This is a genomic window from Pseudogemmobacter sp. TB195, assembly GCF_058313095.1.
The window spans coordinates 1-57,671 of the sequence record NZ_JBZEGG010000031.1 but is presented as its reverse complement, the minus strand read 5'-3'; the positions used below and the strand labels follow the sequence as shown (position 1 = coordinate 57,671).

Genomic DNA, 57,671 nt, shown 5'->3' with positions numbered 1-57,671 from the left:
GGGGAAATCTGAGCCAGACCAATGGCTTGATCAGTTCGACCTTCATGCGGCGGCGCAATTCTGTTTCGAACTTGGCCGGGCGGCAATTGCGACGAAGCTGCGAAGATCAACCGCGATCCGAGAGGATCTGCACTGGTGGCCTGCCGCTATCGGTTTCCGGCTATGCGCCGGTGGGGACGCGGATCTCTGCGCCGCTTTGGTCGGATTGCAACATCTGATGGGGCATTCCGGCGAAGGGCCACGCAAGATCTTTGGCGGCCTTTACGATTTGCTCGCCCGCGATCCTTGCCCCGAGGAATTGCGGCAGTTTCGTAGTAGCCTGCAGCGCCATATTCTGGAAACCTGGCCGCTCGCGCCGGGGGATGAGGTGCTCGGAGAACCCGTCTTGCACCCTGGGCGTATGGGGGTGCGGGCAGTGGCGCATCTGCTGCAAATCCCCGAGACTGAGGTCGTCGCGGCGATTGGCGAAGACCGCAGCTGCCCGCCGGAATGGAGGCTGATCGGCAGGGCTGAAGCGAAGGCGCTTTTCCCGCAGAGCCTCGCCGAGCCTGAATTCTGCAAAGCTCTCTCGCTTTCAACGCGGCAGTTTAAACAAATGCGAGATGAGGGCTTGATGCAGCCCGTTGAGGGCGGGTTCTGGGACGTTTGGGCGGCGCAGGATCTGATCGACGATCTGTTGCATGGCGCAGAGCCGATATCGTTCATCCTGCATGACTGGTGCAGTCTGACAGAAGCCTCAGATCGCTTGCAGATGAAATTTCCCGGGATCATCGATGAAATCCGCTCCGGGCGGATTGCCCGGGTTGGCAAATATGTGCAGCGGTCCGGTTTTGCCTCGGTCCTGATCAATCTCGGCCATCTGGGTCAGGAGGGCGAAGCGATTTCGATTGAAACCCTTGCCTTTTCGCTGGGGCTGCGCCCGGTTGAACTCATCCCCTTCGTCCGTCGCAACAAGGTCTCTTGTCAGCAGATGGCCGGGGCGCGGGGCAGCGCAAAGCTGCGAATGAGTGCGGCGGACAGGCAGGCCTTCCATGACCGCTTCATCAGCTTTCGCGATTTGGGAATAGCGGCTGGTTTGGGATGGGACGTGCTTCAGGCCCGGCTTGATGAAAGCAGCATCGGGCCTGCGGGCGGCAGTGCGAGGATTTATTCCCGCGCTGAAATCAGCCAGCTGCTGCCCTGAATTCACGATAATCTAGGATCCGCGCAGATTTCACTTGACGCCCTTGCGCACACTATTCCTTACGTTTGCGCATGCTTCCCCTTTTTTTGGCTCTGCTGGTTGCCAGCACCCGCTCAGCGCGGCCTGCCTCCGACCCAGACCGCACGGATGGCGCGGTCGTCGCCCATCATCACGGTGGGGAATAGCGCCTGCCAGAGGGTTTCGGCGCGGGCGGCGGCCTGGGCGATGGCCGGGGTGGAGGTCAGGTCGATCACCGCCAGATCGGCTTCCATCCCGGGGGCGATATTGCCGATCTGGCCTTCGGCATGCAGCGCCCGGGCCGAGCCGACCGTCGCCAGCCACCAGAGCTGCGCCGGATGCAGCGCCTCGCCGCGCAGCTGCGCGACCTCATAGGCGGCGGCCATGGTGCGCAGCATGGAAAATGACGACCCGCCGCCGGTATCCGTGGCCAGTCCGACCCGCAAATGCCGCGCAAGACCCATGTCGAAAAGCCCCGAGCCGATGAACATGTTCGAGGTCGGGCAATGCACCAGCGAAGCACCGGCCTCGATCAGCCGCGCCTTTTCGCGGTCGGTCAGCCAGATCGCATGGCCGTAGACCGCGCCTTCGCGCAACAACCCCTGGGTCTCGTAAGTATCGAGGTAATCGCGCGATTGCGGGAAGAGGTCTTTCACCCAGGCGATCTCATCGGTCTGTTCCGAGAGATGCGTCTGCATCAGGCAATCGGGGTGCTCGCGCCACAATGTGCCAAGCGCCGCAAGCTGTTCGGGGGTCGAGGTCGGCGAAAACCGCGGCGTAACCACATAGGACAGCCGGTCCTGACCATGCCATGTCTCCAGCAAGGACTTGCTGTCATCATAGGCGGATTGCGCACTGTCGCGCAGGCCCTCGGGGGCATTGCGGTCCATACAGGTCTTGCCGGCATAGACCCGCATCCCCCTTGCCTGCGCGGCCCTGAAAATCGCATCGACCGAGGTCGGGTGGATCGTCGCATAGGAACAGACCGTTGTGGTGCCGCGCGCCAGCACCAGATCGAGATAGCGCCCCGCGATCTCCTCCGCATAGGCGGGATCGGCAAAACGCATTTCCTCGGGGAAGGTATAGAGGTTCAGCCAGTCGATCAGCCGCTTGCCCCAGGAGGCGATGATCGCCGTCTGCGGGTAATGCACATGCGCGTCGATAAACCCGGCCGAGATCAGGCAGTCACCGTAATCATGCACCTTTGCGCCGGGATTGGCCGCACGCAGATCACCCGCTTGCCCCACCGCCCTGATCCGGCCCTGGTCGACCAGCACCGCGCCCCGGCTCAGATGCTGCGCCGCAGCCTCGCCGATCACAAAGGGGTCTCCGGTGAAACTCAGCACCTGTCCCAGCAAGAGATCCGCCATTCGCCTCTCCGATCCGTTCACATCCTGTCAGCGAAACACCGCCACCATGTTACAATAAGCCGTCATCAGCGAAAGGAAATCCGCCGCTTGCCCCCTGTTTCCCGCATACGGCTTCCGGTAAACCCGGAGAATGCGGTGTCCGGAGAGTGCGGTGAAGGAGTGTCCATGAGGGAAACGGTCCAGGAGCGCGACGACGAGGAACTGGCCGCCGAACGCCTGACCCAGGTGCTTGAAGCCGTTGCGGCAAAGGATACCGCGCGGCTTGATTTACTGCTTGATCCCCTGCACGCCGCCGATATCGCCGATATCCTTGAACAGATCTCCTCGGGGGACCGCAGCGGGCTGCTGGCGCTCTGGCATGGCGGCATCGACGGCGATGTGCTGTCCGAGATCGACGAGTCGATCCGCGAAGAGGTTATCGAATCGCTGCCTGACAGCGTGGTGGCCGAGGCCGTTCGCGAACTCGACACCGATGACGTGGTCGATATTCTCGAAGATCTCGACGAGCCCGCGCAGGAAAAAATCCTTGATGCGCTGGAAGATGCCGACCGGATCGCGGTCGAACAGGCGATGTCTTATCCGGAGTATTCCGCCGGGCGTCTGATGCAGCGCGAGGTGGTGATCGCCCCCGAGCACTGGAATGTAGGCGAGACGATCGACTTTCTGCGCGGTGCCGACTGGCTGCCCGACCAGTTCTATCATGTCATCCTCGCCGATCCGAGGATGCGCCCCATCGGCTATGTCACCCTTGGCCGCATCCTCTCGGCCCCGCGCGATGCAAAGCTGAAAGACATCACCGAAGAGAGTTTCCGCACCGTAAAGGCGACCGATGAAGAGGCCGATGTCGCCTATTACTTCAACCAGTATCACCTGATTTCCTGCCCGGTGGTGGACGAGAATGGTCGGCTGGTCGGCGTCATCACCATTGATGACGCGATGAATGTGCTCGACGAAGAACATGAAGAAGACATGCTGCGCCTCGCCGGTGTCTCGGATGAGAGCTCGATCCAGGACGGGGTGATTGCGACGGTCAGAAGCCGCCTGCCCTGGCTGGTGGTCAATCTTTTCACCGCCTCGCTTTCCGCATTGGTGATTTCGCAATTCGAAGGGGTGATCGCCTCGCTGGTTTTGCTGGCGGCTCTGATGCCGATTGTGGCCTCGACCGGAGGGATTGCGGGCACGCAGTCGCTGGCGGTGGCGGTGCGCTCGCTTGCGACCCGCGATCTGACCCCGGCCAATGCCCGGCGGGTGATCTGGCGCGAACTCCGGGCAGGAATGGTGAACGGGATCTTCCTCGCGATGGTTCTGGCCCTTGCAGCCGTGGTGTTCTTCCACGATCCCTGGCTTGGATCGGTGCTGGCGATGGCGATGATCTGCAATCAGGTGGTGGCGGCAACGGGCGGGGTTCTGGTGCCGCTTGCCTTTAACCGAATGGGGATGGACCCGGCGCTTGCCTCGGGAACCTTTGTGACTACACTCACCGATGTGATGGGCTATCTCGCCTTTCTTGGCTTCGCTGCACTGGTGCTGTTGTGAAAGAACTCAAAGCTGAAATCCGCAGACAGGCTGCCGAAGCCCGCGCACTCGCCTATGCGAAAGGGCAAGGTCAGGCAGCGGATCTGCTGGCGGATTATCTGGCGGCACATGCCGGCAAGGTGCTCTCGGGCTATATGCCCTTCCGGACCGAGATCGACCCCCTGCCCGCCATGGCGGCACATCAGGGCCCGCTCTGCCTGCCGGTGATCCCTGGCCGCGACCAGCCGCTCAGATTTCGCGAATGGAGCCCCGGTGCCCCCCTGATCGAGGGCACCTTCAAGGCGCTGATCCCGGCAGAGGGTGCCTGGGCGGAACCCGAGATCCTGATCGTGCCGATGCTGGCCTTTGACGCCCGCGGCTACCGGCTGGGCTATGGCGGCGGCTTTTACGACCGCACGCTCGAGGCCCTGCGCGCGCGCCGCCCAACGCTGGCAGTCGGTTTCGCCTTTGACGCGCAGGAGATGGACGAGGTGCCGATCGACAGAACCGATCAGCGGCTCGACGTCATGATCACCGAAAGCGGCGTCAGGTTTTTCGGGTGATCCGCGGCCTGGTCCTCGGCCTCCTCGCCGCGGGCCCCGCAGCGGCCGGCTGTTTCACCGCAGAGGACCTGCCCGCGCGCGCAGTCTATTCCGACGGCGCCGCGCTTGAATATCTCGACCTGACGGATGATGTCCTGACCTATCGCAGCGGCAAGATCACCTCGCGCCTGGCGGCTGGTCTCTGGCCGCTTACGAGCGAGGCGCCGGGCTTCCGGATCAGCTATGACTGGAGCGCCCCCCTGCCCTTGCCCGGGCCAGAAGCGATCCGTGATCAGGGCGGCGAAATCACCCTGCAGGGCCGGATGACGCGGCAAAAAGCAGCGCCGGTGACAGTCTCGCTCACCATCCGGGTGCTGGGCGAAGAGGCGGTGACCTAGGAAGACTGCATCTATACCGCCTTCCGGATCCATAAGGTGATGACGGCGGCGGAAGGCCGGAAGATGATGGATGCGAGCCTTCTGTTCGCGCCTTCGGCCATGCTGGCCATATCGTCCGAAGCCTTTGATCTGACGGATAATACATCGCGGGTCAGCCAGCTGAAATCGCTCGAATAGCGCCCTGTCAGCCGCGCGCGCGGAACACCTCGCGGATCGTCTTGACCTTACCCGGCTCTTTCACCTGATAGCCCGGCAGCTGCGAGATCTCGCGCGCGAATTCCGGCCCGCGCATCACTGCCAGCACCCGCTCCATCGCCGGGTGGTCCAGGATGCGGCGGTGGCAGATAAAGACGTAGTCTTCCGTCAGCACCGGCACGAAATCGAGCCCGAACTGCCGCGCCGCCGCCTCGACGCCAAAGGCCACATCGGCAAAACCCGAGGCGACATAGGCCGCCACCGCCGCATGGGTGAATTCGGAATGCGAATAGCCGTTGATCGCTGCGCCCTGGACCTGGTGCTGCGCCAGCAGCTGATCGAACAGGATCCGCGTGCCACTGTCGGGATCGCGGTTCACCAGCCGCACGCCTGAGCGCGTCAGATCATGGCAATGGGTGATCCCCAGCGGGTTCCCCTTGCCCACAATCAGCCCCATCTCGCGCGTCACGAATGAGATCACCCGATGTTCCTCGGGGTCAAGCCAGCCGCGCGTCATCGCGAGCGTGCGCGCGCGCAGCTCGCCCTGTGGCAGGTGCATCCCGGCAAGATCACAGGTGTTTTCCACCATCGAAACCAGGGAATTCGAATTCGAGACATAGCGGAAATCAACGCTGCCTTCGAAATCCCGCGCCAGCAGCTCGCGCAGTTTCGGCACCGCGAAGCCATGACTTGCCCGCACCCGCAGCTCGAGCCGCCCGCTGGCAAGCGTCTGGTTCACCTCGGTCTGGAGTTCCTGTGCCAGGTTTTGCAGCAAAGGCCGCAGCCGCGCTTCCAGCCGTTCCGCCGCCCAGACCAGCTTGTCGCCAAAGGCCGTCAGGCTGGTGCCGCTGCCCTGCTTGCGCTCCACCAGATCCGAGCCGAAAAACTCCGACCATTTGACCAGCAGATTCCAGGCATGGCGGTAAGACATCCCCGCCCTGGCCGCCGCGACCGAGAGCTTGCCGGTATTGCGAATATCCGACAGCAAGCCCAGCGTGATCTCCAGCCGCTCCTGGGTCTCACGGCGCTGAAACGCCCAGACCGGCGCGATTTCAACCCTGACTGACCTGTCCATCTTATGAACTCCTGTTCATGTCTTCACCCTGCAAGTCCGGCACAAGCTTGCCGGACCTTGCCCGGCGAGTCATGTAACCCAAATCATATTCACATAATTTTTCACCGGAGTAAGCTTATTTTCATCAGGCGATTCCGGGAGGAGAGCGGATCGCCCGGTCAATATATGAACTGACGTGCATATGATGGAGGGAACTATGCTCGACCAGAGAACCGGCGGGATCTATCCGCTGCTGATCGGCGGCGAGACGCGGCCCGCGCTTTCGGGCCGCACTTTCGAGACGCTCAACCCCGCAACCGGCGCCCATCTTGCCCATGTGGCCGAAGCCGGGGTCGAGGATGTCAATCTCGCCGTCGCTTCTGCGCGCAAGGCGTTTGAAGAGGTCTGGGCCCCGATGCGCGCCGCCGACCGTGGCGCGCTTCTTCTGCGTTTCGCCGAGGTGATCCGGAGCCACAGCGAAGAGCTGGTCGAGCTGGAAAGCCTTGATTCCGGCAAGCCGGTTTCCGCGATCCGCCGCCAGGATCTGCCGGCGGTGATCGATACCCTGACCTATTACGCGGGCTGGGCCGATAAGATCACCGGCACTGTGACCCCTGCCCGCCCGGACGCGCTGACCTATACGGTGCGCGAGCCTCTGGGTGTGGTCGGTGCCATCATCCCGTGGAACTTCCCGCTGATGATCGGCATGTGGAAGATCGCACCGGCGCTGGCCTGTGGCTGCACGGTCGTGCTGAAACCGGCCGAGATTACGCCGCTGACCGCGATCCGGCTGGGCGAGCTTGCGCTGGAAGCCGGGCTGCCGCCGGGTGTGCTTAATGTGGTGCCGGGCTTTGGCAAGGTTGCGGGCCAGGCCATCGTGGATCACCCCGATATCGACAAAGTGACCTTCACCGGCTCGCCGGTTGTCGGGCGCCAGATCCTGCAGGGCTCGGCGGGCAACCTGAAACGCGTGACGCTCGAACTCGGCGGGAAATCCGCCAATATCATCTTCCCCGATGCCGATATCGATGCGGCAGTGCGGGCGGCGGGTTCGGGGATCTTCTTCAATACCGGGCAGGTCTGCTCGGCCGGCTCGCGCATCCTCGTTCATGAATCGATCCATGACGAGGTGGCCGAAAAACTCGCGGCCCGGGCCAAAGGCATGCGGCTTGGCAACCCGCAGGAGTCGGGCACCTCGATGGGGCCGGTGGTCTCAGAAGTGCAGATGAACCGCATTCTCGATTATATCGAGATCGGCCGGGCCGAGGGCGCAGAGGTCGTGACCGGCGGTGCCCGCCACGGCGACCAGGGCTATTTCATCGAGCCGACCGTCTTCGCCAATGTCCGCCACGACATGCGTATCTCGCAGGAAGAGATCTTCGGCCCGGTCGCGGCCGTGGTTCCCTTCAAAGACGATGATGATGCGCTGCGCCTTGCCAATGGCACCGTCTACAGCCTCGCCGCCGGGGTCTGGACCTCTGACATGACCCGCGCCCACCGCTTCACCCGCAAGCTGAAGGCCGGCACCGTCTGGGTCAACACCTATGGCCCGACCGATATCCGCCTGCCCTGGGGTGGCGTGCGCGATTCCGGTTTCGGGCGTGAACATGGCGAAGAAGCCATCGCCAATTTCACCGAACCGAAAGTGGTCTGGATCAATACCGGACCAGCCTGACCTGCCCCCCTAACTCCCTGAAGCCTTTTCCCGAGGCTCACTTCGGGGTCCGTCTGACTGGTCACGACCAGGGTGGCGGACCCCGCTTTTCCCCAAATTCCGATAAAGGATCCTCCGATGCGTATCGCGATCATCGGCCAGCAGGCCTTTGGCAAAGCCGTTCTTGAAGCCTTCCTCGCGCGTGGCGATGATGTCGCCGCCGTCTTCTGCGCACCCGAAAAGCCTGGTGCGAAACCCGATCCGCTGCGGCTCGCGGCTGAAGAAAAGGGGGTGAAGACCCTGCAGCTCCCCAATCTGACCAGCGACGCAGCGGCAGAGGCGCTGCGCGCGCTGGATGTCGACCTCGCCGTCATGGCCTATGTGCTGCAATTCGCGCCGCAGGGCTTTGTGACCATCCCGAAACATGGCGCCATCTGCTATCATCCCTCGCTTTTGCCGAAATACCGCGGCCCGAGCGCGATCAGCTGGCCGCTGATCCGGGGCGAGACCGAAACCGGGCTGACGATCTTCCGCCCCAATGACGGGCTGGATGAGGGTGATATCGTTTTGCAAAAGACGACTGCGATCAGCGCTGATGACACGCTTGGCACCGTCTATTTCGACCGGCTTTTCCCGATGGGTGTGGCCGCGATGCTCGAGGCCGCTGACCTTATCCTTGCGGGAAAACACAGCGAGACCGTGCAGGATGAGACCCTGGCCACCTATGAGGGCTGGTGCCGCGACCCCGAGGCGCGGATCAACTGGTCGGCCCATGCGATCGATATCCACAACCTGATCCGGGGATGCGATCCGGCGCCCGGCGCCTGGATGCTGGTCGGCGACGAGAAGATCCGCATCTATGACAGCCATCTGATCCCCGCCCGCCGCTTTGCCGATGTGAAAGGCAAGCCCGGCACCATCGCCGGGATCGACGGCGGCAAGGTCCAGGTCGCGCTGCAAGGCGGTCTGATCGAGATCGGCCGCGTCCGCACCGCTCAGGGCGAGAAGCTCAGCGCGGCAGACTATGCCAGCCGCCTGGGCCTTGTGATCGGCGACCGGATCGACAGCCATAATACCGGGCTGCGCACAGCTGCCGAATGACAAAAAAACCGCCCGGGCCTTATGGTCCGGGCGGTCTCTTCAGCGAGGATTGCGCGTCTTCCAGGGCAGCGGCATATCCCCCGCCATGATGCCGCCGTCAGGGTCGATGCAATTGCCCACAGCGGCGAGGCCATAGTCGCGGATCTGATCCATCATCGCGCGCGCCTGTTCCCAGAGGGCAGGACCCCGCGCGAAGCCGGTGGCGATGGGCTGTTTCCTGATCGGATCGATGCGCTTGATCCGGCGGGACAGGCCGCCCTTTTGCAGCTGATCGGGGCGCGGCGCTCTTGCCCGGCCGTCTCCGAGGCCGAGGTCACGGCGTGCGTCCAGCTGGTGGCGACGATCCGCGCCTGTCGCGATTGCGCGAGCCTTTCGACGGCGGGACGCAGGCGCTTTGCCGCCTCGCGCCAGGACAAGGCCAGTCAGAATGATACCGATGGGCTGCGCAAATATCTTGCGCGTTTCGGGCTGGACCGGGCGGAGATCTGCGCCTGACCGGCGCCTGAAAGCCCTGTCCGGAAACCCCTGTCCGGAAACCCCTGTGGTCAGTCCTTTTTCTTCTTCGGCTGCAACGCATGTTCCAGCCGTTCCGCATAGGCGCGGCGCTCGGTCTCGTTCAGGGTGGCCAGATAGGCGCCCATCACCTCGCTGGCACTGATAAGACGGCGGCTGTTGCTTTCCGAGATCGTCACCAGCGCATCCTGCATGGCTCCGGCCTCAAAAGGCGTGGCCCGCAGCGCGGCCAGAAGCGGGTCATAATCGGCGCGCAGCTGCGCATGGCCGCGTTTCAGATCGGGGTTGCGGCTGACCCAGGCCTCGCGCATCGCGCGCCAGTCCTCGCCCCGCATCGCTGTCGCCAGCGGCCCGAGCCCATTGTCGCGCCGCGCGCCCGACCCATGTTCCCCGCCGCTTCTGGCGCCCGAATGCATATCCGACCAGGCCCCCAGCCAGGCACCGGCGAAAAACCCGCCAATGGCCAGATTGAGCGCCAGTGAGGCCGCCAGAAGCGCCCTGACCCAGCCGCGCGTTCCAGGCTGTCCTGCCCCGTTTTGCGGATCCGTCACACCCATTTCTCCTCAGCCTCCGGCCAGAAAATAGATCGCCACCGGCTCCAGTTCAGGCCCGTCATCGCCCTCGGCCCCGGTCGCGGCCGCCACCCCGGTCCAGAACCCGTCGCTCAGCCCGGCGGGGTCGGAATAGCCCAGAAACAGCGCAAGTGCGGCCACGGCGCCAAGGCTGGCCACCACACCGCTGCCTCCGAACCCCGCGCTGAAAGACGTCCAGAGCCGCACGATCCCCGCAAGGGGACCCGCAGCCGCAGGATGTGCCCGCCGCAAGGGTGTCTCTGAAGGTGCCGGCATCGCCGCAAGGCCCGCCTGCAGCACATGCGCCATCAGCGCCCCGGATGGCTCGGGGGCAGTCGCCCGCGCAAGAAGGAAGACGCGGTCAAGCTCGGCGCCCGTCAGCTCCGGCGCAGTCCGTTCTGGTCCATTCAGCTCTGTCTTGCCCATCGCTCAATCCCCTTCAAACCCCAAAAGCGCCCGATACGGCCCGAGCGCCTGCGCCAGACCGCGGCGCCCGCGTGCGGTCAGGCTTTCGACCGCTTCGATCCCCACGCCCAGCACCGCCGCGATCTCGGGGTTCGAGAGCCCCTCGATATGGCGCAGGACCACCGCCTCACGCTGGCGGTCGGGCAAGGCGGCCAGCGCACGGTCAAGCGCGGCCATCCGTTCGGACGCGATCAGCCGCGCCTCAGCCCCCGGCGCGCCATCTGCCGCTTCGGGCGCATCGCTCAGTTCCAGCGGCGCACCGCCTGTGTGACGGTGGCGGCGCTGCCGGCTGCGGATCCGGTCGGTCGCCAGATTGGCCACCACCCGGTAGAGCCAGGTCGAGACCTTCGCCTCGCCCTCGCGCCAGCCCGGGGCCGCGCGCCAGAGCCGGAGCATCGCCTCTTGCGCGATGTCTTCCGCCTCGGCCCGGTCGCCCGCCATCATCCGGCTGGCAAAGGACAGGACCGGCGGCAAAAGCCGCGCCGTCAGAAGCCGGGCCGCAACGGCATCGCCCTGCGCATAGCGCGCGAGCAAAACCGCCTCGTCCTCGTCCTCGACCGTATCCCGGGGCATCCTCATTCCCATCTGTTACCCCGGAACCCGGGGCCACCGCAAAGCCCGGCTTGCGACCCCCCGCCCTTAACCGATCTTTTACTGAACGATCCGCGAAGCGGCCCGCCATCCGATATATGCTGTCCGAAACCGGCCGTTCCCGTAGTGCCTGACAGCTTTATAACGGCGCGGATCGGCGCTTCCGTCGCGGTATCGCAGATAAATCCGGCCCGCCACCGCAAGAGCATTCCCGATAAAGCACCTGCGCCGGGGGGGGATGCGACTAAACATCCCTGTGAAACAGGTTTCAAACTGCCTAATCTGATGGCGGGGACGAGAATCGAAGAGGCAGAAGACGCGGCATGCAGAGCAGCAATCCGAAAACCGCCTCCGGCTATGATCTGCTGGCGGAGGGGCGGGTCAGCAAAGAAGCCGGAGGCACAGCAGAGCAGCCAGCGCCGGACCAGGATGCCTCTGAACGGCCCCTGCGCCCGGCCATGTTGCGCGGCTGGCGCCGCCGCTGCCCGTCCTGTGGCGCGGGGCCGCTGTTCCAGGGCTTTCTCAAGGTGCGCGATCACTGCCCGGTCTGTAATGAGGCGCTGTTTCACCAGCGCGCCGATGACGGGCCGGCCTATGTGACGATCCTGATCGTGGGCCATATCATCGGGCCGCTGATGCTCGCGCTCTATATCAAATGGACGCCTGATCCGCTGATTACCGCTGCGCTTTTGTCGGTGGCGAGTGTGGCGATGTCGCTGTTTTTGCTGCCCCGGATCAAGGGGGCCTTTGTCGGATTGCAATGGTCGCGGAGGATGCATGGCTTTGGAGGAAATGAACGTGGATGAGCCACAGATCCGCGATGCGGCCACGGTAATCCTCACCCGGCGCGAGGGCGGCGAGGCGCGGATCCTGATGGGGCAGCGCGGCGCGAAAGCGGTCTTCATGCCGTCGAAATTCGTCTTTCCGGGTGGTGGTCTGGATGCGGCGGATGAGGATGCCGGGGTCTCGGGGCTGAGCGCGGATTGCGCCGCACGCCTGGCGCAGATCAGCCCGGGCGTTCCCGGCGGGGCAGCACCTGGCCGGCTGGTGACGGCCGCCTTGCGCGAGCTGCGCGAAGAGACCGGGCTGGGATATCCGCCGGGGGCGGCAAAGCTGCGCTATGTGTTTCGTGCCATCACGCCGCCCGGGCGGCCGCGCCGCTTTGATGCGCGGTTTTTCCTCGCTGATGCGGCGGGGCTGGACGGCGATCCGGATGATTTCTCGCAGGCCTCGGATGAGCTGTCGCATCTGGCCTGGCTGGGGCTGGAGGAGGCAAGGCGGCTTGATCTGCCCTTCGTCACCGAAGTGGTTCTGGCCGAGATCAGCAATCTTCTGCGCGGTGGCGATCAGCCCGGCGTACCGTTTTTCGACAATTCCGGCGCGCGGCCGGCGTTTCGGCGGATACTGTAGGGACGGGTTTCTGGCCGGGGGCGGATGCTTCCGGCGGGAGTATTTTCGTCAGGAGGAAGTGGCTCTGTCGCCAGGATCCGGTCAGAAGGGCTTCAGCCGGGCTTTCGGATAGCCGTTAAAATCGAAGATCTCGGCAGCGGCGCGCAAGCGGTCGGGGCCGATGCGGCCCCGGTCAAGCACAAATCCGAATTCGCCCCTAGGTGTCGCGATGGCGAGGGTGCGGTAGCCGCTGTCGACCCAGATCACCCACCACTCTCCCATGCCGGGCACGGTAAATCTGCCAGGGCCGGTCACGGTTACGGGGCCCGAGGCGGTGACCTCGCGCCCGTCAAGGCAGAGCCGGGCTTTGACGGAAAGCTGGCCGGAGGCGGTCTGGCGGAAGACGGCGCCGCCGGGGGCGCAGCTCTGGGCCTCACCCCTTGTATAGGCGGCGGCCTGGCGCCAGTCGCCTGTGATGCGGGCAGGCTGGAAAGCGGCGGCGGACCAGATCCCGGCACCTGAGTTGCGAAACACCGTGCGGCCGACGGTTTCAGGCGCGCGGGGCGCGCAGGCCTGAAGGACGAGGCCAAGCCCCGCCCCGGCAAGCCCAAGGCGGATTAGTTGGGTTATTGCAGGCATTCGGTCATCCTTCGGCCGCTGTCATCAAGGATCTCATTGCAGCCAAACAGCGGTGTGAACGGCGCGCAGGTGCCCGACCGTGCAAGGCATTGCCCTTTGCATTGGCTCGACGCGGTGCAGCGCTTGCCGGAATCTTTCGTGCTCCAGACGCAGCTGCTGAAGCCGGACCCGGTCTTTGCCCAGCTGCCCCCGGCCTTTTCACAGGTCAGGCGGGCCTCAGCGGTGAAAGGGTTGGTATCGACCGGGGCGGCTTCCGGCATGGCCACCTCTTGCGGGGCCACCTCTTGCGCGGCGGGCACTTGCGGGGCGGCCTCATGAGGCTGTCCGGCAGCCTCTGCGGGGGCGGCCTCTTTCGCGCCCGTCGCGGCCCCGGCTGTGGCGGGTGTCGTCTTTGCCACCGGCGCGCCAGCGGCAGCCAGGGGCGGTCCAAGCGGTGTGGTCTCGATCGCATCGCCGGTGATAACCGTCGTCGCGGGTTTTTCCGCGCCCGCCCCGCCCGCGCCGGATTTCTCGACCCCCGGCAGGCAGCCGCCAAGCGTCAGCGCGAGCGCGAGCGCCCCGGCCAGTGTCACAAACCGATACCCGATACCTGTCATCCGGCTGTCCCGCCGCTCTTGCCCGTGTTTATCATTATGGCGCGAGACTGCCCCGAAACGGCCAGGCGGGCAAGCGCGAAGCGCCCGGCAAAGGATCAGAACGGGCGCGGATGCAGGCGATAGACCTCGTTCAGATCGGCCAGAACCCCGGGCGCAAGCTGCAGCTCTGCCGCGCCGATGCAGGTCGCGAGATCGGCAAGCCTGGTCGCTCCGATAATCGGGATCGTGGTGAAGGGCCGCGAGCGGCAAAAGGCAATCGCCATCTGAACCGGATTGAGCCCGTGATCCGCTGCCACCGCGAGACAGGCCGCCACCGCCGGAAAGACCTGCGGCGTGATACGGCCACCCAGGTCCGGGACCCGCGCCCGGCGGCTGTCTGAGGGCGTCACATCGCCGGCATATTTGCCAGACAGCAGCCCCGTCGCAAGCGGCGAATAGGCCAGAAGCGGCAGATCCTCGATCAGGGAAAGCTCGGCATGATCAGTGTCGAACTGGCGGCACAACAGCGAATATTCGTTTTGCGCGCTGACCATGCGCGGCAGACCCAGCGTATCGGCCAGATGCAGCCAGCGCGCCGTGCCCCAGACGGTCTCATTCGAGAGCCCGATGGCGCGGATCTTGCCCTCGGTGATCAGGCTCTGCGCGGCGGTCAGGATATCGGTCATCGCGGCGTTTTCGGCGGCGCGGTCGATTCCGGTCGGCGCATAGTTCCAGTTCTGGCGGAAATGGTAGCTGCCGCGATTGGGCCAGTGCAGCTGATAAAGGTCGATGTAATCGGTGTTCAGCCGCTTCAGCGAAGCCTCTGCCGCCGCCCGCAGGCTGGCGCCGGTGATCGGCTCTCCGGGGCGGACATGCTGGCCGGTGCCGGTGATCTTGGTGGCAATCACCAGCCGGTCGCGCCCGCCCCGCGCTTTGATCCAGGAGCCCACGATCTCTTCGCTGAGGCCCACGGTTTCGGCCCGGACCGGGTTGACCGGATACATTTCGGCAGTGTCCCAGAAGGTGATGCCGTGATCCAGCGCCAGATCGGCCTGGGCATGACCCTCGGCCTCGGTATTCTGGCTGCCCCAGGTCATGGTGCCGAGGCAGAGCTCTGAGACGGTCAGGCCGGAACGACCGAGGGGAATCATTTTCATGGCAGAGCTCCTTTTGCGGGCGAGACTGCGGGCGCCGGAAGCAGGAGGCAAGGCCGCCCGGACAGGCTGGCATTCAGGGGCGGCGTTTGCGCAAAAGGCCGCCACATCTGCACATCCCCGCGCCCAGGGCCGGTTTGCGCCAGATCAAGGCAGGGACAATCCGGCGGGCGCAGATTTTACCCCGAACTCATCCCAGACCCAAAGGAGCCCTGACCATGGATATCAGGTTTGACGGAAAAACGGCGCTGGTAACCGGGGCCGGGTCGGGGATCGGCCAGGCGGTCGCGCTGGATCTTGCCGCCTCCGGTGCGGTCGTGATCGCCTCGGATCTGACCGAGGATGCAGCGCAAAAGACCGTGGCAAAGATCATCGCCGCCGGGGGCGAGGCGGTTGCGGCCTACGGCGATGTTGCGGATCCTGCGGTGGTGGAGGCCCAGATCGCGCTGGCCGAACAGCATGGCGGACTGCATCTTCTGGTCAATAATGCCGGGATCGGCGGCCCATCGGCCCCGACAGGCGCCTATCCGCTTGACGGCTGGGACCGGGTGATCGGCGTCAATCTGAATGCGGTTTTCTACGGTCTGCGTTTTGGCCTGCCAGCCATGGAGCGCGCAGGCGGCGGTGCAGTGGTCAATATGGCCTCGATCCTCGGCACCCAGGGCTTTGCCGGATCGGCAGCCTATGTCGCGGCGAAACATGCCGTGCTGGGCCTGACCAAAACCGCAGCGATGGAATATGGCGGAAAGGGCATCCGGGTGAATGCGGTCGGCCCCGCCTTTATCGACACGCCGCTGCTTTCGGGCTTCGACAAGGAGACCCGCGACTGGCTGATCTCGAAACATCCGGTCGGCAGGCTGGGACGCTCAGAGGAGGTCTCGTCCCTGGTTCTGTTCCTGCTTTCGGATCGGGCGAGCTTTGTTACCGGAAGTTACCACCTGGTCGATGGGGGTTATTGCGCGCCTTAAAAGAGGGAGGCTCTGGCCTCCGATACCTCTCAGCCCCCGCCTGTGGCGGAGCCTCCCCCGGGATATTGCCGGACGCGTAAAGCCCTGCCCCGCCCGGACTGATGATCCGGCCCTGCCCCGGTCCTGAGAGGCGAACCAGATGGGGTGGCCCGGCCCGGAGGGGACGGTTTATCGCAAAGCTCTGGCCCTTGGCGGCGCCCCGCGTTAAACCCCGGATCCGAACCGGTCGAAAGGCGTCTTCATGGCCCGCATTCTCATCACCTCTGCAATTCCTTATATCAACGGGATCAAGCATCTGGGGAACCTTGTCGGTTCGCAGCTGCCTGCGGATCTGTTTGCCCGTTATATGCGTGGCCGCGGCAATGAGGTGATGTTCATCTGCGCGACCGACGAGCATGGCACCCCCGCCGAGCTTGCCGCCGCCAAAGCCGGCAAGCCAGTCGAAGAGTATTGCCGCGAGATGCATCTCGTCCAGGCCGATCTGGCAAAGGGCTTCCGGCTGAGCTTTGACCATTTCGGTCGCTCCTCCAGCCCGGAAAACCACCGCCTGACCCAGCATTTCGCGGGGGTTCTGGCCGATAACGGGCTGATCCGCGAGGTTACGGAGCAGCAGTTCTATTCGATCGATGATGGCCGTTTCCTGCCCGACCGCTATATCGAGGGCACCTGCCCCAATTGTGGGTTTGAGAGCGCGCGGGGCGATCAATGCGACAATTGCACCAAGCAGCTTGACCCGACCGATCTGATCAACCCGCATTCGACGATCTCCGGCTCGACCAATCTCGAGCTGCGCGAAACCAAACATCTCTACCTGCGCCAGTCGGCGCTGAAGGGTGATATCGAGGCCTGGATCGACGGCAAGAAGGACTGGCCGATCCTGACCACGTCGATTGCGAAGAAATGGCTGCATGATGGCGATGGCCTGCAGGATCGCGGTATCACCCGCGATCTGAAATGGGGCATCCCGGTGAGAAAGGGTGACCAGCCCTGGCCGGGGATGGAAGGCAAGGTCTTCTATGTCTGGTTCGACGCGCCCATCGAATATATCGCCTGCACCGCCGAATGGGCGGATGCGAATGGCCGCCCGGCCGCTGACTGGGAACGCTGGTGGCGCACCGACAAAGGCGCCGCTGACGTCACCTATTACCAGTTCATGGGCAAGGATAATGTCCCCTTCCACACGCTGTCCTTCCCGGCAACGATCATCGGCTCAAACGAGCCGTGGAAGCTCGTGGATTACCTGAAATCCTTCAATTACCTGAATTATGACGGCGGCCAGTTCTCGACCTCGCGCGGGCGCGGTGTGTTCATGGACCAGGCGCTGTCGATCCTGCCCTCGGATTACTGGCGCTGGTGGCTTTTGTCCCATGCGCCGGAAAGTGCGGATTCCGAATTCACATGGGAGAATTTCCAGGTCTCGGTGAACAAGGATCTCGCCGATGTGCTGGGGAATTTCGTCTCCCGCATCACCAAATTCGCAAAGGCGAAATTCGGCGATGATGTGCCGGCGGGCGGTGCCTATGGCCCGCAGGAGGCCGCGCTGATCGCCGATCTGACCACGCGCATCCGTGAATATGAACGGCTGATGGATGCGATTGAGGTGCGCAAGGCGGCGGCAGAGCTGCGCGCGATCTGGGTTGCGGGCAATGAATATCTGCAATCCGCTGCGCCCTGGTCGGTGGTGAAAACCGACCCCGAGGCCGCCCAGGCCATCGTGCGTTTCGGTTTCAACCTGATCCGGCTTTACGCGGTGCTGTCGCGCCCCTTCATCCCGGATGCCGCGGCGGCGATGATGGCGTCACTTGGCCGCGAGGACTGGGCCTGGCCCGAGGATGTCGCCGATGCCATGGCCGGCGTGGTCGCAGGCAGCGCCTTCACCGTGCCCGAAAACCTCTTCCGCAAGATCACCGATGAAGAGCGCGCCGACTGGCAACAGCGCTTTGCCGGCATCCGCAGCTGAAGACGCCCCCCTTTCTGGCCCCGGGCGCCGCAGGAAAGCCGCGCCCGGGTCAGTCCTGACAGGGAAAACCGCCCTGTGGCCGTGCTGCTGTCGATGAAGCAGACAGCCGGTGCGATGCGCCGAAACCCGGACCCGCACCTTGTGGTGCCTGGAGCGCTGGTATCTTTGCGGGTCAGAGCCCGGACATATTCTGATCAGCCATTTTCCGATCAACACAGGCCCGCAGGCGCAATCCGGCAGGATTATTAATGTCGCGGGGCTGGCCTCCTGCAATGCTGCAAGCGCGAAAAAATTCCTGCATTTGCGAATAATTCGCCAAATGTATAGCAGCTATCTTAACCAAATCGGCCACATCAGGGAATATTTCCCTGACCTGGGCAAAAACTGAGAACCTCAGACTCGCCATGCCATGGCAGACTGTCGCCACTGCTCGTTCCGCTTCCCGAAGCTGCCAAAGGGAGAATCACATGAACGACATTTCTCAGAAGCGACACGCTCTGACGCGGGGGCCGGTTCTGGCCGCCATAGTTTTCGCGCTCGCCTATGGCTCAGCAATGGTACTGGTGATCGCGCCGCGCGGCCTTTTGGGCGGGTCGCAATCGGTGGCCGTGGAAGGCGGCGCATTCTCCGGGGGCCTGTTCTCCGAGGGTGCGGGGGCTGATCAGCCGCAGCTCCTGCGGGCCGGGTTCACCCCGCTGCCGCCCGACCGTTCGGCCTATGGGATCCGAGACTGACAGATCAGGTTGCCGGCTGACCAGATGGCAGCATGGCCAGAACGATAAACCGATTTAATGGCCCGGACCGGAACTTTCCGCGCCGGGCCATTTACTGTTTTCTCGCGGCAGTGTCTCGCGTGGAAGTGAACACTCCCCGAACACAAACTTCTGAAAACGCGCCAAACATTCGGCTTGATTAATTCCGAGTATTTTAATAGGAAATACAAGTCCAGCTTTTCGCCAGATATGTCCGGGCGCGCCGCCCGATGTCATCCTGACTTTACGATCTGCGACTTGCCTGCCTTCCCACGCCCGCCCCAGTTTACCGCAACAGCGACCGTTTCCGCACAGGACCCGCATAAGCCAGGACTGCGCCCTGAGAAACGGCCCCCGACCGGAGCCACTTGCCCCGATGTCTGAACATCTCGCCGATGCCGATGCCTTGCCGCTTGCCTCGCTGGGGCTCGATGCTTTCGAGACCGGGATGCTGGCCGTCACCCGCCATTTCATGACCGCCTTCGCGCGGCCTGAAAGCCAGGCCTGGCAAAGCGCCTATACGATTGCCGCCGAACGCTGGGGCCAGGCGCGGGGCCCGCAGATCGCGCATGGGCTTCTTGCGGTGATCCAGGCGCTGCGCCAGGCGCGGGACGAAGATTTCCACTATGCCAACCCGCTCTGCACCTCCTGCCGCGACCAGGTGACGCCGGAGGAGGCTGCCTTTTGCCTCATGCTGCATGCGATGCGCCGCGATCGCGCCGATCTTGCGCGCGGCCCGGTGCTGGAAGTCACCGGCGGCCGGATGGATCCGCTGCTGATCCAGGTAGCCCTGTCTTTCGCGGCGCGTTTCCCGGCAGAGGATGCGGGCAACACCGCCGCCGCAAAGGCCGCCGCGAAATCTGCCGCACAGGCAGAGGGCCTGAGCCTTATTCCGGTTGCCGCCGGCACCGCCTCACAACGCCCCTCTCTGCGGCCCACACAGCGACCGGACCATCGTCCGACCCATCCCCCTGCGGCACGGCACCTGCGCCTCGTGCATTGATCGAATAACTGTCGCAACCTGTCGCGCGTCAGTGCGAATTTGCACGGTGACGCCGCCGGGCTGAGCATAAACCCGGTCTTGCCCGGCGGAGAGTGAGCTCTTAGATCCGGAAAGACAAAAGCGAAGGATCCAGCGATGTTGACATCATCGGCGCGTTTCGAGACCCTGAATGGCTCGAAATATATGCAACAACTGTTCCGACATTTCGCCCATAAGATCGAGGTCGAAGTGGATGCGCATCACGGGCGGGCCACGCTCGGCCCGGGACCTCTTGAGATGGAGGCCGATGCGGGCGGCCTCTCGGTGAAGGTCTCAGCGGAAGATGTGCGCGGCATTATCGAAGCGCGCTATATCGTCGACAAACATCTGGTGGTCTTTGCCTTCCGCGACGGCTTTTCCGGCTTTGCCTGGACGCTGGACGAGACGGCCCCTGCCTGAAACGGGGCCGCAACCCGCGGCGGGTCTGCTCGGGTCAGGATGCAGCGATCCCGCCACCGCACATTTCGCCCTCCCATCTGCCCCCGCCCCGTCAACAGCCAGGCCGACCGGAGCGGTCACGCCAAATACTGCCCGCCACAAGGAATGGACGGCGAAGCGCAATCCGGTGCTGAGCATCCCGATGATCGAAGCCGCAGGACCTCGGCTGCGGAGGCCAGCCGCAGCTTTGGCCGGCCCTCTCCCGGGATCGGGGACCGTACCGATGATGTCCGGCGAAAACACGAGAAAAACAGCTCCGCGATCTGCAGGCGGGCGAACCTTAGGCCGAAGCCACGCTGCATCTGCAGGCCCCAAAAAGTTGCCGGCCCGCATGGAGCGGCAGGACCAGGCCATGATCGTGCCACTGATTCAAAAAACCATGGCGCAGGAATTGATCCTGGCGACCGGTGAGGCTCCGCCTGCTGAGGGGATCCGGGTCTGACTGCTAAAGCGCCGCAGGTGCTCTGGCGTGCCGTGACGGACAGTCAGTTACAAGGCCGTCACGCCTGCGCCGAAGGTTGTTTCCCTAAGTCGCGGCCACGATCAGCAGGCTGCTGAAAAAGCCCTGTTTCGACGCCCCCCGCCGCCCCTCAAGGAGATGATTCATCGCGCTCCCGAATGGGTAAAGTGGCGGTGCTTTGCGTTTGTCGGATGCCGAATTCGACCGGCTCTTTGCAATATAGGGTCGCCCGTCCTTCGCAGCGGAACGGCTGATCCGGGCCAGCCTGCTGCGGTTCCTCTGCCCGAGCCGGTCAGATCCGGTCCGGGCGGTCGCTCTTGGAGCGGATCTATTACAAGCTGCTGGTTCGCGGGTTGGTGCGCCCTGGGATCGACGACGCTGTTCTGGTCCCGACAGTGTTCAAGACCTCGGACATGGCCCGTCCGATCATGGCTGTCCCGTCTGGCAAACTGCCCCCCGGACGGTATGATAATCTTCCGCTTCCTGGCGCGTCGTGATGTGGCACCGTTTTAGTCGGAGGATCCCTTCCGGGTCGATGGACCCCTTGTGAAGGCCCGGGCATCAATGAAGCGCTTCAGGCCGAAGGCCACACGTCGCCCGAACGTCCGCCCGGAGCTCCCGTTCCTCCGCCATCGACGGCAGACCTGCCTGGCACCCAGGATACGCCAGGTCACAGCGGTGCCAGAAGAGGATCGCTGAGCCTTTCGGCCGGGCCAGGACAGCCGGCTGTGTCCTCGCGTATCGGGGGGCATCGAGCCCTGGTCAACGGAGCCCCTTCCGCACAGCAGACTTGTTCAGCGGCCTGGCGGCGGGTCGTCGCCGGATCGCAGACCTGCAAATGAGACATCAACGCGTACCTTTTCAGGCTAAGCGGCAAGCTCGCGGCTGCACTGACAAGGAATCTGCTCAGACATGCGCCAGGCAAGGCTCGGGCACGCACTGACGCCCGCCACCACGCCGGATGTATTACCCAAAGATGAATAAAATATGCGTGTTTAAATGCACATTCCTGCTATATTCAGATTTGCCGGCACATTTTCTGCCGCCGATTGCATTTGTACTGTCCGTTGGGCGCTTTTGGCGCGTTTGCCGTCGGACTTCAGCGTTAAAAGGTATCGGCCATGTCGGCATTGCCCGGAAACGGCCCGAGTCCGTCCACTCCCGTCATTGCCATCGGGGCATCGGCGGGTGGATTGGAAGCGTCCCGTACCCTGCTGAAATTGCTTCATCCGGATCTGCCGGCGGCACTTATACTTGTGCTGCATCTCGACCCTTCGCATGACAGTATGCTGGTCGGGCTTCTGGAACCCGACATGGGGCTGCCTGTGGTCGAGGCGGTCGACGCCATGCCTCTTTGCGAAGGGCGGGTTCATGTCATCCCTCCAGGAGTCTTTCTGACGGTCGCAGAGGGGGTTCTTCGTCTGGTGCCCCCCGCCCATGGAAAATCCGTGCGGCTGCCCTTTGACACCCTGCTGCGCTCCCTTGCCCATGAGGCAGATACGCCGACCACCTGCATCATCCTGTCGGGCACGGGAACAGATGGCAGCATCGGCATCGAAGCCCTGGCCGATAGCGGTGCGGTGGTGATCGCTCAGGACCCGCATGAGGCGGGATACAGGGGAATGCCGGAAGCCGCGATTGCAACAGGCCGTGTCGACCATATCCTGAAAACGGCCGCAATGCCGGCGGTGATCGACGCCATCCTGGCCCGGGGGCCGCGAAAGACGACGCCCCGGGCCGGCGGCGCCTCTGCTGCGGTCAGAACCGGGGCATCGGATACCGCCTTTGCCGCAATCATCGACCTGGTGGGACGTCACACCAAGCAAGACATCTCGCTCTACAAGCCCGGGACACTGACCCGACGGATCGAGCGGCGCATGGCGCTGGCCGCCTGTGGTAAGGATGGGGCGGATCGCTATCTGGCGATCCTCAGATCGGATGCGGACGAGCTGACCCGTCTTTCTGCGGATCTGCTGATCCATGTCACAGGCTTTTTCCGCGATCCTGCGGTCTTTGCCGAACTGCGTGACAGGACCATCCCGGATCTCCTGAGCGCTTTGCCGCCCGGGCGACCGCTGCGGCTCTGGGTTGCCGGTTGCAGCAATGGCGAGGAGGCCTACAGCCTCGCCATCATCTGCCTTGAGGCAATGGCGCAAACCGGCATCACAGCCGGGTTACAGATCTTCGCCACGGATGTGGATCCCGAGGCCATCGCCACGGCGCGCAACGGGTTTTATCCGGCAGAGATCGCAACCAGCGTCTCAGCCGACCGGCTGGCACGGTTCTTCCTGCCCGATGAGAACGGCTGGCGGGTCACGCCCGCTTTGCGCGAGACGCTGGTCTTTGCCGAGGCCGATCTGCTGTCGGATCCGCCCTTTTCGCGCCTTGATCTGGTGTCGTGCCGCAATGTGCTGATCTATCTTGGCGCCGAAGCGCAGCGCCGGGTGATCGGGTTGTGCAGTTTTGCCTTGCGCCCCGATGGCCTGCTGCTGCTGGGCCAGGCCGAGGCACCGGGTCCGGAGGATGGCCGTTTCACCCTCGCCAACAAAGACGCGCGGCTCTGGCGCAGGAACGGGCGGGCGCAGACAGACGGCCTTTTTGCGACCGCCGGCCCGCGCCCCACGCCCGTGCCACCCGTACGACGCACGACCGATCTGGCCGATCTGTGCCAGAAGATCCTTCTCGAAAGCTACGCCCCCGCCGCCGTTCTGATGAACCGCCGGCTGGAATGCCTGTATTTTCTCGGGTCAACAGAGCGCTATCTGAACCTGCCGCAGGGGCATCCTGACAACACATTCCCGGCGCTGATCCCGCGACTTCTGCGCGTCAGGCTGCGGGAGGCGGCGGCGCTTTGCGATGCCCGGACGCCGCTGGTGACCGTATCCGGCGGGCGCCTGGGCAGCGGGGCCAGCTACAGCATTGCACTCCATGCGCTCGCTGCCGGGAAGGAGCCGCTGCTTCTGGCCTGCTTTGTCGATGATGCCCCGGCTTTGCCGCTTTCCGGCTCGGCCACCCCGCAAAGCCACGAGGGCGCGCCTGTTCCAGCGCTGGAAGCCGAGATTGCGACGCTTCGCGACGATCTTCTGCAGGCGCAGCGCGATCTGGAAAAGGCGGTCGAAGCCAATGAGGCTGACACCGCAGAAGCCCGTTCGATCAGCGAGGAATTCCAGGCGACCAATGAAGAGCTGCTGGCATCGCGCGAAGAGCTGCAGTCCCTGAACGAAGAGCTGACCGCGCTGAACGGCCAGCTCCAGGAAACGCTGGATCGGCACCGCAGCACGGCGGACGATTTGCAAAATGTTCTCTACAGCACCGATATTGCCACGCTGGTTCTGGATGCTGACCTCAATATCCGCTTTTTCACACCTGCGGCGCGTACGGTCTTTCGGGTGATCGCCACCGATGTCGGTCGTCCGCTGGCCGATCTGGCCGCCCTGTCCGAGGATATCGGACTGATCCCCGATGCGCGCGCCGTGCTGAAAACAACGGTTCCGGTCGAGCGCGAGATCGCGGGTGCGGGCTCCGCAGCCGGCGAGGTCTGGTTCCTGCGCCGGATCCAGCCCTATCGGACCAGCGACGGCCGCATCGACGGTGTGGTGATCACCTTTACCGATATCAGCGAGCGCAAACGCACGAATGCGGCGCTGGTCGAGGCAATGCATGAAGCGGATCGCGTGACCCTGGCGAAATCGCGTTTCCTCGCAGCCGTAAGCCATGATCTGCGCCAGCCTCTGCAATCTCTGACCCTGTTGCATGGGCTCATGGCGCGAAACCAACAGCCTGACGAAGCGGCGCGGCTTGCGGCGCTGCTCGAGCGAATATTGGGGTCGATGACCGGCATGTTGGATTCGCTGCTGGATGTGAACCGTATCGAATCCGGCATCATCCGGCCCGCCATCCGTTCTGTTCCGGTCGCGCCCCTGCTGGAGCGCATGGCAGAGGAATTCGGCCCACTTTGCCATCAGAAAGGCCTGAGGCTGCGCGTCATCCAAAGCTCCGCCTGGGTCCGGACCGACCTGCAACTGCTGGAACAGATGCTGCGCAACCTTTTGTCGAATGCGCTGAAATACACGTTTCGCGGCAGCATCCTGATCGGATGCAGGCGCAGGGATGGCGCAGTGCAGCTTGTGGTCTGCGACAGCGGTATTGGTGTGGCAGCCTCCGAACGCGAGGCGATATTCGAACCCTATTACCAGGTCGGAAAATCCACCTTGCAGACCGCACAAGGTCTGGGCCTCGGGCTTTCGATCGTAAGATGGCTCGGGACATTGCTGGACCACCCCGTTTCGCTCCGCTCGGTCGCAGGCACCGGCTCAGCATTCGCGATCACGATGGCCCTTGCAGACGCCGCGCGCGGCATCGCGCATCCAAAGGCCGGAGCCCCGGAGGCGGACCCCATCCGGCGGGTCGGGCGGATCCTTCTCGTTGAAGTTGAAGAGCCGCTGCGCATGCTGCTTCGCGAGTTGCTTGAAGCCGAGGGCCATTCCGTCATCGCTTTCGGGGATCCAAAGCTTGCGCTGCACTGGGCGGGCGACGGCAATGGCGCCCCCGACCTTCTACTGACCGATATGGCGCTGCGCGGCGATATGAACGGGCTGATGCTTGCCACTGAGATCTGTCGCCTGACCGCAAGCGACGTTCCCACGATCATTCTGACCGGCGACATCACGGTCGCAACCATGCGCAGCATCGCAGCGACACCCTTTCACCAGATCTCCAAACCCGCCGCATTACAGACCTTGCTGCGCCGCGTCTCTGAAATCCTGCGGACCGGCTGTGCTGACAGGGGATGCCGCCCCGCAATCCCGGGCAGCGCGACGATCCATGTCGTGGATGACGACCCCATGATCCGCGACACCCTGCACTGGCTATTCGAATCCGAGGGCTGGAAAGCCGCCACCTGGGCCTCGGCCGAGGCCTTTCTGGCAGGCTCACCGCCTGTCAGGGGCGATTGCCTGATCGTGGATGGGCTCTTGCCCGGGCAGGGAGGCGTCGCGCTGCTGGAAACCCTTCGTCGCCTGAACATCGACATTCCCGCGATCATCCTGACAGGCCATGGCGATGCCGCAATGGCCGTGGCCGCGATGAAGGCGGGTGCGTCTGATCTCATAGAAAAGCCGGCCAGCGCGAAAGACCTGCTTTCGAGTGTTGCGCGTGCCATTGCCGGCTCGCCCGGCGACCAGGCGAAAAGCGAGGCGCGCCGGGCGGCACAGACCATCTTCGCGTCCCTCACCCTGCGCGAGCATGATGTACTCGCGCTGGTCCTCGAAGGGGCGGCAAACAAGAACATCGCCGCCAAACTCGGGATCAATCAGCGCACGGTGGAAAATCATCGCGCCGCAGTCATGCGCAAAACCGGCGCGGCCTCGCTGCCCGCTCTGGTCAGACTGGCGCTGGTTGCGGGCGTCTCGATCACCTGATCCCCGCCTGCCCCGCCTGATCCCGGGGGAGGATTGCTGTCTCGCAAGCCTCGCCTTTCCATCCCGCCCCCCTGGCCGGGGGTCTGGGTCTGGCAGGGCCGGTTTGCTCCCCGGGCGGCCTGCGGTCTGCCCGCCCGTCGCTGTCCCGGGCGCCGGCCTATTCTTCATGAAAGCTGCGCCTGAAGGTCGCGAGGATCGGCTCGAACAGATAGGCCGCCATTGTGCGCGTCGAGGTGACCAGCAACACATCCGCAGGCATTCCGGGAACCAGCTCGTTGTCTCCGATCAGCGCGAGGCTTTCGTCAGACACCTCGACCCGGGCGAGGAAATAGGCCTGGCCGGTGGCCGGATCGGTCATCCGGTCACCCGAGACCGAGATCACCCTGCCCTTGATCTTCGGCAGCCGGAATGAGGCCAGCGCGGTCAGGTGAACCACCGCCTCCATGCCGCTATGCACGGAATCGATATCCATGACGGAAATCCGCGCATCGATCAGCAGACGTTCCTGGTCGGGGACAATCTCCATGATCGGTTCGGCCGGGCGGATCACCCCGCCCGCAGACATGAAGCGCGAATTCACCACCTTGCCACTGACCGGCGCGGTCAGGACGGTACGGCCGAGGATGTCAGAGCTGACATTCAGCTGCTCGGTCACGGTCGCGAGCTGGGCGCGGGCCGTATCTGTCTCGGTGGCCAGCTCATCCGCGCGGGCCGCATCCAGCGAGAGAAGCTGCAGCGCGACTTCGGCGCGTTTGTCACCCACTTCGGACATCAGCGCGCTCAGGCGACCGCTTTCCCCGGTCAGGGCCGTCTCCTGCCGCCGCAATTCCAGCAGCTGCGGCATGGTCGCCAGCCCTGTATCAAACAGCGCCTGTTTTGCTGCCAGCTCTTCGGCATTCAGCGCCAGCTGGCGTTCAATGCTTTTGCCCTGGGCTTCCAGCGCGGCAACCTGGGCCATAAGCTGTTCATCGCGGGACTTCAGGATGCTCTTCTGCGCTGCGAGATAATCACGCTGCCGTTCAAAAATGGCGTTCTGGTCATGGATCACCGCCTGCGCGCCCGGCATATCCGCCAGCAGCTCCGGCGGGTAGGTGACGGTTTCGGCCTGCAGGGTCTCGGCGCGAAGCCTCGCGACAATCGCAAGGGCGGTCTGGTATTCCGCCAGCACCGCATCATGGCTGGCCTGTGCCTGACGTCCTTCAAGCGCAATGACCGGCTGGCCTTGCGCGACCTCGTCGCCGTCCCGCACCAGGATCTCGGCGATGATGCCACCCTCATAATGCTGGATGATGCGGCGATTGCCGTCCGGGCTGATGACGCCTGAGGCCACGGCGCCCGAGGCGATCGGCACCAGTGCGGCCCAGGCCGAAAAGCCACCAAGGAATATGGCGATCAGAAGAAACCCCGTCAGCGCCGGCCCGAATATGATCCGCCCGACCCCCGGCGGAGGTTGCACGGGAGCCGTCAAAACCAGCGGCGGGCGCCGAAAGTTCCCCGTGGGCAACCGGGACACATTGCTGGTGGTCATGACTGGAGCTCCCGTTCACTTCCCTGCGCAGCGGAGCGGTTCACGACCGGGCCGCCCTCGGCTGTGGACTCCGTCGCGCGTGGCACGCTGGCCATCCCGCCCGCCGCCGCAGAGCCGCTGCGCAGCCGCGCCAGAATTTCGTCACGCGGGCCCTGCATCTCGATGCGCCCGTCGCGCAAAAAGACCAGATGGTCGGCACAGGCCAGCGTCGAGGGCCGGTGCCCCACGATCACCATGGCAGATCCCGCGCCGCGCATATCGCGGATCGCCGCCGACAAAGCCGCCTCGCCGGCCTGGTCGAGATTGGCATTCGGCTCATCGAGCACCACGAGGCAGGGCGTGCCGTAAAGCGCGCGGGCCAGACCGATGCGCTGGCGCTGGCCGCCCGAGAGCCGGGCACCGCCCTCGCCGATCTGCGTATTGTAGCCATGCGGCAGCGACTGGATCAGCTCATGCGCATGGGCGAGCTGGGCCGCCTTGAGGACCGCCTCGTCGTCGATCCGGCCCATGCGGGCGATGTTCTCGCTGATGGTGCCCGAAAACAGCTCCACATCCTGCGGCAGGTAGCCAAAGGCGCGGCCAAGCTGCAACGGATCCCAGTGATGCAGCTCGGACCCGTCCAGCCGGATCTGGCCGCTGCCAGGCGCATTCAGGCCCAGAAGCACCCGGCACAGCGTGCTTTTGCCGCCGGCCGAGGGGCCAATCACTGCCGTCACCTCTCCCGGGCGGATGGTCAGCGAGACCCCGTCCAGCACCGGCGCACGCGCGCCTTGCGGAATGAAACTGACGCGGTTCATCGTGATACGGCCGGTGGGTGATGGCAGCAAAAAGCGCTCCGGTTCGGCGGGAATGGCACCCAGCCGGGTTTTCAGCCGCCGGAACGCGATGCGCGCGCCCATGAAGTTGCGCCAGGTCGACATCGCCGCCTCGACCGGGCCAAGCGCGCGACCCAGAAGGATCGACGAGGCGATCATCACCCCCCCCGAGACATTGCCCCTGATCACCAGCCAGGCGCCGAGGCCAAGTATGGCCGATTGCACGAAAAGCCGCAGGAACTTGGTCAGGCCAAGGATCAGCGCGCCGCGCTCGGCGGCGCGTTGTGTGGCCGAGAGGGCCGCGTTGTTGCTTTCCTCCCAGCGGGCGCTGAGGGCGGGCAGCATGGCCATGGCGCGCACCACTTCAGCATTTCTGATGGTCGCATCCGCCGAGCCCTGCGCCGCCATGCCTGCCAGCGCCGCGTTCAGTGTCGCCTTGCGGGTCAGCCATTCGTTCAACAGGCTCAGCCCCAGCAAAAGCACCGCGGCGGTGACGGCCACCATCCCCATCAGCGGGTGCAAAAACCAGATCAGCAGTAAAAAGACCGGCGTCCAGGGCGCATCGAAGAACATGATCAGCCCCTGCGAGGAGACGAAGCCCTGCACCTGGGCGAGATCGCGCAGCATCTGCCCGCCCGCCGTATCGCCGACCAGCCGCGCCCGCACCCCGCTTGCCAGCAAGACCGGCCCCAGCCGCGCATTCAGCCAGCAGCCCAGCCGCACCATCATCATCGCCCGAAGCGCATCGAGCAGCCCAAGAACCAGCAGCGCCCCGGCGATCAGCAGCGTCAGCATGATCAGCGTCTCGACCCGCCCCGTCACCAGCACCCGGTCATAGACCTGGAGCATGTAAAGCGGCGAGGCCAGCATCAGCACATTGATCGCAAGGCTGAAGGCAAACATCACCCAGGCCGCTGACCGGCAGGCCCTGATCGCGCGGTCGAGTTCACCGCTCTGATTGCGTAGCGCAGCTGTCTTTTCACTGACCATGATCTGCTTTCCGTTGTTTTCCCGGTGCCGTTTCCGGCCAGTCCGGGCCGTGGAAGAAGGGAATGGCCTCAGGCGATCAGGCCCGGGTCGACGGTCAGGTCGTTCTGCACAAGGAAAGTCAGCGCCGCAGAGGCGGCGGCGACATCAGCCGTGGTGCCGAGGATGACATAGGTCGTGTGGGTTGCCCCCACAAAGCGCCCGGCCAGCAGCCCCCCGGCCAGCCCGACCAGCGAGATCCCCCCGGCATCAAGGCTGTTGAGCTGCAGATCCTCACCCGCCTGATAGTCGCGGATCGTATTGGTGCCGGCCAGAATGCGGAACGTGTCCATCCCGGCCACCGTGCCCGGCCCGTCTCCGAAAATATTGCGGGTGCCCGCGCCGCTGGCCACCAGCAGATCCTCGCCGCCGCCGCCATAGATCAGATCATTGCCGGCACCGCTGACGATTCTGTTATCTGCCGCGCTGCCGACCAGCTGGTCACTGAAAGCCGAACCGATCAGCGCCTCGATCCCGTTCAGGATATCGCCTTCGGCGTCGCCCCCGGCCCCCAGCGTGCTTCCGGTCGCGCTGAGGCCGACATTCACCCCCGCAGTCGAGGCCGAATAGTCGGCGGTATCAAGCCCAGCCCCGCCAATCAGCGTATCGGCCCCGGCAAAGCCCACCAGCTGGTCATTCCCCAGCCCGCCCTCCAGCCGGTTGGCCTGTTCCGATCCGTGCAGCAGATCGTTGAAGGCCGAGCCGACGGCGTTTTCCATCTGCAAAAGCGCATCGCCTGCCGCATCGCCGCCCTGGCTGGCCGAGCCGCTGGTGCCGGAATAGAGCCGCGCGAAGACCGCAGTCGCAGAAAACTGGTAATCGGCGGTATCAATGCCATCACCGCCCAGCAAGATATCGGCACCAAGGCCCGAGCGGAAAATGTCATCCCCCGCGCCACCCTGCAACTGGTTCGCGCCGGAATTACCGACCAGCAAATCGCCGAAAGCCGAGCCGATCAGGTTCTCGATGGTGCTGAGCTGATCGCCCGCCGCATCGCCGCCGATTCCGGTGCCAAAGCCGGTATCCGTCAGGGTGACAAAGACCCCCGAGGCGGAATTGGCATAGCTGGCGGTATCGACCCCATCGCCGCCGATCAGCAGATCCGCGCCGCCATTGCCGCGCAAAAGGTCATTGCCCGCGCCACCCTCAAGCCGGTTGGCAGCAGCCGAACCGATCAGCTGATCCGCCTGAGCCGAGCCAATCAGGTTCTCGATCCCGTTCAGCACATCGCCCGCCGCATCGCCGCCCGATGACAGGAACCCGCCATCCGCCGCGTCACTGAGGAGTGCGATCACCCCAAGCGCCGAGGTCGAATAGTCCGCCGTATCGATACCATCGCCGCCCAGAAGCGTATCCGCGCCCGCCCCGCCGCGCAAAAGATCATTGCCCGCGCCGCCAGTCAGACGGTTGGCGCCGTCATTTCCGGCGAGGAAATCGGCATGGGCTGAGCCGATCAGGTTCTCTATCCCGCTCAGCACATCGCCCGCCGCATCGCCGCCGGCAGTGATCGCCCCGCCGCCGGTGGTCAGCTGCACCGACACGCCCGCAGCCGAGGTGGAATATTCCGCCGTATCAATACCAAGACCGCCGGTCAGCAGATCTGCCCCCCCCCCGCCCATCAGGGTGTCGTTCAGTTCTCCCCCGGTCAGGGTGTCATCGAAGGCAGATCCGATCAGCCGCTCGATCAGTTGCAGGCGGTCCCCTTCGGCATCGCCGCCCAGACCGATCCCGACCGCAAGCGGGTCTGCAACTGTGGTGTTGAGGCTGACATTCACCGCCGCCGCCGAGGTGGCATAATCCGCCGTGTCATTGCCGCCCTGGCCGATCAGCGTATCTGACCCTGCCCCGCCGGTGAAGGTATTGGCCGAGACATCGCCGATCAGAATATCGCCAAAGCCCGAGCCGATCACCGATTCAATGCTGATCAGCACGGATCCCGCAGCCGCTCCGCTGCCGGTGCCGGACCCCATGTCGTACCCGACCGCGCCCCCGGCCGAGAAATCGGCGGTGTCGATGCCCTCGCCGCCATCCAGCACATTGGCGCCATTGCCGCCAAGCAGCGTATCATCGCCGCTGCCGCCATAGAGGCTGTCATTGCCCTCATTGCCCTCGATCCGGTCATTGCCGCCGCCACCCGTCAGGCTGTCATGACCGCCATTTCCGATCAGCCGGTCGTCGCCATCGCCACCATCGGCCAGATCATTGCCCTCACCTGCGAGGATCTCATCCGCTCCGGCACCGCCATAAAGGCTGTCATTGCCAATCGAGCCATTCAGGAAATCATCGCCATCCCCGCCGCGGATGAGGTCATGGCCCAGGCTGCCCAAAAGCGTGTCAGCGCCCGCACCGCCGTCCAGCACGTCATCGCCATCGCCGCCATTCAAGAGATCGGCGCCGAACCCACCAAAGACGGTGTCATGGCCAAATCCGCCCTGCAGCGTGTCATCCCCGCCGCCGCCATAAAGCCGGTCATCGCCGAAGCCGCCATCCAGCAGATCATTGCCGCCGGACGGATCGGTATCGGTGCCATCAGGCAGGCCATCACCGTCAAGATCATCTGCCACCCCGTCCAGATTGGCATCAGTCATGCTGTCGCCAAACAGGATGTCATTGCCATCCATGCCGCGCAGAATGTCATCCCCGCCATTGCCGACAAGCTGATTGTCAAGCCGGTTGCCGCTCAGCAGATCGTCAAAGGCCGAGCCGGTCAGGTTCTCGATGCCAGAGAGCACATCGCCCGTCGCATGACCGCCATTGCCGCGTGCCGTTTTCGTCGGATCGGCCGCGAGGATCACCGTCACCGCCGCGTCCGAGGCGGTGTAATCCGCCGTATCGACGCCCGCCCCGCCGTTGAGCACATCGCGCCCGGCGCCACCGACCAGAATATCGTCCGAGCCGGCGCCGTTCAGCGTATCGTCGCCGGCGCCACCGTCCAGATAATCGCCGCCCGTGCTGTTCGGTGCGACCGTGATCACATCATTCCCGCCGAGACCTTCAATCCGCAGCCTGCCATTTTCGGCGCGGGTCAGCGTATCTGCCCCCTCGGTGCCGGTAATGACGGTATGACCCGAAGCCGCAACAAATGCGGCCGCCGCTACCCCTGCCGGTGGTGCAGGCGGGATGATAAGGGGGTCAGGCGTTCTGGCCCGCGACGTGATTATTCTTGTCGAATGAACAGTAACCATATCGCATCTCCAGAACATCATCATTGAAACCGGAAGGATATCCGGCAGATATTTCAGCAGTCGCGTTTTCGTTGATAAAAATGGTCATATTTCCGGATAATGATTATTTTCAGATTCGAATATCCGGTTATTCATTCATCTGAACATCAGGCCGTTTTGCTGAAAGATTACATTCAGAAAGGATCTCCCGCCGAAAAAGAGGGCCTCGCGACGCGAGGCCACTCCTCGTTATGCCCCGGCCATACCAGGGGAACGATATTGCAGATCAGGCAACGGCAGCCCAGCCGGTTGCCGTGATGGACGAGTAGTCATCATTGACGAAAACGACAAGGTTCAGCTCGGTTGCACTGTCATCGCCATAGGCCTGAACGTCAATCGAGAACACCGCTTCGTTGCCGTCGATGCAGACATCGACATTGTAGTCGTGATTCACCGAAACGTCGCTGGTGAAATCCACAACGGCGCTGTAGTCGATATCGACGGTCGCCGAATAGTCATAGCTGGCATCGAAGTCGACGTCCGAATTGTTCCAGTAGGTCATATCAATCTCCTGTTGGTTCGCTGTCCCGGCAGATCCCGGCAACCATTTACTATTCCAGTTATTCAGACAGTACAAAGGCGCGAAGGTTGCATAATACTAATGGCGTAACCTGAATTTTCAAACCAGGCTGACAAAATGATATATATGCCGGAGGCAAAGCTCCCGACATATATAAATGTCATTGTATTGAGGATTATCAGCCCAGATCGCCGATCTGATTTCCGATTATAAGCAAATAGGCCTGCGATTCTGCATATACGCCAGCGTCATCGCCAAATACATCTCGCATGATGGCCTCGGCCTGATAATCGCTGAACACTCCCCTGATGGGGACTGCGGATCCATAACCTGGGTTCAATACAAAGAACTCGTCAAGTGTAAGAACCGAAGTCCGGCCATCAAACCGGAAGGTGATTTCCAGATCATCCCTGTCACAGGCACTGCGGCCAAGTGACAGCATGGTGCCGTTTCGAAGCGCCATTGTCGCGGGATCATCCCAGCCCGCGCCTGGCCCCATAAGCCGGTCCCCTTCGGCGATACGAAAATCCTGGATAACATCATCATCGAAGCGATCGGTGATCAGCCAAAGATCCGCACCGCTGCCGCCGCGGTAAATATCGTCGTCATCCCCGCCGCGCGCCCCCATGCGGAAAACATCATTGCCGGCACCGCCCGCCAGGATATCCCGGCCGATCCCCCCATCAATCAGATCATTGCCGACACCACCGTCAAGAGAATCGCTCCCCGCACCGCCCAGCAACATGTCCTCGCCGGAGCCGCCAAAGAGGCTGTCATCACCGCGCCCGCCGAAAAGCCAGTCGTCTCCCCCTTCGCCCAAGAGACCGTCCTCACCGGTGCCGCCAAAGGCTGCGTCATCTCCCTCACCCGCGAAAACGCTGTCTTTACCATCCTCTGCAAACAGCCAGTCATCGCCGATACCGGCCCGGATCATGTCCTTCCCCGCCCCGGCATAAAGCAGCGTGTCACCGGCGCCGGTGGTGATCACATCGGCCTGGCGCGTTCCGGTAATCGTCGTGAATTCAATTTCTTCGTATACTGCGGCCTGTGCTGACATCACGACCGAAGACATCTGGCCCTCGACGGCAAAGACGTCAGCCTGAAGAACAGCAGAGCTGTTTTCGCCCCCTGCCGTGATGTGCGCCGTGAACGCGGCCACATTGCCGCTCATGGCCCCGCCATGGGTGCCAGCCGCGTCCGACGCCTGCCCTGACAAGGTGAACCCGAGCATCTGCGGAAGGGCCAGCGTGACCGAAAGGAAGGACAGCCCTCCCGACATCACAGCAGCGTCTCCCTGGGCAGTGGCCTGCAAATCCAGCGGCCCCTGGCCCGAAAGGTCAACGCCAATATACGCCGAGACATAGCCGCCTTCGCCATCAGGGCCGGACGCCGCGCCAAAGATGCCGGCCTGGCCATAGGCGAAACTCAGCAGCCCGCGACTGACGACATTTACGGTAAGGACTGCATCGGCCAGCGTCGCGGCGCCATAGGCGTCCACAGCCACCGAGACCGTAACCGAGATTGCGGACACTACCGTGAGACTGCCTGTCGTCACGGCTTCACGCGGCGATGTGCAGGACATCGCGCCCGGTGGCAGTCTTTCGGTGCAATGGCCCCGGCCAGAATAGCCTGTTCGAAAACTCATGGCGATCTCCTGTGACTGCTAAAGGAATAGCGGCTCGCGGGTGAGTCCGGCCAATGCAATTACGTATCTACACCTTCAGATGTATGCCTTTGCTTCTGAGCAGGGCACAGCTGAACCCGCGCGATCGAAAGCACCGGAATGAACCTGCATTCTCAATGGCGATGATGGTATCGGCCGATTTCTACTCAATTTTGTGATCAGGGACATGACCATTGACGCGGTTCCCGGCAAACAAGGCCACCTGGGTACGGTTTGCCGCCCCAAGTTTGCGCATGATCTGCCGGACATGCACCTTTACAGTAGATTCCTGCATATCCAGATCGCGCCCTATCAGCTTGTTCGATCTTCCCTTGCAGAGACAATCGAGTACTTCATGCTGCCGGGGCGTCAAATTCGTCAGGGAACCCGGGCTGTCCCCGACATATTTCACATCCACATATATCCTGACTCTTTCCCGCAAAATCGCTTCGCGCGGAAAGGACACTCCGCCTCCCAGAACGAAGATCAATGTCCTGATTGCCAGATCCGGCTCGGTGTCGCTCGTGATGAAACCTCTGAATCCTGCTTTCGCGGCGGTGGTCATTTCCTCAGCATCATTCAGATCCGATATGATCAGACACGGAGCATTGGATAACGCAAACGCTTCAAGGTCGGAAATTCCGAAGAGCGTGCATTTTCTGATCTCTACTCCGCCAACACTGAGGATCGTCAGCCTTGACTTCATCCCATTATCATAACTGCCATCGGCAGGGTCATCAGCGACCAGCTCCAGCTTCATAGCCTCTGCCCAGGATGCGAGAAAAGACGCGAGAGCAGCGCGTCTGAGCTTTTTGGCATCGACAACACGAACGACATCACGAATCACACAACTATCTGCCATCGATACTCTCCATCACACTACAGGAAACCATGGCAAATCAGGGTGCCTTTTCCCTGTACCGACCATCACATCCGATCGCGAGAAACTGTGAATTTACCGGCTAACAATGTTTCCCAAAGAGGAGACATATCTGCCGGCCACAACACTTAAATTGCCTGTTCATATTTCATGTCGCTTTGAGCAATGATCGCTTTATCCGAAGACCTGACGCGTCGGGCCACATTCAGATCCGGCGGAAGATATACATTTCCCCGTCTTCAGAGCTTCAGCTGCAGTGCAGCTTTCTGCCAGCCTCCCGATACACGTGCCCCCGTACGAGAACGCAGGTTACGCTGCGGCACCGAGGTCGCACAGGATCGGATTCTACTCAGGGTGAGACCGATTGTTCTTACGCATACCGCGCAGACCAGGCCCGGCCAGAGGGCCATAACGGGCACAGCCATTTTCACCGAAAAGGGCAACCGCGATGCGGTCGCGCAGATCACGAAACGGGGTCCGGACGATCAGGGAGACCCCGGCATAGCTGCCCCCGCGCTTAAACGCTCAGCCGGGGACGTGGCAGCGGATGGCCACATCCTGGCGGAGGCATCGCGGCGAAAGGCCGATCTCCCGGCGCCCATTTATGCCACCAGCCCAGGCAGAAAAACCTCCAACCCCCTCCACCTGTCGGCGTGAAGAACTGCCTGCGCCCGGCTCGGTCGAAGGTCTGTCACGCAGGCAGCCGGGTGACCTGCTCCAGCGCCTCCAGCACGACATCAACCCCTGCGCCCTCACGGCTCGCTTTGGTTGACAGCACCTGACGCCAGCCCCGCGCGCCGGGCAGGCCGTGAAACAGCCCCAGCATATGGCGGGTGACCTGATGCAGTCGCCCGCCATCAGCGATATGGGCGTCGATATAGGGAAGCATCTGGCGCACCACCGCGTCGCGCGACAGCAGCCGCTCCTCGCCCCAGAGACCATCCGCCCCGATCAGCACATGGCCGGGATCGTGGTAAGCAGCCCGACCGGTCATCACCCCATCAAGCCCCTGATCAAGCAAGGTTTTAGCGGCTGTGAGATCGGCGACTCCTCCGTTGAGGCAGATGGTCAGGTCCGGGAAACGGGCCTTCATCCGCAAGACGAGGTCATAATTCAAAGGCGGGATCTCGCGGTTCTCTTTCGGCGAGAGGCCCTGCAACCAGGCCTTGCGCGCATGGATGATGAAATGCGTGATCCCGGCCCCGGCGAGACGCTCGATAAAGGCAGGCAGCACTGCCTCTTCGTCCTGATCATCGACCCCGATCCGGCATTTCACCGTCACCGGCACATCCGCCTCGGCCTGCATCGCGGTCACACATTCCGCGACGAGATCGGGATCCTTCATCAGCACCGCGCCGAAACAGCCCGACTGCACCCGGTCGGAAGGGCAGCCACAATTCAGGTTCAACTCATCATAGCCCCAGGGGCGCGCGATCCGCACCGCCTCGCCCAGTTCACGCGGGTCAGAGCCGCCGAGCTGCAGCGCCACCGGATGCTCTTCGCCGGAAAAATCCAGCAGCCGCGCTTTGGGCCCGTGAAGGATCGCAGGCGCAGTCACCATCTCAGTATAGAGCATGGCGCGACGGCTCATGACCCTGTGAAAATAACGACAATTTCTGTCAGTCCAGTCCATCATAGGGGCCACGGATAGTCTATGCGATTGATTTTTATGCATTTTTATAGTATCTTCAATCCGTTGACCCAGTTTGCCCCTACGCCAGGTTACGCCCTGATATCCCCGAATTTCCCCCTTTACGACGACTCATTGCACACAGAGCGCACACGAAAATGGCCTCGATCTCCAAGCTTCCATCCGGCGCATACCGGGTCCAGATCAGACGGAAAGGCCGCTACGCGAGCGAGACTTTCCTGCGTCGGGAGGACGCGCTGAAATGGGCCCGGCAAGCTGAGACACTCGTCGATCAGGGGCTTCCCCCCAACAGATCGTCCATCTCTCGTCTGCACACCTTCGGTGACCTGATTGACCTTCATATAGCTGATATGAGTGCGGTAGGGAAACCACCCCGCCGCAGCAAGGAAGCTACCCTTGCGACACTCAAGCGCGACCTCGGCAAGGAGAAGGTAGGTCACCTCGATCGACACAAGCTGATCGAGTATGGGCGCAAGCGCGCGGATCAGGGTGCCGGCCCTGTAACCCTCGGCATCGACATCGGCGTGATCAAGATGATCCTTACCCATGCTGCCGCTGTTCACGGGCTGGAGATTTCAGCTGAACCCGTCGATCTCGCCCGCGTGGCGCTCAAGCGGCTCGGTCTGATAGGTAAGGGCGTCGAGAGAGATCGCCGACCGACAACGGCTGAACTCAACCGCCTTTTCCGTTGCTTTGATGATAACGCACGTTTGACGATGCCAATGTCCCGCATCGTACAGTTTGCCATCGCGACCGCGCTCCGTCTCGACGAAATTTGTCGGGTTGATTGGAATGATCTGGACATAGGGCGGCGTATGTTGGTGATCCGCGACCGTAAAGATCCTCGGAAAAAAGCTGGTAATGACCAAAGGATCCCTCTGTTTGCTGCGACGGGGTTCGACGCATGGGCCTTGGCAATGGAACAAGCCAAGCACGTTGGGACCCCGAAAGGACCGATTTTCCCGTACAATTCCCGATCCGTAGGAACAGCGTTCCGTCGCGCATGCGCAGAGGTCGAGGTCGAAGACCTGCACTTTCATGACCTGCGACATGAGGGCACAAGCAGATTGTTTGAGTTTGGTCTTTCCATCGAACAAGTTGCTCTGGTGACAGGGCACAAGGATTGGAAGATGCTACGTCGATACACCCATATTCGTCCTGAAGCACTGCACTGTCTTGTATCTGCGCGAGCGCCCTACCCCGCCCACACCTTCGCAGCTGAGTGATAGGGGCGATCTGCCGGGATACGTCGGGAAGACCGAAACTGAAGGAGGTTCGTCCATGATCGCCAACATTCTGATCGCTGCGATTGCGTCGCTTCACATCTATATTCTGGTCATCGAGATGTTTCTCTGGACCACACCGAGGACCCGGCGCGCGTTCAATCTGACCGAAGACCTCGCAGAGAAGACCAAAGTGATGGCCGCCAATCAGGGCCTTTACAACGGGTTTCTGGCAGCGGGGCTTATCACGGGCCTTGTGATGGGGCCGGCCGGGATGGCTTTCAAACTGTTCTTTCTGATCTGTGTGGCAATTGCAGGGGTTTTCGGTACGGCGACCGCGACTAGCAAGATCTTGTTCATCCAGACGTTGCCCGCGCTGCTGGCACTTGGCACACTTCTGGCGGGAATATGAGACATAGGGACGAAGGTGCTCAGAACGGGAACTGAGCGTCGAGATATTTGTCCATAAGGGCTGACCAGAGTGCCGGTTTGAACATCAGCCCGTGACCCGCGCGCAGAGCGACAAACTGGCCCAGGCCGCACGCCTCCAGAAACTGCGCATGGTTTTTCGCGCAATGGGCGATGCTGTAATATGGGTCATTGCTGCCGTGGAGCCAAAGCGTGGGAACACCTGCGGCTGCCCCGCGGCGGAAGAGGTGCTGGTTAAGTGCCTCATAGCCCGTGCAGGCTTGCCCGAGCCAGCCGCCGCTGAAATTGACCGCCGCTTTGAACAGTCCAGGCCGCATCCCAGCAAAGGCGATGGCGAGGATCCCGCCCCGCGACACTCCGCCAATGGCCAGACGGGTCATGTCGACACCCGCTTGGGCGGGCAGATAAACCCCCACCGAGACGACAACCATCCGCCCGAAACTGCGGGTCACGAGGAATGCGATGGCACCGAACATGGTTTGATCGAGCGTCACAGCTTTGCTGACGGTCGCGCCCGCTACGAGGCCGGCGGTTCCGAGCATCATGATCACTTTGTGAATGTCGAGACCGACGAGGTGATCGAGTTCACCTGCGAATAGATTGAGAGGCTCCAGCAGAAGATCGCGGACGAGCACGGAATCGAGATCGTCGGGCACAAGCTTGAGATTTATGTTAAACCCCATGCGAAGGGTGCAAGACGCCAACCGTGATCCCGCCCACCTTTACGGCATTTTGTCGATGGACCCGCTGTTCAAGTCAATCGTCTGAAACATCCCCGGACAAGTCTCGGGATCGGGCGATAGGTGTTCGCCCCCCCTGTTTCCGCTAAAGGGCAGCAGGTTCGGCAGCGATAAGCAGAATAGCCACTCGCGGAGCCGGATATTTATGGCAACCAATCGCTGGACCGCAATGGTGCAGGCTTCGCTCACTCCCACCGGGGAGCGGGCAATCCGCGCGTCAGGCCCGGCTATGACACGGTTCATTCAATCATTCCCGCGCCGCCGGAGTGACAACACGCCCCAGGCAACAAGTCCGATTATCAGCCCCCAGAAAGCGCCGCCAATCCCGAAGAGCTGAATATTCGCGGCCGAGGCAAGGAAGGTGATCAGCGCCGGTTCGCGGGTGGCCGGGTCGGACATGGCGGTTGCAATGCTACCCCCGATCGTGCCCAACAAGGCAAGCCCCGCCAGGGTGGCGATGAACCCAGCCGGAAAGGCCATGAACACCCCCGCCAGCGTGACGCCGAAGATCCCGATCAGCGTGTAGAACAGCCCGGCGGCAATCCCCCCGATCCAGCGCTTGGCCGGATCCTCATGCGCCTCTGGGCCGGTCACGATGGCTGCGGTGATCGCCGCCACATTGAACGCATGTGCGCCAAACGGTGCCATCAGAGCCGAGCCGAGGCCTGTTACCGTCACGATTGGATTGGCGCTGATCCGGTAGCCGTCATTGCGCAGAACCAGCATGCCCGGCATGTACTGGCCGGTAAGCGTGATCAGGAAGAGCGGCAGCGCAAGGCTGAGCGCCGCAGTCAACGTGAACTCCGGCATCGTAAAGACCGGAACAGCCAATTCCAGCCGCACCCCCGACAGATTGACTTCGCCGCGCGCCAGCAGCCAGACCAGCCCGACCGCGAGAATGCCGATGATCGCATAGCGTGCGGTGAACCGCTTCAGGACAAGATAGCTGACGAACAGCAGGATCACGAGGACCGGATCGACACTGGCGGCGCCAAAGGCACCGATCCCGAATTGCAGCAGGATCCCGGCCAGAAGGGCGGCGGCGATGGCGGGCGGGATGAGGCGGATCAGCCGATCGAAGAACCCCGAAAGCCCAAGGACGACAAAAGCCAGCGCCGAGAGAATATAGGCCCCGATGGCCTCGGGGTAGCTGACGGTGCCGAGCGACATGACCAGAAAGGCCGCCCCCGGCGTCGACCAGGCAGTGATGATCGGCATCCGGTAGCGCCAACTGAGGAAGAGGCCACTCATGCCAACCCCGACCGAGACCGCCCAGACCCAGGATGCGGTCTGGACTGCATCCAGCCCGGCAAGCTGCGCCGCCTGAAAGACCAGAATGAAGGTGCCGCCATAGTTCACGATGACCGAGATCAGCCCGGCCATCACCGGGGGCAACAGGTCTTTGGAGCGGGATGAAGCCATGGTGGTCATGATGCAGACAGTCCTTCGGAGCGTGTTTGTCCGGGCCTAGCTGCAGACCGGGCGGTCCGTTCCCGCCAATTCTGACCCAAAGGGCAGACCATTGGCAGACAGATCGCGCCGCTTCTTCGTGGTAGTAAGTCACACCACCTCGACAGCCCTGTGGCTGCGCCCAAGAAATCGGTATGGAATGATCACACCATCATAGATCCGAGGCAGACCAATTGTTTCGCCATACCCAGCTCGAAACCGTCAAAGCCTGGCTGATCCACCCCGATCACGCGGGACTGCCGCTGCACAGCCGCATTCAGCGCGCCATCCGGCAGCTGATCCTCGACGGGGCGCTGGCGGCGGGCAAGCCCCTGCCCGCCACCCGCAACCTTGCGACCTCGCTGGGGGTGTCGCGCGATACGGTCGAGACGGCCTATGGTCAGCTTCATGTCGAAGGCTTTGTCATTCGCCGGGTCGGCAGCGGCAGCTTCGTCGCCCCGATCAGCGATCTGCTGCCCGTGGCCCCGAAGGTACGCCCCCCTTCCCGAGAGACCGGCGCGATCAGAGCGGGTCTCAGCACCCGTGGCGCGGCGATGGTCGCACAGGGCGGCACCCATGCGGGCGGCCCGGTCCGGCTGTTTCAGCAGGGCCTGCCCGAAACCCGCAACTTCCCGATCCGCATCTGGGAACGGCTGGAGCGTCAGGTTCTGAAGGATCACGGCACCGCTGCGCTGTCGATGACTGATCCGCAAGGTGCCGCCCCGTTGCGGCAGGCAATTGCCGATTACGTCAATCTCGAACGCGGCGCGCGGGCCACGGCGGATCGGGTGCTGATCCTGACCAGCTCGCAACAGGCGATGGCACTGACTGCAAATCTTCTGCTGGACCCGGGCGAGCGGATCTTTGTCGAAGACCCCGGCTATCACGGCGCAAGGCAGGCCTTTGCGGCAGCAGGCGCGGTGCCAGTGCCCGTCCCCCTTGACCGCGAGGGGCTGGTCGTCAGTCAGATGTTTGCCAGCAGGGAGAAGGCGCGGGTGGTTTCGCTCACGCCCTCGCACCAGTTCCCGACCGGGGCAACGCTGTCACTTGAGCGGCGGCTTGCACTGATCGACTGGGCCACACGGCGCGGCGGCTGGATCATCGAGGATGATTACGACAGCGAGTTCCATTATGCTGGAAGGCCCACAGCCTGCGTCCAGGGTCTCGATCCGCATCAGCGCACGATCTATATCGGAACCTTCACCAAATCGCTCTTTCCCGGCCTCAGGATCGGCTATCTGATCCTGCCGCCGGACCTCGTGGCCCCCTTCACCATCGCGCGCACCCAGCAGGACGGCCACCCCGCCTCGATCCCGCAACTGGTGCTGGCGCGCTTCATCGAAGGCGGGCATTTCAGCGCGCATATCCGGCTTATGCGCAATATCTATGCCGAACGGATGCGGATCCTTGCCCGGCTGATTGAGACACAACTGAGCGGGCTGGTCGCGGCGCAGGTTCCCACCGGCGGCTTGCAAATGCCCTGCCTTCTGACCTGCGATCTGCCCGAGGACCGGGTGATCGCCGCCGCGGCGCGGGAGGGGCTCGGCCTGACCGGTCTCTCTGCCCTGCATACAACCGCGCGACCTCGGCCAGGCTTCCTGATGGGGTTTGCCGCCTTTACACCAGCCGAGCTGGAAAAGGGCATTCGCATTCTCGCGACTGTGCTGAGCGATTTGGCTGGCGGGGGACGCCGCCTCTGAATGGTCTGGTCATCGGTGCGAAAATGGCTGGATCGGTGCGATCCATCTGCGATTACCCTCGCGCTGCACAATCCTGAAAAGTTCGGCCATGTCCCTTGTTCCTTCTCCGGCAGACCTGCTCTCGGATGCAGATATCGAACGCTTCGGCAGCGCCCCGACGCAGCGCTTCGCGCAGAACCTGGCGCTGGTCCAGGACAGGATCCGCAGCAGCCTGCGCCCGCGCGGGTCGCACCCCCGGCGCGGTAAGGCTCTTGCCGGTGACCAAGACCGTGCCCGCCTCCGTTCTGCGCCACGCCTTTGCCGCCGGGATCCGGGATTTCGGCGAGAACAAGCTACAGGAGGCGCGCGACAAGCAGGCAGCCCTCTCCGATCTGCCGATCCGCTGGAACATCATCGGGCGACTGCAGACGAACAAGGTAAGGTATCTGGTGCGGTTCGCGTCAGAGTTCCACGCCCTCGACAGTCTGCGGCTGGCGGCCGAACTGAACCGCAGGCTTGAGGCCCTGGGCCGTGATCTCGACGTGTTCATCCAGGTCAATACCTCTGGCGAGGACAGCAAATACGGGCTTCCCCCGGACGCATTGCCCGCCTTCATCGACCAGTTGGCAGACTTCCCGCGTCTCAGACCACAGGGCCTGATGACCCTCGCAATCCTCAGCGCCGATCAGGTCCGGGTCCGGCGCTGCTTTGCGCGGCTGCGCGGCTTACGTGACGCGGCGCAGGCGCGCTGCCCCGGGATCACACGGCTTTCGATGGGCATGACCAGCGATTTCGAGATCGCCATCGAGGAAGGTGCCGATGTGGTCAGGGTGGGTCAGGCCATCTTCGGCCCCCGCCCCAAATCGGCGGGAGCCTTCTGGCCCGGGCTGGACGATGTCTGACCCGCCCCGCCGCCCTGTCAGATCGGCTTCTCGTAAGTGACCCAATTCGCGGCATTGGCCACATCATCATAGAGCCGCCGTGCCGTCGCATTGTCCTGCGCCGTCACCCAGGACAGCATCGGCCAGCCCCGGTTGTGGGCGAACTGACTCAATGCCCCGATCATCAGGCGACCGACACCCCGCCCCCGCAGTGACGGATCGACATAGAGATCATCGAGAAATCCGGCATCCCGGCCCAGGAGCGGGCGCGGCTGCGGCCAGAAATGCGCGAAGCCGACCGGCTTACCCGCCAGGACAGCCACCAGCCCTTCAAGCGGGTGGACAGGATCAAGCAGCCAGGCCCAGGTGCGGTCGAGAATGTCCTCCGTCATCGGGACTTTGTAGAAAGCGGCATAGCCTTTGTAGAGTTCGCGCCAAGGAGCGGCATCCGCCAGCATCAGGCTGCGGATTTCGATATCGGCCCGGGCGCTTTCGACTGGGGCCGGAGAGGGGGCGCAAGTGGGATCAGTCAATGCATGTCTCCTGAAAGTTGGCGGCACTCGGGCCGCGACCCGTCAGAGGAATGCCAGAAAGCGGACTGATCTGATCCAGCCAATTGGGAGAAGTGAAGCGGACCAATCCTGCGTGCTGATGAGCAGTATCCAGCAGCCCCGGTGGCAGTGCAGCGCCGTCAGTGTAGCCTCCGGATCACGATGAGTCCGCCGTTCAATGATCACGGTCTTGCGCTGATTCAACCAGGATGTTTTCGAGGATCTCGGGCGTTATCTCTCGAAGCCCCAGGTCGGCACTGCCATAGGTCTCGCCCTCAGCAAGCTCATAGATCCTGAAGAAAAGCCCATGGTCGACCAGGAAGCGCGCCACTTTCCGAAGGGTACCCATCCCGCCATCATACCAGCTGCTACAGAACATCTCCGCGCAGATAAGGGGCTGGCGGCTTGCGACTGCGCGTTTGAGTGGGGTCACTCACCTCCTACTTGGCCTGCTCGGCGTCTCTTTCGGTGGCTGGCTTGGCTATCTGGTCGCGGGAGCCGTCGGTGCCTGCATTCTGATCTGGGGTGCCCGCGCCATCAGGCGCTGATCCGAACTGGCGGTCCCGGATCGCGGGGCCGCCAGTTTCACGATCACTTGCGCTTCTTGCCAGCCTCATTGACCGCCATGACGGCCAGGGCAGTGAGCTTCGCATTGGCAGCCTTTTCCTCATCGAGGATGGAGCCGAGCAGGCCGTGTGCCTCTTCATGGCCCAGTACCTTCGCCCATTCGCGCAGGGTACCGTAGCGGGCTATCTCGTAATGCTCGACGGCCTGGGCCGCACCGATCAGCGCCACGTCGAGCGCATGGCCTTCGGCCTCTTCGATCAGACCGTCCGCCTCCTTCAGAAGCCCGGCCATGGCATCGCATTTCTCGCCGGCCGCTTTCTGACCGATGGATTTGAACACCTTGTCGAGCGTGGCGACGTGTCCCTTCGTCTCGGACAGGTGATCGTCAAACGCGACTTTCAGTTCGGCGTTGTTCACCGATTTCGAAACCTTGGGCAGTGCCTTGAGCAGAGCATTCTCAGCCCAGTAGATATCCTGCAACGTGTGCAGAAAAGCATCTTCAAGCGTCTTCATGGGGTCCTCCCTGAGCAAACCCGCCCGCGCCTCACCGCGCGGGCGGACAATCGTCCCGATCCGAACAGTGCCAGATCAGTGGCGGTGTTCGGGCAAGGCTTTCAGCTCATCCTTGGTCCAGCGGGTCACCGCATGGACGGCATTGCTTTCATCCCGCATGAAATCGAGATCGCGCGCGGGAACAGCAACGGGCTTCGCACCGATGCCGAGGAAGCCGCCGACATCGACAACCACCTGCGCGCCGGCCCCCTGACCATGCACTTCGGAAACATGGCCGATCTTCTCGTCTCCGGGGCCATAGATGGTGGCGCCGTTCAGCACGGTCTCCGTCAGTTCAGTGTCGTTCAGGCGGATATGTCTGGTATGGTCCATGGCATTCTCTCCTTTTACACCAAAACACTCGTGCCGGAAAAACGTCTGCCCGACCGGACAGGTTCCGGCTGGTCTTCTGCCTTCGGCGAGACCTTGCCGGACGGCCGGATTCCACCATGCGCGGAACCTCTTCCGCCATCCCCGCGTTCTCTCAGTGTCAGTTGAGAGGTGCGAGTGTGCTTGTACGGTTGGGCTACGAGATAGAAATCACCTGCGATCAGCCAACCGAGGTGATCGCACTGCTGGACCCGCATCCCGACCTCGCCGGGTCTGTCGTCTGGACTAGCGGGGTGCAGTTCACTCCGGCCGTTCAGCACCGGACATATACCGACCCCTACGGCAATCTCTGCCTGCGCCTGACTGCGCCCGGGGGATCAACACACCTTTCACGTGACAGTCTGGTCGAAGTCAGTGGAGAGCCCGACTCCTGGAACGACACTGCACGGGAATGTCCGGTCAGCGCTTTGCCGGACGAAGTTCTCGGCTATCTCCTTGCCAGCCGCTACTGCGAAACCGATCTCATGATGGCGCAGGCATGGGAGCTGTTTGGCAATGTGGCACCGGGATGGTCCAGAGTGCGCGCGATTTTTGACTATGTGAACCGCCACATCACTTTCGGCTATGAGCATGCCCGCGCGACCCGGACCGCATCGGAAGCCTGGCGCGAGCGGGTTGGCGTCTGTCGGGACTTTGCCCACCTGGCCATCACGCTCTGCCGCTGCATGAACATTCCCGCACGCTATGCCAATGGCTATCTCGGCGATATCGGCGTGGCCCCGAACCCGGCCCCGATGGATTTCAATGCATGGTGCGAGGTCTGGCTGGAGGGCCGCTGGTTCACCCTCGACGCCCGCCACAATACACCGCGCATCGGTCGGGTCGTAATTGCGCGCGGCCGTGATGCCACCGACATCCCGCTAATCCACTCCTTCGGCCAGCATCAGCTGACCAAATTCAGGGTCTGGACCGAAGAGGCAATCGGCGTGGCCGCCCCGTAAGCCAGCGGCTCCGGTCAGACCGGATCGTAGTCCTTTTCCTGAAACAGCTCTGGCGGCAAGCGCAGAGTGAGGCGCATTCCCTCCGGCCCGAGGCTACACTCGAATGGAGCACGATACTGACTCTCCACAACGGCCGTCATCAATTTTGAGCCAAAGCCCCGCACCGGCCCGTCATCGTCACCGACGACACAGCCTAGGTGTCGCCAGACCGGGGACCTACGGCGACAAGCCGTATTTCATGTAGGGCTGCGCTTGATCTGGACGCGGCATGGGGGGGTGGGCGGAAGCGAGCGGCCCATAGCTGCCGCTCGACCCCCACATATGCTGCATTGCCGCATTCCCGGAAGCGGCCGGTCGTCTGCTCTGCAGCGAATACCCGGCCAAGACGGTAGCGATGCGGGACAAAGCCGCCATTTGCACGGGCCGCGCGACGAAGCGAACTATCGACCTGCGGCGTGCCGACAGGGCAGAACCGGACGTTCGCGGGACCTCGAACAAACCTCAGCAATGCACCGCCAGCTCCCTGTCGGCCAGAGGTCACAGGATCGTGAAGGTGGCAGTCGATTATCTAACCTCTGCAGCAGACATTCGCACATCGTGCCCGATGCACAACTGGGTCAGTTCGCAATCTGGCCGGTACTCGCGAATAGCTTCGGATCTGGCCGGTTTGCTTCCTATATTACCCCCATGCGATTCAACTCTTCTGCGATTACATCATCCTGCTTCCGAAGGATCTTTCCGGAAACTATCAGTCCCCTACGCAGCCTGCTTGTGCGATCGTTTGATGCCTGCAACGCTGCCTTGTAGTAGATCTCAGAAACACCTTTCCGGCGGGGTGGTTCGCTTTCTACTTCTGTATAGAAGTCCTCCAGCGCCGCAAGCACCAAGGCTGGCGATGTAAACACAAACCCACTTTGAAGAATGCTGTCTAGTTCAATGAATGCCGAAAAGAAGTCAGCCTTTTTCCAAATTCTCGACTTCTGATCAAACCCACATTCCTCGATGAGGTCGAGTACGGCATTTATTCTATTCTCATAGAGGGCTTCGTCCGGGAAGGATTCGTTGTACCTTGCAAGAACATTCTCATGATCTGCATCTCGGTTGAAGTAACCATTCATCATAGTGGCAACTATCGAAAGGCAATATGAAACGTCCCCCATGCGCTTCCTGTCGCTAGCTAGGAACACCCGATGACTGTCGAAGAACTGGTTTTCAGAGAACCTCTCGCAGAACCGCTTCATTGCGCCATCGTATATGGCATTATGGACTTCCATGTCTCGCAATGTATACTGGGTGGAATTTAGGCGACGGAAAGCTTCAATAATCTGCTCTTTGCTGAGTGCCCCTAGGTCTCGAACAACTACATTGTATTCAAGAAACTTCTGCTTCTCTTCAGGTGTGAGTTGCGCATATGGGGAAGTCAGAACATGAGAAATAACTGCTTCTCCTAGAAAATACTCACTGAGAGTGCTTACCCTCTGGAGTCCATCAACAAGCAGCTGAGTGCCTTCCCCTGTTTCGACGTCAATCTCACCGTTGCACATATAGATCTCTGGAAACGGATACCCCTTTAGTACGGTGTCGATAAATTTGTCTTTGTCTTTGGAAGTCCAGACAAGTCTCCTCTGAAACTCCGGCCTTGGAACAAGTGTTCCATCTCTCGACGATTTCAAGAGTTCTCTGATTTTCTTGTTTGTTGCTGTTGTTTGAATCAAAGCGGATTCTCCAGTTTCTGCTTGCATAGCCGGATGCTTCTCAATTGATACAATCTGAGATGCTCAATGCTGTAGAATATCCCGAAATCTACCTTGGGATGCCCTAGATTTCGATTTCGGCGAATTTTCCCTCGACATGTCAAGAGATTGCTGCACCTAACAAGATGAATACCGCCTTGCCTCGGGAAATGATCTTGGCGCAGCCATCCATAAGTGAGGTAGCTCCCTAAATTCTTGCTTCTGAATGGCATTTCCTTTTGCCTGCAGGCGAATTCGCTAATCTCATGCCAAAGTAAAGCGAATAGACTAGCGCTGCAGATGGATAGGTCGATATCAGACTCTGCCCCATACGATCGAAATGCAGGTGCGACGAGTTCGCCGGCCTTGAATTTGTCGTGAAGTGCGAAGCCAACCTTTGATGAGCCAACAACGACTATGTCATCATGCGATACATCGACACCGTATTCTTCTGAGAGAACATTTGCTGTAAATTCTATCCTTTCGACGCCAAACTGATCTGTGTCGTTTGAGAGAATAACATCGTCGAAGAACTGATCTGCCTCAGATGCAAGTATTCTGTCCTTCAGTTCGTTGACGTTGGAGAACACAGCCATACAGTCTAGTCTTTTCCTTGGAAGAACTTCTGGTGCTTTGGTAGCGCTCGGCAGAGATTGAAGCAAGTTCTGAACTACAACTTGCATTGTTTTCGCTTCGCCCGGTCCGCCACTATCGACAGACATTGAACGTCACGCGCAAGATGCCCTCGACCTGAGATCAAGCGGGGCACCGTCTGGTTGGAGCCGGTGCTGGCCTCCTCTGCTTCTGGCTCGAACTTCTGTTCGGACCTGGCGCCTACCGCAACCAGCACCAGGCGCGCACGGCAGCTATGGGCTCCGAGCGACATGCTGCGGCACAGAAACAGGCAGGTTCGGCACCGTCACCCAACCAAACGCCCAGTGCGGGCAAGCGCGGCCCTTAGCCGCCAGTCCCCGTAACCGGATGCCGCTTCGCAGCGCCCCTCAGAGCTGCCGTTCGTCTTGCTCCGCAGCAAGCACCCGGCGAGTAACCGTTCAGACCAGGCAGTTCCACGACCGAGACATCGTTCTCAGCCGGCCTTCAGGCGCGGTCGAAGGTCCAACAAGCGCACGTCGATACTGATCTCGTGGGCCAAACTCTGTTCGATGCGTGCCGCTTCGGTCTTGAGGGCGGCGAGAAACTCCTCCGGGGTCAGCTTCGCTCCGGTCTCCGGATGCTGGAAGTGTTTTTCCCTCGCGATACTGATCACGAGCAGACCAGCACGACGGTTCTGAGGAGCAAGGTACTTCTGAACCAGCTGAGCGAAAATCGTTTCAAGCAGCACACGGCCGGAGAAACCCTCAGCCCGTTTTAACTCGATCACGCCTTCCAGTTCAGCCCCGGTCGATACCAAGCGAATATCGGTTTCTTTTTCGTCTGCTGTGACAGACTCTTGAATCACTGCATAGAGTCCGTTTGACATCCTCGTCAGCTCACGAGCCATCTCCCTGCGCAGGAGATGCTCCTGGTCAATCCTAGCCCACAGTTCTCGTGGCGAAGTATCGGCAAGAAGGAGTTCTTTGATATCGTCCAGCCGATTGGCCAGCAGCGCCGCCATATCCTCGCGCGTCTTGGGCGGAGCTTCGAACCGGGTTATGATGCCCGCGACTTCTGTTTCGGTAAACCGAGCGCGATCGGCCTCAGAGGCACTCTTTTCCAGCGCGATTGCGATCGCCCGATCCCGAAAGTGTGTAAGAAGCGGGTCATCCGCAAGACGCAGCTTTGCCAGCCAGGCCTCCTGTCCTTCGCGTTCCAGAAGAGCACTGAGGATGGCGCCCCGACCTGTCTGAGCATCGTCCCTGGTATCCGGCGAGAATGTTCCCTCATGACGAACGTCGTCGGCGACCTGCACTTGCGCATAGGCCAGGAGTACAAGGCGAAGGAGAATGTCTGGGGTAAAGCGCTCGGATCCGAAATCCACGGGAACGCCGCGCGCGTGGCGTTCCCCGAAAATCGCAGCGATCCAACTCTCCTTCAATGGCTTGTCCGGTGCGGGTTCTCTTTTGAAGAGCTGCTCGAGAACAAGTGTGCCCCGCTCTGGGTTGAGGCGTAAAAGGGTCTGGGCCCATGTGATAGCACAGGGATGTTCTATCGGTCCGAGAAGGGCGTCCGCTGCCAGCCCTTCAAGAAACGAATTGGTAGACCATTCATCATGGGCCAGAAGAACGAGAATGGCCTGGCGAAGCAGGTTGGCGAAATCGCTTCCGGCATTGGCGATTTCGTCCCCGTCGTGAACTTCTTCAATCCATGCCCTGATCCTGGGCACGAACAGGGTGCGCAGTTCTGGTTTGCTGTCCCGGAGGGCTTGGAGGTAGTCCGACCATTCAGAACCGCTGCGGAGTTGCGATGAAAGGTCAGGCCCGAGCGTTCTTTCCACGGTTTCCGGGTGAACCGCTGCCAGTGTGGCAAGCCAAGCTGGCAAGCCATTTATTTTCTGCTTCGCAATCCTTGCCGCCTTCTCGGCCTCTTCAGAAGAGAGAGATTGTGCCCAGTTTGGATCTTCGGCTTCGGCATAAACGCCGGCGAGCGCAAAGCGCCCGCTATAATAGAATATGCCGCGCTCTTCAGGCGGTAGTTCGTACTGTAGCGGCGGGTGCTCTTCTCTCCAATGGCGCATCATGGCTTGGCGTAGGCGATCGGCGACTTCCTGGCTGAAGTGTGTCTCGATGAAAGCCCGATCCCAGCCCTCTTCGCGGAATTCTTGACCACGCCGCATCCCTGTCCATAGGTTCCAGCATGTATTGTGAGACACGGACTCGGCAAAGGCTGCTTCGGGGTCTGACAGTATCCAAAGCTGAAAGTCCTCCCAGGACTTGCGATCTTTCGCGGCTTTCCGTTTTTCGGCAGCTTTTTCTCTGCGACTTTCCCTCATCCATTCGATTTCGTGCGAGTCTGATACGCGAGGCTCAAGTGCCGATGCCAACTCTTTCGCCAGGGTCGCGTTGTCCGCAACGCCCGCAGAAAGATCAGCCCAGTAGTTGTCGTTTCCTGATATGTCCGGTGATGTCTGGCGGAGGGCCACGTAGAGTGCGACATGCCGCTCTGTCTCAGGGCGTTCGCGATCAGCGACCGCAGCCCTCACCCATCCTCGGTCAAGCTCGGGATCAACAGAAATAGCCCCATGATACACAAGCTTGTGGTAGCGCGACAACGGCTCCTCGCGGGCGCGAAACCTCTCAAGCAGCGCGTTGTCCGCCCAGAATGCTTGCGCACGGTCATCTGCCGACAGGCCGGCAAGGGCCTGTCGGAGTGCTCCGACCGGATGATCCTCGTCATCCTCGCGATCGCTCGTGAGCCGGACTGCTGCAACGGCTGCGTCCATCCAACCCACCGACGGTGTTCCGATGCTCAGTTCCTTTAGGCAGGCCGCTGCCAAGCCCGGCACCAGATGCGAGCGAGTAGTCAGCAAACGGTGCACATTGGTCGGCCAACTTGCCGCCTCAATTGTCAGATCGTGAAGCATCTTGCGAAGTTCCGATGCAGAGGACGCTGCGAGGGGTGCGCTCTGGATCAGTTCAGGCCAATCCCAAGTGATCGCGTCAATCGTCGCCTTTGGCGATTTCAGCGCAAGTAGAACCGAGCGCAACTGCTGGCTGAAAAGGTACTGCGGGAAAAGTTCAATCAGAGCATATCGGAGTGCCCGGTTCGACCAACGTTCTGGCTCGGCGGCAATAGCGGAGGCGATTTTGGGAAGACGGGGATCTTTCACGGCAATGATGGTTCGAAGTGCATCCAGCCGTTCCCCGTCGCGGGCAGTTCGGTTCATGAATATGTCGACTGCGGGATCGGACATTTCCGGTAGAGGGGTGGCCGCAGCCAGTTCCAGTAGAAACTCCCGCATCTCTTCGTTGGCGATGCCGCTATCCCACAGTTGCCGGACGGCAGATCCAAGTGCGGGATCAGCGAATCTTTGGGTTTGAACGCGCGGAATGTGGTGCCCACGCCAGGTGCCTTGCCGATTGCGGTTAACGAAGGCTTGCAGAGCCGCTTGGCGTTGTTCGATCGAGAGGGAGGCTGGGTCGCCAAGGCAGATCAGGTTTTCTGGCTCGCGCTGGCAGACCTCTCTGAAAACATCCGCATGATCGAGCGACAACCAGGCGGCTACGGGCCGCAGGCTTGGACGCACAACGTCGATGCCTTGGGCTGTGCGTGTGAATAAAAGCCGTTTGACGGCGCGCCCAGGCATCCCCGCTCGGATCAGTGTCTGAAGTCGCTCCGCAGCCAGAAACTCGAGAACCGATCGATGGTGGAAACGTACTCTCCCGTAGGAGGCATAGCTGAAGAGGGGTCGTTCCAGGAGCGTCCGCCGCTCTTCTTGGGTCCAGGTCGGCAAAAGCCGGATCGGATCGACACAGGGCCCAGCCTCATCATCATCCTGCAAGTCGGTGCTATGGCGAATGGTCATGGACTTCGTCAGCAGTACGGCGAGCGCGAGCGTTCCCGCGCCTTCCCTAGCCTTCGCTTCCGATAACGGACCGGCCTCGTCGCGGTCCGTCCGCGGCTTAAGTTTCAAATCAATGTTCGTTAGAACCTGATCGCGATGCACGCGGATGCGACGGTGCTCCCTCCAGTCCTGGCACAGCTCGATCAGGTCTTGCGGACGTCGGGCGAAGTCGAACGCATCGCGGCTGTGGAGGTCGGAAATGAACGCCTCGACATCGGTGAGGCCGTTGCCCGCGACAAGCGCTCGGATTGCCGGTTCGTCCAACGGTGTGAGACAGACCGTGCGCCACATGGGCAACGGTTTCTTATCCGTTGCCGGGAGCACCTGATCACGTGCTACTCCCATAATATCGTCGACAAAGGTTCGGGCATCTCGCCGGGGTTCCGATAGCGGGAATAGTTGCGCCAAGAGTTCGCGCTCGAAGGGCACCGGCCGAGATGTCACGATCAGACGGATGCGGTCGAGGTTTGGGCCAACGAACGTCTTCAACCTTATCAGCGCCGAGCGAAACTTGCCGCGCGTCAGCCGAAGTTCATCGTAGGCATCTAGGAAGAAAGTTGCGATTTCATCAGTTGCGGCGCACCAGACCTCGAACCGAGCGAGCTCCTCAGGTGCCAGAAGCGAGCCAACGGCTTCGGAGCGCGCAAGCTCACTCAGTTCGAAAAAGAATGCTGGCTGACCTTCACCGAAGCGTCGTCGCTGCTGCGATTGACATTCATATGTCTTGCCCGAACCCGCCTCTGAAATGATCGTGATACGGCGCGACTGCAGAAGTTCCGGCCAGCCTATCCCGCGAGAATGCGGAAACCAAGGCATCGTTGCGGCCGCAAGCAAGGCAGGCAGGTCTTCTGAAGCGAGGTCAATGAAGCGACGATCCATGGCGCAGGGTGAACCAATCCGAATTTTCTAGAAGCAGATACTCTGTTACAAAGCTGCCCCCCTATTTCCATACCTGCGAAGCTCTGCCCTTGCATCCTGCATTTGGGCGCTCCCCTCCGATGTGCTTTCCGGTCGTAAAACGGCACAAACGACTCACGTTCCCATGATAATATGATGCCTGTCGGGCCAACCGAAGTCAGGGTGGGCTAGGGGCAGGAGGTATCGCCATGTCCGTCGGTTTTCTGCCTGCACTTCGGCCTGATCACCCAGCCTAGAACAAGGGTCGTATCATTGGCCAGAAACGCCCCCTGCTGCCGAAGCATGTCTGGTCCATCCGTGTCCGCCTTGAGATGGCGGATAACCGACGTGATCTTGCTCTGTTCAACCTGCCGGAAGTCATTCTGCCTTCAAGCGGCCAGCAACCTCGGCAGTCGGGCGAGACTGTTGGCGGCCATGGTGAGGATGAAGCAGGAGCGCACCTTATCGAGGCCACGAAAGACGGTCTGAGCCATGCCACCCACCGTCTTAACCCAGCCGAAGACCTCCTCTAATGCAGCGAGAATGTCAGTGCGCGCTTGATCTGCGTGAAATGCCAGTAACTCGCCGCCTGAGCACAATGACTTCTCGTTCTTGTCGTCGACTTATCGACTCCAAAGCTCTTCGACCTCCCTATTCTGGATAACGCGAAGACGCTCCGCTATCCGGTCAAGACGCTTTGGCTCGGTGACTAATCCGCCAATCGGAACGGCGTGTCTCTGGACGGGCACATGAATATTAACAAGTGCTGCCACCCCAGGAACGAACAAGACTTCGAGATTTGACGGTAAGTGACCTTGTGGCAGCAAGACCCCGCGGTCAAAAACGCGCTTATGACTTAGCCTCGCTGACTTAACCGTCGAGCGAGGCATTATGAGTACTGTTTTGACATCCGGCTGATTATTGTTTCGCAAAGCATCTCTTATTTCAGATAATGCCTCCGCGACAAGGGTCGTCCGCCCCCATGTCGATCCGCTAGGTCGCAGCCAGATTACCTCGTTAATCCGCTGTTCGAATTTTGCTTCTGCAAACTTCAACAGCAGCCTTTCGATGCTACGTTTCAGGTAAGCCGCGCCGACACTAGGTCGGTACCCTGAACCGCGCAGCTCCGACAATCTGAACGCTTCCACCCAAGCTAATTGCTCATCGGAACGCTGCAGAAGAGGGGACAAGCGCGCATCACCCGTCATGCGTTCGAATTCCGCCATGGCTCCTGACGCGATGTCCGGCCCCGAGATCACTTGCCATGCGTCGTTAGCGGCAACGGCGAGCTTCTGGAAGCCCGAAACTCTGTCCACCTCTTCAGGAAACGCGGGGCGTATGCCCAAGCGATCAAGATCAAGGACGAGCTGCGCCTGAAGAGTTTGGTAGCCATAGGCGCCTCCTTCTACGCCAGAAATCGAGTAGAGGTTGATAGCGTCAGGATCTGGAAGCCGCCTAATTCGTCGAGCATAGTCTCGAAAATTATCCTCGAACGCGCGGCGCGCAAATGCTTCCGGAAGATCGCGAGCCTCTGGCAGCTCAGTCAGTTTGACCATGAAGTCCGTGGGGCGAGAGCGAGACTGCAGCACCATTGTTCGGCTGACGAGATCGAACCAAACGTCACCAATAAGGGGCGCTACTTCCACGACATGCGGCACCCCTTCAACTCCGCTGGATTTGAAGAGCTCACGCCCAGCCGGGGCGAGGACAGCCTCGTCTCCATCGAATTCAATGAGGCCTTGGCGGCCCATGTCGACGAGTACCGTCTCCATCTCGCCGACTGAAAATCCAAACCAAGACCGCATTCGCGTCACAGATACTCGTTCGAGTATCGCCAACAGCCGCAGCACGAACTCGTCAACAACAGGTAACTGCCTATCGCGTGTAATCGTAGCGCGGACCGTGAAGCGACGGCACGAGATTTGAAAGTCGACAGCGTCTATCTCAATTCGATGCGGCTCGGACGTCATGATCTAATCTCCGCTGCATCGCGCACGCCGCCATCTTCTTGGCTCATGCCCTGAATCCTGTTGAACACATCGCCCATAGGAGACTTGCATTTTGCGCTCGACCACATTTTCGCGTTCCCAACGATATATAGTCGTTCCTTCGCCCTCGACATGGCGACGTTACAGCGGTTCTCACGACCGACATGTCCAGGTTTCCTCAGATCGTTCGATCGGACGAGGGTTACTATGACGATCGAATTTTCTTTCCCTTGATAGGCGTCCACCGTATCGATCACGACCATCCGTCTAAAGACCTCTGAGAATGGTTGCTGCGCCCATTCACGTTCGATGCGCCGCTTCTGTTCGCTGTACATGCAGATGACCCCTATCGTGGGATCGCTCCGCTTCGCCAGTTCCTCGACCAGCTCCACCTCTTTTGAGAGCCGATGGAGGAGCGATATGACCGTTTGGATCTCCGCGTCATTCCATATATCTCGGTGATTGTTGCGGTCTCGCTCCAATGCTCCGGGCAGCGAGGACGTGTCCAGCCATACCACCGGCTGCGCGAGGTCAGGTGGCAGCTTCGAGAACGCCGCGTCGGCTATTCTGTCTGACGATGACTTAAGTCTGACACCATGCGGCGCGTAGAATATGTTCGACACGAGATCGCTGATGACAGGAGTCATGCGATATTGTTCATCAAGCACGCGAGCGTTGCGACGTCCATAGGGCGAAGCGAATGCTCGCTCAAAGTCCGACTGCGCAAGTGCCTTTCCTGCTCCCCCAAATTCCTCACGCAGCCCCTCCTGAACAGCTCGATCGACCATCGGGCGAAGCTGGCGCTGGTCGCCGACAAGGAGCACCCGGCTTCCCAACTGGAGTGGAACGGCGAGTTCACCACTCGTACACCGTGCTGCTTCGTCGACGATGACCCAGTCAAATACTCCACTTTCCAATCGAATTTGAGATTGCCCCAACCCTACGCAGGTCCCAGCAACCACCTGCCGGGTCTTTGCTAGGAACTCGTCAAAGTTTCGGTGACCTGTCGCAAGCGTATCCTTCCAGTCATTCGCCAGCGCCATCAATTGCCGTACCTTTGATAGGTCACTTGGACTTGTTCGGGGATGAGCCGCCGAAACGGCCCGGAAAGCGGCTTCCACAACTGAATCGAAGTCCACGTGCTCGGCCGTGAGGGCCGTATCCCCAAGCAGCCCCTCCGCTTCTCGTAGGAATGCTTGATTAAGTTTGCGAAGACGGGAGTCCAAACGACGACGTTCGTCAGGCCCCGCACCCGCTTCGATTGCCTGTCCCACCAACAGGATCGACCGATAGAGAGAGGCAAGCCTTTGATCGACGTTGACCACGTCATGCACAAAAGACCGCGGAATTCCAGCCGCAGCGGCCGCGTGCGCAATTCTAGTTTTGATGCCGTTCTCGAACCGAACTCTGAATCGCTCCCTCAGCGTCCTAGCTTGGTACGGCCGGACGCGCTCCGTAGCTCCGCGTGAGCCAACGCGGAGTAGGTCCGCACTCCCGCCACAAGTTCGGTAAGTCTTAAGCACTTCCTCTAGGACATTGTTCACCGCCTCATGGGATTGGCTCGCGACGAGAACGCGTCGAGCACCGCCCTGCGTAAGAAGCCAATGCGCAAAAGATGCAATGAAACGTGTTTTTCCGGATCCCGGTGGCCCTTGGAGCAAGCCGACCGGCCCGGTCTTTAAAAGCTCATGAAATGCTCGTTTCTGACCGTCGTTCAACCCATATGCTGCTAAGTCGGTTTCCGCAATCTTGACCGCGTAGAGCGCGTCAGCGGCATCAGCATTGGGGTCGAAGTAGTCATGGAATGCCCCCACTGAGTGGTCCGGTTTGAATGTTAGTGCATTGTCGGCCTGTGGTCCATTTGCACGAAGGTCT

Annotated in this window: 48 protein-coding genes and 3 pseudogenes (1 of these 51 running past the window's edge); 24 read left to right on the top strand and 27 right to left on the bottom strand. The window is 61.8% G+C overall.

The window, feature by feature from the left end; all coding sequences use genetic code 11:
- Nucleotides 1-1,183 carry the 3' portion of a TniQ family protein gene (locus AC4FS3_RS24690; RefSeq protein WP_491022725.1) on the top strand. Its footprint begins 698 nt before the window's first position, so 1,183 of the gene's 1,881 nt are visible here — the last part of the coding sequence; the start codon falls outside the window, past its left edge; the stop codon is at nucleotides 1,181-1,183.
- A gap of 113 nt (nucleotides 1,184-1,296) precedes the next feature.
- Here the strand turns inward: AC4FS3_RS24690 and guaD are convergent, their stop codons facing one another.
- Nucleotides 1,297-2,571, bottom strand: a complete 1,275-nt coding sequence (guaD, locus tag AC4FS3_RS24685) for a guanine deaminase (RefSeq protein ID WP_491022724.1) — start codon at nucleotides 2,569-2,571, stop codon at nucleotides 1,297-1,299.
- 165 nt (nucleotides 2,572-2,736) lie between these two features.
- Here guaD and mgtE point away from each other — a divergent pair, with 165 nt between their 5' ends.
- The 4 genes from mgtE to AC4FS3_RS24665 are packed head-to-tail and all read left to right on the top strand — an operon-like array spanning nucleotide 2,737 to nucleotide 5,203.
- The gene (gene mgtE, locus AC4FS3_RS24680; RefSeq protein WP_491022723.1) at nucleotides 2,737-4,107 is read left to right on the top strand and encodes a magnesium transporter; all 1,371 of its coding nucleotides are present in this window, start codon (nucleotides 2,737-2,739) and stop codon (nucleotides 4,105-4,107) included.
- Complete coding sequence (locus AC4FS3_RS24675; RefSeq protein ID WP_491022722.1) at nucleotides 4,104-4,649, top strand: 5-formyltetrahydrofolate cyclo-ligase; 546 nt, start codon at nucleotides 4,104-4,106, stop codon at nucleotides 4,647-4,649. Before mgtE ends, AC4FS3_RS24675 begins: the two co-directional genes overlap by 4 nt.
- Nucleotides 4,646-5,026 (top strand): hypothetical protein, encoded by a 381-nt coding sequence (locus tag AC4FS3_RS24670; RefSeq protein WP_491022721.1) that lies wholly within the window; start codon nucleotides 4,646-4,648, stop codon nucleotides 5,024-5,026. Before AC4FS3_RS24675 ends, AC4FS3_RS24670 begins: the two co-directional genes overlap by 4 nt.
- A 39-nt stretch (nucleotides 5,027-5,065) precedes the next feature.
- A complete protein-coding gene (locus tag AC4FS3_RS24665) occupies nucleotides 5,066-5,203 on the top strand; it encodes a hypothetical protein (RefSeq protein ID WP_491022720.1) in 138 nt (45 codons plus the stop codon).
- 7 nt (nucleotides 5,204-5,210) lie between these two features.
- Here AC4FS3_RS24665 and AC4FS3_RS24660 read toward each other — a convergent pair whose 3' ends face one another.
- Nucleotides 5,211-6,296, bottom strand: coding sequence for a substrate-binding domain-containing protein (locus AC4FS3_RS24660; RefSeq protein WP_092898213.1), 1,086 nt, complete (start codon nucleotides 6,294-6,296; stop codon nucleotides 5,211-5,213).
- 196 nt (nucleotides 6,297-6,492) lie between these two features.
- Here AC4FS3_RS24660 and AC4FS3_RS24655 point away from each other — a divergent pair, with 196 nt between their 5' ends.
- The 3 genes from AC4FS3_RS24655 to AC4FS3_RS24645 all read left to right on the top strand — a co-directional run bounded on the left by AC4FS3_RS24655 (nucleotide 6,493) and on the right by AC4FS3_RS24645 (nucleotide 9,525).
- Nucleotides 6,493-7,950, top strand: a complete 1,458-nt coding sequence (locus AC4FS3_RS24655; protein ID WP_491022719.1) for an aldehyde dehydrogenase family protein — start codon at nucleotides 6,493-6,495, stop codon at nucleotides 7,948-7,950.
- 117 nt (nucleotides 7,951-8,067) lie between these two features.
- Nucleotides 8,068-9,030, top strand: a complete 963-nt coding sequence (locus AC4FS3_RS24650; protein WP_491022718.1) for a methionyl-tRNA formyltransferase — start codon at nucleotides 8,068-8,070, stop codon at nucleotides 9,028-9,030.
- A gap of 261 nt (nucleotides 9,031-9,291) precedes the next feature.
- Nucleotides 9,292-9,525, top strand: a complete 234-nt coding sequence (locus tag AC4FS3_RS24645) for a hypothetical protein (RefSeq protein WP_491022717.1) — start codon at nucleotides 9,292-9,294, stop codon at nucleotides 9,523-9,525.
- A 50-nt stretch (nucleotides 9,526-9,575) separates the two neighbouring features.
- Here AC4FS3_RS24645 and AC4FS3_RS24640 read toward each other — a convergent pair whose 3' ends face one another.
- From AC4FS3_RS24640 to AC4FS3_RS24630, 3 genes are read right to left on the bottom strand one after another with little or no spacing between them, the layout of a single operon-like run.
- Nucleotides 9,576-10,094, bottom strand: a complete 519-nt coding sequence (locus tag AC4FS3_RS24640; protein WP_283178270.1) for a periplasmic heavy metal sensor — start codon at nucleotides 10,092-10,094, stop codon at nucleotides 9,576-9,578.
- Between the two features lie 12 nt (nucleotides 10,095-10,106).
- On the bottom strand, nucleotides 10,107-10,541 hold the full coding sequence (locus tag AC4FS3_RS24635) for a hypothetical protein (protein ID WP_491022716.1): 435 nt from the start codon (nucleotides 10,539-10,541) through the stop codon (nucleotides 10,107-10,109).
- Between the two features lie 3 nt (nucleotides 10,542-10,544).
- Nucleotides 10,545-11,159 (bottom strand): RNA polymerase sigma factor, encoded by a 615-nt coding sequence (locus AC4FS3_RS24630; protein ID WP_491022715.1) that lies wholly within the window; start codon nucleotides 11,157-11,159, stop codon nucleotides 10,545-10,547.
- A gap of 470 nt (nucleotides 11,160-11,629) precedes the next feature.
- Between AC4FS3_RS24630 and AC4FS3_RS24625 the strand changes: the two genes are divergently transcribed.
- Together AC4FS3_RS24625 and AC4FS3_RS24620 are read left to right on the top strand one after the other, a co-directional pair.
- Entirely contained in the window at nucleotides 11,630-11,977 is a 348-nt protein-coding gene (locus tag AC4FS3_RS24625; RefSeq protein WP_283178811.1) for a DUF983 domain-containing protein, read from the top strand.
- Nucleotides 11,949-12,581: an NUDIX hydrolase gene (locus AC4FS3_RS24620; RefSeq protein WP_283178273.1), complete on the top strand. Its 633-nt coding sequence runs from the start codon at nucleotides 11,949-11,951 to the stop codon at nucleotides 12,579-12,581. The genes AC4FS3_RS24625 and AC4FS3_RS24620 overlap by 29 nt, the downstream gene beginning before the upstream one ends.
- 81 nt (nucleotides 12,582-12,662) lie before the next feature.
- Here AC4FS3_RS24620 and AC4FS3_RS24615 read toward each other — a convergent pair whose 3' ends face one another.
- The 3 genes from AC4FS3_RS24615 to AC4FS3_RS24605 form a co-directional block, all read right to left on the bottom strand.
- The gene (locus tag AC4FS3_RS24615; RefSeq protein ID WP_491022714.1) at nucleotides 12,663-13,199 is read right to left on the bottom strand and encodes a lipocalin/fatty acid-binding family protein; all 537 of its coding nucleotides are present in this window, start codon (nucleotides 13,197-13,199) and stop codon (nucleotides 12,663-12,665) included.
- A complete protein-coding gene (locus tag AC4FS3_RS24610; protein WP_491022713.1) occupies nucleotides 13,187-13,795 on the bottom strand; it encodes a hypothetical protein in 609 nt (202 codons plus the stop codon). Before AC4FS3_RS24610 ends, AC4FS3_RS24615 begins: the two co-directional genes overlap by 13 nt.
- 95 nt (nucleotides 13,796-13,890) lie before the next feature.
- On the bottom strand, nucleotides 13,891-14,931 hold the full coding sequence (locus AC4FS3_RS24605; RefSeq protein ID WP_491022712.1) for an aldo/keto reductase: 1,041 nt from the start codon (nucleotides 14,929-14,931) through the stop codon (nucleotides 13,891-13,893).
- A 215-nt stretch (nucleotides 14,932-15,146) separates the two neighbouring features.
- Between AC4FS3_RS24605 and AC4FS3_RS24600 the strand changes: the two genes are divergently transcribed.
- The 7 genes and pseudogenes from AC4FS3_RS24600 to AC4FS3_RS24570 all read left to right on the top strand — a co-directional run bounded on the left by AC4FS3_RS24600 (nucleotide 15,147) and on the right by AC4FS3_RS24570 (nucleotide 25,968).
- Nucleotides 15,147-15,896: an SDR family NAD(P)-dependent oxidoreductase gene (locus tag AC4FS3_RS24600; protein WP_491022711.1), complete on the top strand. Its 750-nt coding sequence runs from the start codon at nucleotides 15,147-15,149 to the stop codon at nucleotides 15,894-15,896.
- A 241-nt stretch (nucleotides 15,897-16,137) separates the two neighbouring features.
- On the top strand, nucleotides 16,138-17,856 hold the full coding sequence (gene metG, locus AC4FS3_RS24595) for a methionine--tRNA ligase (protein ID WP_491022710.1): 1,719 nt from the start codon (nucleotides 16,138-16,140) through the stop codon (nucleotides 17,854-17,856).
- A 467-nt stretch (nucleotides 17,857-18,323) separates the two neighbouring features.
- Nucleotides 18,324-18,590 (top strand): hypothetical protein, encoded by a 267-nt coding sequence (locus AC4FS3_RS24590; protein ID WP_491022709.1) that lies wholly within the window; start codon nucleotides 18,324-18,326, stop codon nucleotides 18,588-18,590.
- Between the two features lie 394 nt (nucleotides 18,591-18,984).
- Nucleotides 18,985-19,611: a hypothetical protein gene (locus AC4FS3_RS24585; RefSeq protein ID WP_491022708.1), complete on the top strand. Its 627-nt coding sequence runs from the start codon at nucleotides 18,985-18,987 to the stop codon at nucleotides 19,609-19,611.
- Between the two features lie 135 nt (nucleotides 19,612-19,746).
- Nucleotides 19,747-20,049, top strand: a complete 303-nt coding sequence (locus AC4FS3_RS24580) for a DUF2218 domain-containing protein (protein WP_491022707.1) — start codon at nucleotides 19,747-19,749, stop codon at nucleotides 20,047-20,049.
- A 674-nt stretch (nucleotides 20,050-20,723) separates the two neighbouring features.
- Nucleotides 20,724-20,982, top strand: a pseudogene (locus AC4FS3_RS24575) (transposase); the annotation flags it as partial.
- A 687-nt stretch (nucleotides 20,983-21,669) separates the two neighbouring features.
- Nucleotides 21,670-25,968 (top strand): CheR family methyltransferase, encoded by a 4,299-nt coding sequence (locus AC4FS3_RS24570; protein ID WP_491022706.1) that lies wholly within the window; start codon nucleotides 21,670-21,672, stop codon nucleotides 25,966-25,968.
- Nucleotides 25,969-26,125: 157 nt separating this feature from the next.
- Here the strand turns inward: AC4FS3_RS24570 and AC4FS3_RS24565 are convergent, their stop codons facing one another.
- The 7 genes from AC4FS3_RS24565 to dusA all read right to left on the bottom strand — a co-directional run bounded on the left by AC4FS3_RS24565 (nucleotide 26,126) and on the right by dusA (nucleotide 37,299).
- On the bottom strand, nucleotides 26,126-27,424 hold the full coding sequence (locus AC4FS3_RS24565; protein WP_491022705.1) for an HlyD family type I secretion periplasmic adaptor subunit: 1,299 nt from the start codon (nucleotides 27,422-27,424) through the stop codon (nucleotides 26,126-26,128).
- 68 nt (nucleotides 27,425-27,492) lie between these two features.
- Complete coding sequence (locus tag AC4FS3_RS24560) at nucleotides 27,493-29,301, bottom strand: type I secretion system permease/ATPase (protein WP_491022704.1); 1,809 nt, start codon at nucleotides 29,299-29,301, stop codon at nucleotides 27,493-27,495.
- Between the two features lie 68 nt (nucleotides 29,302-29,369).
- A complete protein-coding gene (locus AC4FS3_RS24555) occupies nucleotides 29,370-32,522 on the bottom strand; it encodes a beta strand repeat-containing protein (protein ID WP_491022703.1) in 3,153 nt (1,050 codons plus the stop codon).
- Nucleotides 32,523-32,787: 265 nt separating this feature from the next.
- A complete protein-coding gene (locus tag AC4FS3_RS24550; RefSeq protein WP_198836437.1) occupies nucleotides 32,788-33,063 on the bottom strand; it encodes a hypothetical protein in 276 nt (91 codons plus the stop codon).
- A 196-nt stretch (nucleotides 33,064-33,259) separates the two neighbouring features.
- Nucleotides 33,260-34,726: a calcium-binding protein gene (locus AC4FS3_RS24545; protein WP_491022702.1), complete on the bottom strand. Its 1,467-nt coding sequence runs from the start codon at nucleotides 34,724-34,726 to the stop codon at nucleotides 33,260-33,262.
- A gap of 181 nt (nucleotides 34,727-34,907) precedes the next feature.
- Nucleotides 34,908-35,606 carry a response regulator transcription factor gene (locus AC4FS3_RS24540; protein ID WP_491022701.1) on the bottom strand — a complete coding sequence of 233 codons (699 nt, stop codon included), beginning with the start codon at nucleotides 35,604-35,606 and terminating at the stop codon, nucleotides 34,908-34,910.
- Between the two features lie 709 nt (nucleotides 35,607-36,315).
- On the bottom strand, nucleotides 36,316-37,299 hold the full coding sequence (gene dusA, locus AC4FS3_RS24535) for a tRNA dihydrouridine(20/20a) synthase DusA (RefSeq protein WP_491022700.1): 984 nt from the start codon (nucleotides 37,297-37,299) through the stop codon (nucleotides 36,316-36,318).
- Nucleotides 37,300-37,412: 113 nt separating this feature from the next.
- Between dusA and AC4FS3_RS24530 the strand changes: the two genes are divergently transcribed.
- Nucleotides 37,413-38,501 (top strand): site-specific integrase, encoded by a 1,089-nt coding sequence (locus tag AC4FS3_RS24530; RefSeq protein WP_491022699.1) that lies wholly within the window; start codon nucleotides 37,413-37,415, stop codon nucleotides 38,499-38,501.
- A 55-nt stretch (nucleotides 38,502-38,556) separates the two neighbouring features.
- Nucleotides 38,557-38,910 (top strand): DUF1304 domain-containing protein, encoded by a 354-nt coding sequence (locus AC4FS3_RS24525; protein WP_491022698.1) that lies wholly within the window; start codon nucleotides 38,557-38,559, stop codon nucleotides 38,908-38,910.
- A 19-nt stretch (nucleotides 38,911-38,929) separates the two neighbouring features.
- On the opposite strand, the gene AC4FS3_RS24520 is transcribed toward AC4FS3_RS24525, so the two are convergent.
- Nucleotides 38,930-39,358: an alpha/beta hydrolase gene (locus AC4FS3_RS24520; protein WP_491022697.1), complete on the bottom strand. Its 429-nt coding sequence runs from the start codon at nucleotides 39,356-39,358 to the stop codon at nucleotides 38,930-38,932.
- Here AC4FS3_RS24520 and AC4FS3_RS24515 point away from each other — a divergent pair.
- Complete coding sequence (locus AC4FS3_RS24515) at nucleotides 39,320-39,526, top strand: transcriptional repressor (RefSeq protein ID WP_491022696.1); 207 nt, start codon at nucleotides 39,320-39,322, stop codon at nucleotides 39,524-39,526. The genes AC4FS3_RS24520 and AC4FS3_RS24515 overlap by 39 nt on opposite strands.
- Before the next feature lie 384 nt (nucleotides 39,527-39,910).
- On the opposite strand, the gene AC4FS3_RS24510 is transcribed toward AC4FS3_RS24515, so the two are convergent.
- Nucleotides 39,911-41,098, bottom strand: a complete 1,188-nt coding sequence (locus tag AC4FS3_RS24510; protein WP_491022695.1) for a benzoate/H(+) symporter BenE family transporter — start codon at nucleotides 41,096-41,098, stop codon at nucleotides 39,911-39,913.
- A 212-nt stretch (nucleotides 41,099-41,310) separates the two neighbouring features.
- On the opposite strand from AC4FS3_RS24510, the gene pdxR reads away from it, so the two are divergent.
- Both pdxR and AC4FS3_RS24500 read left to right on the top strand, forming a co-directional pair.
- On the top strand, nucleotides 41,311-42,816 hold the full coding sequence (gene pdxR, locus AC4FS3_RS24505; protein WP_491022694.1) for a MocR-like pyridoxine biosynthesis transcription factor PdxR: 1,506 nt from the start codon (nucleotides 41,311-41,313) through the stop codon (nucleotides 42,814-42,816).
- Nucleotides 42,817-43,073: 257 nt separating this feature from the next.
- On the top strand, nucleotides 43,074-43,697 hold the full coding sequence (locus AC4FS3_RS24500; protein ID WP_491022693.1) for a YggS family pyridoxal phosphate-dependent enzyme: 624 nt from the start codon (nucleotides 43,074-43,076) through the stop codon (nucleotides 43,695-43,697).
- 17 nt (nucleotides 43,698-43,714) lie between these two features.
- On the opposite strand, the gene AC4FS3_RS24495 is transcribed toward AC4FS3_RS24500, so the two are convergent.
- From AC4FS3_RS24495 to AC4FS3_RS24480, 4 genes are all read right to left on the bottom strand, one after another.
- Nucleotides 43,715-44,209: a GNAT family N-acetyltransferase gene (locus AC4FS3_RS24495; protein WP_491022692.1), complete on the bottom strand. Its 495-nt coding sequence runs from the start codon at nucleotides 44,207-44,209 to the stop codon at nucleotides 43,715-43,717.
- A gap of 193 nt (nucleotides 44,210-44,402) precedes the next feature.
- Complete coding sequence (locus AC4FS3_RS24490; RefSeq protein ID WP_491022691.1) at nucleotides 44,403-44,576, bottom strand: hypothetical protein; 174 nt, start codon at nucleotides 44,574-44,576, stop codon at nucleotides 44,403-44,405.
- A 242-nt stretch (nucleotides 44,577-44,818) separates the two neighbouring features.
- On the bottom strand, nucleotides 44,819-45,307 hold the full coding sequence (locus AC4FS3_RS24485; protein WP_249495903.1) for a YciE/YciF ferroxidase family protein: 489 nt from the start codon (nucleotides 45,305-45,307) through the stop codon (nucleotides 44,819-44,821).
- Nucleotides 45,308-45,382: 75 nt separating this feature from the next.
- Entirely contained in the window at nucleotides 45,383-45,679 is a 297-nt protein-coding gene (locus AC4FS3_RS24480; RefSeq protein WP_491022690.1) for a PRC-barrel domain-containing protein, read from the bottom strand.
- A 176-nt stretch (nucleotides 45,680-45,855) separates the two neighbouring features.
- Here AC4FS3_RS24480 and AC4FS3_RS24475 point away from each other — a divergent pair, with 176 nt between their 5' ends.
- Entirely contained in the window at nucleotides 45,856-46,677 is an 822-nt protein-coding gene (locus AC4FS3_RS24475; RefSeq protein ID WP_491022689.1) for a transglutaminase-like domain-containing protein, read from the top strand.
- 674 nt (nucleotides 46,678-47,351) lie between these two features.
- Here the strand turns inward: AC4FS3_RS24475 and AC4FS3_RS24470 are convergent.
- From AC4FS3_RS24470 to hyoA, 3 genes are all read right to left on the bottom strand, one after another.
- A complete protein-coding gene (locus tag AC4FS3_RS24470) occupies nucleotides 47,352-48,419 on the bottom strand; it encodes a DUF262 domain-containing protein (protein ID WP_491022688.1) in 1,068 nt (355 codons plus the stop codon).
- On the bottom strand, nucleotides 48,389-49,132 hold the full coding sequence (locus tag AC4FS3_RS24465; protein ID WP_491022687.1) for a hypothetical protein: 744 nt from the start codon (nucleotides 49,130-49,132) through the stop codon (nucleotides 48,389-48,391). The genes AC4FS3_RS24470 and AC4FS3_RS24465 overlap by 31 nt, the downstream gene beginning before the upstream one ends.
- Nucleotides 49,133-49,497: 365 nt before the next feature.
- Complete coding sequence (gene hyoA, locus AC4FS3_RS24460) at nucleotides 49,498-53,790, bottom strand: NACHT domain-containing antiphage protein HyoA (RefSeq protein WP_491022686.1); 4,293 nt, start codon at nucleotides 53,788-53,790, stop codon at nucleotides 49,498-49,500.
- Between the two features lie 227 nt (nucleotides 53,791-54,017).
- On the opposite strand from hyoA, the pseudogene AC4FS3_RS24455 reads away from it, so the two are divergent.
- A pseudogene (locus tag AC4FS3_RS24455) lies at nucleotides 54,018-54,179 on the top strand (integrase); the annotation flags it as partial.
- Nucleotides 54,180-54,197: 18 nt separating this feature from the next.
- Here AC4FS3_RS24455 and AC4FS3_RS24450 read toward each other — a convergent pair.
- The 3 genes and pseudogenes from AC4FS3_RS24450 to AC4FS3_RS24440 all read right to left on the bottom strand — a co-directional run.
- Nucleotides 54,198-54,341 (bottom strand): annotated as a pseudogene (locus AC4FS3_RS24450) (IS5/IS1182 family transposase); the annotation flags it as partial.
- 90 nt (nucleotides 54,342-54,431) lie between these two features.
- Nucleotides 54,432-55,778: a hypothetical protein gene (locus tag AC4FS3_RS24445; RefSeq protein ID WP_491022685.1), complete on the bottom strand. Its 1,347-nt coding sequence runs from the start codon at nucleotides 55,776-55,778 to the stop codon at nucleotides 54,432-54,434.
- Nucleotides 55,775-57,671 (bottom strand): AAA domain-containing protein (locus AC4FS3_RS24440; protein WP_491022684.1); only part of this gene is annotated, 1,897 nt, incomplete at its 5' end. The genes AC4FS3_RS24445 and AC4FS3_RS24440, both read right to left, overlap by 4 nt.

Coding starts and splice junctions, on each gene's coding strand:
- mgtE (WP_491022723.1), top strand. CDS start 2,737: ATGAGGGAAACGGTCCAGGAGCGCGACGACGAGGAACTGGCCGCCGAA.
- AC4FS3_RS24655 (WP_491022719.1), top strand. CDS start 6,493: ATGCTCGACCAGAGAACCGGCGGGATCTATCCGCTGCTGATCGGCGGC.
- AC4FS3_RS24625 (WP_283178811.1), top strand. CDS start 11,630: ATGTTGCGCGGCTGGCGCCGCCGCTGCCCGTCCTGTGGCGCGGGGCCG.
- AC4FS3_RS24615 (WP_491022714.1), bottom strand. CDS start 13,199: ATGCCTGCAATAACCCAACTAATCCGCCTTGGGCTTGCCGGGGCGGGG.
- AC4FS3_RS24665 (WP_491022720.1), top strand. CDS start 5,066: ATGACGGCGGCGGAAGGCCGGAAGATGATGGATGCGAGCCTTCTGTTC.
- guaD (WP_491022724.1), bottom strand. CDS start 2,571: ATGGCGGATCTCTTGCTGGGACAGGTGCTGAGTTTCACCGGAGACCCC.
- AC4FS3_RS24620 (WP_283178273.1), top strand. CDS start 11,949: ATGGCTTTGGAGGAAATGAACGTGGATGAGCCACAGATCCGCGATGCG.
- dusA (WP_491022700.1), bottom strand. CDS start 37,299: ATGCATAAAAATCAATCGCATAGACTATCCGTGGCCCCTATGATGGAC.
- AC4FS3_RS24635 (WP_491022716.1), bottom strand. CDS start 10,541: ATGGGCAAGACAGAGCTGAATGGACCAGAACGGACTGCGCCGGAGCTG.
- AC4FS3_RS24570 (WP_491022706.1), top strand. CDS start 21,670: ATGTCGGCATTGCCCGGAAACGGCCCGAGTCCGTCCACTCCCGTCATT.
- AC4FS3_RS24545 (WP_491022702.1), bottom strand. CDS start 34,726: ATGAGTTTTCGAACAGGCTATTCTGGCCGGGGCCATTGCACCGAAAGA.
- AC4FS3_RS24580 (WP_491022707.1), top strand. CDS start 19,747: ATGTTGACATCATCGGCGCGTTTCGAGACCCTGAATGGCTCGAAATAT.
- AC4FS3_RS24510 (WP_491022695.1), bottom strand. CDS start 41,098: ATGACCACCATGGCTTCATCCCGCTCCAAAGACCTGTTGCCCCCGGTG.
- AC4FS3_RS24590 (WP_491022709.1), top strand. CDS start 18,324: ATGAACGACATTTCTCAGAAGCGACACGCTCTGACGCGGGGGCCGGTT.
- AC4FS3_RS24555 (WP_491022703.1), bottom strand. CDS start 32,522: ATGGTTACTGTTCATTCGACAAGAATAATCACGTCGCGGGCCAGAACG.
- AC4FS3_RS24585 (WP_491022708.1), top strand. CDS start 18,985: ATGTCTGAACATCTCGCCGATGCCGATGCCTTGCCGCTTGCCTCGCTG.
- AC4FS3_RS24610 (WP_491022713.1), bottom strand. CDS start 13,795: ATGACAGGTATCGGGTATCGGTTTGTGACACTGGCCGGGGCGCTCGCG.
- hyoA (WP_491022686.1), bottom strand. CDS start 53,790: ATGGATCGTCGCTTCATTGACCTCGCTTCAGAAGACCTGCCTGCCTTG.
- AC4FS3_RS24465 (WP_491022687.1), bottom strand. CDS start 49,132: ATGTCTGTCGATAGTGGCGGACCGGGCGAAGCGAAAACAATGCAAGTT.
- AC4FS3_RS24485 (WP_249495903.1), bottom strand. CDS start 45,307: ATGAAGACGCTTGAAGATGCTTTTCTGCACACGTTGCAGGATATCTAC.
- AC4FS3_RS24540 (WP_491022701.1), bottom strand. CDS start 35,606: ATGGCAGATAGTTGTGTGATTCGTGATGTCGTTCGTGTTGTCGATGCC.
- AC4FS3_RS24490 (WP_491022691.1), bottom strand. CDS start 44,576: ATGGGTACCCTTCGGAAAGTGGCGCGCTTCCTGGTCGACCATGGGCTT.
- AC4FS3_RS24530 (WP_491022699.1), top strand. CDS start 37,413: ATGGCCTCGATCTCCAAGCTTCCATCCGGCGCATACCGGGTCCAGATC.
- AC4FS3_RS24600 (WP_491022711.1), top strand. CDS start 15,147: ATGGATATCAGGTTTGACGGAAAAACGGCGCTGGTAACCGGGGCCGGG.
- AC4FS3_RS24605 (WP_491022712.1), bottom strand. CDS start 14,931: ATGAAAATGATTCCCCTCGGTCGTTCCGGCCTGACCGTCTCAGAGCTC.
- AC4FS3_RS24480 (WP_491022690.1), bottom strand. CDS start 45,679: ATGGACCATACCAGACATATCCGCCTGAACGACACTGAACTGACGGAG.
- AC4FS3_RS24550 (WP_198836437.1), bottom strand. CDS start 33,063: ATGACCTACTGGAACAATTCGGACGTCGACTTCGATGCCAGCTATGAC.
- AC4FS3_RS24630 (WP_491022715.1), bottom strand. CDS start 11,159: ATGAGGATGCCCCGGGATACGGTCGAGGACGAGGACGAGGCGGTTTTG.
- AC4FS3_RS24470 (WP_491022688.1), bottom strand. CDS start 48,419: ATGCAAGCAGAAACTGGAGAATCCGCTTTGATTCAAACAACAGCAACA.
- AC4FS3_RS24660 (WP_092898213.1), bottom strand. CDS start 6,296: ATGGACAGGTCAGTCAGGGTTGAAATCGCGCCGGTCTGGGCGTTTCAG.
- AC4FS3_RS24650 (WP_491022718.1), top strand. CDS start 8,068: ATGCGTATCGCGATCATCGGCCAGCAGGCCTTTGGCAAAGCCGTTCTT.
- AC4FS3_RS24560 (WP_491022704.1), bottom strand. CDS start 29,301: ATGGTCAGTGAAAAGACAGCTGCGCTACGCAATCAGAGCGGTGAACTC.
- AC4FS3_RS24525 (WP_491022698.1), top strand. CDS start 38,557: ATGATCGCCAACATTCTGATCGCTGCGATTGCGTCGCTTCACATCTAT.
- AC4FS3_RS24520 (WP_491022697.1), bottom strand. CDS start 39,358: ATGGTTGTCGTCTCGGTGGGGGTTTATCTGCCCGCCCAAGCGGGTGTC.
- AC4FS3_RS24445 (WP_491022685.1), bottom strand. CDS start 55,778: ATGACGTCCGAGCCGCATCGAATTGAGATAGACGCTGTCGACTTTCAA.
- metG (WP_491022710.1), top strand. CDS start 16,138: ATGGCCCGCATTCTCATCACCTCTGCAATTCCTTATATCAACGGGATC.